The sequence below is a fragment of the Bradyrhizobium sp. Gha genome (assembly GCF_900113735.1).
Lineage (GTDB): Bacteria > Pseudomonadota > Alphaproteobacteria > Rhizobiales > Xanthobacteraceae > Bradyrhizobium.
In genome coordinates this window covers 1-57,217 of sequence record NZ_FOQM01000026.1, presented here as the reverse complement: position 1 = coordinate 57,217, position 57,217 = coordinate 1, and the positions used below count along the sequence as shown (strand labels likewise).

The 57,217-nt window shown below is 63.9% G+C and carries 51 protein-coding genes and 2 pseudogenes (2 of these 53 running past the window's edge); 25 read left to right on the top strand and 28 right to left on the bottom strand.

Translation table 11 applies throughout. From position 1 onward, the window contains the following. Positions 1–6 (bottom strand): annotated as a pseudogene (locus BM222_RS26770) (4-hydroxythreonine-4-phosphate dehydrogenase PdxA) (its annotated part extends 258 nt beyond the left edge of the window); the annotation flags it as partial. After that, positions 1–875, bottom strand: the 5' portion of a protein-coding gene (locus BM222_RS26765) for a SurA N-terminal domain-containing protein (RefSeq protein WP_177243484.1). The gene continues 55 nt to the left of window position 1, outside the view; the window shows 875 of its 930 coding nt (coding positions 1–875); the start codon lies at positions 873–875; its stop codon lies off the left edge, out of view. The gene BM222_RS26765 and the pseudogene BM222_RS26770, both read right to left, overlap by 61 nt. Positions 876–944: 69 nt before the next feature. Then, positions 945–3,437 carry an LPS-assembly protein LptD gene (locus BM222_RS26760; protein WP_177243483.1) on the bottom strand — a complete coding sequence of 831 codons (2,493 nt, stop codon included), beginning with the start codon at positions 3,435–3,437 and terminating at the stop codon, positions 945–947. Further along, on the bottom strand, positions 3,437–4,534 hold the full coding sequence (gene lptG, locus BM222_RS26755) for an LPS export ABC transporter permease LptG (RefSeq protein ID WP_092234589.1): 1,098 nt from the start codon (positions 4,532–4,534) through the stop codon (positions 3,437–3,439). The genes BM222_RS26760 and lptG overlap by 1 nt, the downstream gene beginning before the upstream one ends. Then, entirely contained in the window at positions 4,531–5,700 is a 1,170-nt protein-coding gene (gene lptF, locus BM222_RS26750; protein WP_092234586.1) for an LPS export ABC transporter permease LptF, read from the bottom strand. Before lptF ends, lptG begins: the two co-directional genes overlap by 4 nt. 332 nt (positions 5,701–6,032) lie before the next feature. Between lptF and BM222_RS26745 the strand changes: the two genes are divergently transcribed. From BM222_RS26745 to BM222_RS26730, 4 genes are all read left to right on the top strand, one after another. Next, the gene (locus tag BM222_RS26745; RefSeq protein ID WP_092234583.1) at positions 6,033–7,532 is read left to right on the top strand and encodes a leucyl aminopeptidase; all 1,500 of its coding nucleotides are present in this window, start codon (positions 6,033–6,035) and stop codon (positions 7,530–7,532) included. Positions 7,533–7,538: 6 nt separating this feature from the next. Beyond that, entirely contained in the window at positions 7,539–7,991 is a 453-nt protein-coding gene (locus BM222_RS26740; protein ID WP_092234580.1) for a DNA polymerase III subunit chi, read from the top strand. Positions 7,992–8,157: 166 nt separating this feature from the next. Then, the gene (locus BM222_RS26735; RefSeq protein ID WP_177243491.1) at positions 8,158–8,658 is read left to right on the top strand and encodes a hypothetical protein; all 501 of its coding nucleotides are present in this window, start codon (positions 8,158–8,160) and stop codon (positions 8,656–8,658) included. 41 nt (positions 8,659–8,699) lie between these two features. Next, on the top strand, positions 8,700–9,149 hold the full coding sequence (locus BM222_RS26730) for a GNAT family N-acetyltransferase (protein WP_244547261.1): 450 nt from the start codon (positions 8,700–8,702) through the stop codon (positions 9,147–9,149). A 45-nt stretch (positions 9,150–9,194) separates the two neighbouring features. On the opposite strand, the pseudogene BM222_RS40275 reads toward BM222_RS26730, so the two are convergent. Continuing rightward, a pseudogene (locus BM222_RS40275) lies at positions 9,195–9,485 on the bottom strand (ABC transporter ATP-binding protein); the annotation flags it as partial. 178 nt (positions 9,486–9,663) lie between these two features. Here BM222_RS40275 and BM222_RS26720 point away from each other — a divergent pair. The 4 genes from BM222_RS26720 (at position 9,664) to BM222_RS26705 (ending at position 14,241) form a co-directional block, all read left to right on the top strand. Beyond that, positions 9,664–9,966 (top strand): DUF485 domain-containing protein, encoded by a 303-nt coding sequence (locus BM222_RS26720; protein WP_092234738.1) that lies wholly within the window; start codon positions 9,664–9,666, stop codon positions 9,964–9,966. Then, positions 9,963–11,654, top strand: a complete 1,692-nt coding sequence (locus BM222_RS26715) for a cation acetate symporter (RefSeq protein ID WP_092234571.1) — start codon at positions 9,963–9,965, stop codon at positions 11,652–11,654. Before BM222_RS26720 ends, BM222_RS26715 begins: the two co-directional genes overlap by 4 nt. A 111-nt stretch (positions 11,655–11,765) precedes the next feature. After that, positions 11,766–13,568, top strand: coding sequence for a putative nucleotidyltransferase substrate binding domain-containing protein (locus BM222_RS26710; RefSeq protein WP_092234568.1), 1,803 nt, complete (start codon positions 11,766–11,768; stop codon positions 13,566–13,568). Position 13,569: 1 nt separating this feature from the next. Further along, the gene (locus BM222_RS26705; protein WP_092234565.1) at positions 13,570–14,241 is read left to right on the top strand and encodes a 3'-5' exonuclease; all 672 of its coding nucleotides are present in this window, start codon (positions 13,570–13,572) and stop codon (positions 14,239–14,241) included. Positions 14,242–14,345: 104 nt separating this feature from the next. Here BM222_RS26705 and BM222_RS26700 read toward each other — a convergent pair whose 3' ends face one another. The 3 genes from BM222_RS26700 to BM222_RS26695 form a co-directional block, all read right to left on the bottom strand. After that, the gene (locus tag BM222_RS26700) at positions 14,346–16,208 is read right to left on the bottom strand and encodes an ABC-F family ATP-binding cassette domain-containing protein (RefSeq protein WP_092234562.1); all 1,863 of its coding nucleotides are present in this window, start codon (positions 16,206–16,208) and stop codon (positions 14,346–14,348) included. Positions 16,209–16,263: 55 nt separating this feature from the next. Beyond that, positions 16,264–16,437 carry a hypothetical protein gene (locus BM222_RS41325; protein ID WP_177243482.1) on the bottom strand — a complete coding sequence of 58 codons (174 nt, stop codon included), beginning with the start codon at positions 16,435–16,437 and terminating at the stop codon, positions 16,264–16,266. Positions 16,438–16,662: 225 nt separating this feature from the next. Continuing rightward, a complete protein-coding gene (locus tag BM222_RS26695) occupies positions 16,663–16,914 on the bottom strand; it encodes a sulfur globule protein precursor (protein WP_092234559.1) in 252 nt (83 codons plus the stop codon). A gap of 311 nt (positions 16,915–17,225) precedes the next feature. Between BM222_RS26695 and ndk the strand changes: the two genes are divergently transcribed. Beyond that, complete coding sequence (gene ndk / locus BM222_RS26690) at positions 17,226–17,648, top strand: nucleoside-diphosphate kinase (protein ID WP_092234736.1); 423 nt, start codon at positions 17,226–17,228, stop codon at positions 17,646–17,648. 34 nt (positions 17,649–17,682) lie between these two features. Next, positions 17,683–18,540, top strand: coding sequence for a TerC family protein (locus BM222_RS26685; protein ID WP_092234557.1), 858 nt, complete (start codon positions 17,683–17,685; stop codon positions 18,538–18,540). 2 nt (positions 18,541–18,542) lie between these two features. Here the strand turns inward: BM222_RS26685 and ppx are convergent, their stop codons facing one another. The 4 genes from ppx to BM222_RS26665 form a co-directional block, all read right to left on the bottom strand. Further along, on the bottom strand, positions 18,543–20,045 hold the full coding sequence (gene ppx / locus BM222_RS26680; protein ID WP_092234554.1) for an exopolyphosphatase: 1,503 nt from the start codon (positions 20,043–20,045) through the stop codon (positions 18,543–18,545). Positions 20,046–20,060: 15 nt separating this feature from the next. After that, positions 20,061–22,250, bottom strand: coding sequence for an RNA degradosome polyphosphate kinase (locus tag BM222_RS26675; RefSeq protein WP_177243490.1), 2,190 nt, complete (start codon positions 22,248–22,250; stop codon positions 20,061–20,063). Between the two features lie 176 nt (positions 22,251–22,426). Then, positions 22,427–23,104 carry a P-loop NTPase family protein gene (locus BM222_RS26670; protein ID WP_092234734.1) on the bottom strand — a complete coding sequence of 226 codons (678 nt, stop codon included), beginning with the start codon at positions 23,102–23,104 and terminating at the stop codon, positions 22,427–22,429. Between the two features lie 92 nt (positions 23,105–23,196). After that, entirely contained in the window at positions 23,197–23,739 is a 543-nt protein-coding gene (locus BM222_RS26665) for a CDP-alcohol phosphatidyltransferase family protein (protein ID WP_092234551.1), read from the bottom strand. Positions 23,740–23,893: 154 nt separating this feature from the next. Between BM222_RS26665 and purM the strand changes: the two genes are divergently transcribed. Both purM and purN read left to right on the top strand, forming a co-directional pair. Beyond that, a complete protein-coding gene (gene purM / locus BM222_RS26660) occupies positions 23,894–24,967 on the top strand; it encodes a phosphoribosylformylglycinamidine cyclo-ligase (RefSeq protein ID WP_092234548.1) in 1,074 nt (357 codons plus the stop codon). After that, entirely contained in the window at positions 24,967–25,620 is a 654-nt protein-coding gene (purN, locus tag BM222_RS26655; protein ID WP_177243481.1) for a phosphoribosylglycinamide formyltransferase, read from the top strand. Before purM ends, purN begins: the two co-directional genes overlap by 1 nt. A gap of 88 nt (positions 25,621–25,708) precedes the next feature. On the opposite strand, the gene BM222_RS26650 is transcribed toward purN, so the two are convergent. Then, positions 25,709–25,915: a cold-shock protein gene (locus tag BM222_RS26650; protein WP_008129967.1), complete on the bottom strand. Its 207-nt coding sequence runs from the start codon at positions 25,913–25,915 to the stop codon at positions 25,709–25,711. Positions 25,916–26,287: 372 nt separating this feature from the next. On the opposite strand from BM222_RS26650, the gene BM222_RS26640 reads away from it, so the two are divergent. After that, positions 26,288–27,466 carry an autotransporter outer membrane beta-barrel domain-containing protein gene (locus tag BM222_RS26640; RefSeq protein WP_092234541.1) on the top strand — a complete coding sequence of 393 codons (1,179 nt, stop codon included), beginning with the start codon at positions 26,288–26,290 and terminating at the stop codon, positions 27,464–27,466. 96 nt (positions 27,467–27,562) lie between these two features. On the opposite strand, the gene BM222_RS26635 is transcribed toward BM222_RS26640, so the two are convergent. Beyond that, positions 27,563–28,600 (bottom strand): LysR family transcriptional regulator, encoded by a 1,038-nt coding sequence (locus BM222_RS26635; protein WP_092234538.1) that lies wholly within the window; start codon positions 28,598–28,600, stop codon positions 27,563–27,565. 72 nt (positions 28,601–28,672) lie between these two features. On the opposite strand from BM222_RS26635, the gene BM222_RS26630 reads away from it, so the two are divergent. From BM222_RS26630 to BM222_RS26615, 4 genes are all read left to right on the top strand, one after another. Beyond that, positions 28,673–29,290: a hypothetical protein gene (locus tag BM222_RS26630; RefSeq protein WP_177243480.1), complete on the top strand. Its 618-nt coding sequence runs from the start codon at positions 28,673–28,675 to the stop codon at positions 29,288–29,290. Next, positions 29,277–29,903 carry a GNAT family N-acetyltransferase gene (locus BM222_RS26625; RefSeq protein ID WP_092234532.1) on the top strand — a complete coding sequence of 209 codons (627 nt, stop codon included), beginning with the start codon at positions 29,277–29,279 and terminating at the stop codon, positions 29,901–29,903. Before BM222_RS26630 ends, BM222_RS26625 begins: the two co-directional genes overlap by 14 nt. 19 nt (positions 29,904–29,922) lie before the next feature. Next, the gene (locus BM222_RS26620; RefSeq protein ID WP_092234529.1) at positions 29,923–30,483 is read left to right on the top strand and encodes a cysteine hydrolase family protein; all 561 of its coding nucleotides are present in this window, start codon (positions 29,923–29,925) and stop codon (positions 30,481–30,483) included. Between the two features lie 376 nt (positions 30,484–30,859). Then, positions 30,860–32,242, top strand: coding sequence for an aspartate aminotransferase family protein (locus BM222_RS26615; protein WP_092234525.1), 1,383 nt, complete (start codon positions 30,860–30,862; stop codon positions 32,240–32,242). A gap of 83 nt (positions 32,243–32,325) precedes the next feature. On the opposite strand, the gene rnd is transcribed toward BM222_RS26615, so the two are convergent. From rnd to BM222_RS26585, 6 genes are all read right to left on the bottom strand, one after another. After that, positions 32,326–33,474 (bottom strand): ribonuclease D, encoded by a 1,149-nt coding sequence (gene rnd, locus BM222_RS26610; protein WP_092234522.1) that lies wholly within the window; start codon positions 33,472–33,474, stop codon positions 32,326–32,328. Positions 33,475–33,887: 413 nt separating this feature from the next. After that, positions 33,888–35,210, bottom strand: coding sequence for an ABC transporter substrate-binding protein (locus BM222_RS26605; RefSeq protein ID WP_092234520.1), 1,323 nt, complete (start codon positions 35,208–35,210; stop codon positions 33,888–33,890). A gap of 11 nt (positions 35,211–35,221) precedes the next feature. After that, a complete protein-coding gene (locus tag BM222_RS26600; protein WP_092234517.1) occupies positions 35,222–36,091 on the bottom strand; it encodes a carbohydrate ABC transporter permease in 870 nt (289 codons plus the stop codon). Next, positions 36,088–37,038 carry a carbohydrate ABC transporter permease gene (locus BM222_RS26595; protein ID WP_177243479.1) on the bottom strand — a complete coding sequence of 317 codons (951 nt, stop codon included), beginning with the start codon at positions 37,036–37,038 and terminating at the stop codon, positions 36,088–36,090. Before BM222_RS26595 ends, BM222_RS26600 begins: the two co-directional genes overlap by 4 nt. A 1-nt stretch (position 37,039) precedes the next feature. Then, positions 37,040–37,891 carry a phosphodiesterase gene (locus BM222_RS26590; protein WP_092234511.1) on the bottom strand — a complete coding sequence of 284 codons (852 nt, stop codon included), beginning with the start codon at positions 37,889–37,891 and terminating at the stop codon, positions 37,040–37,042. Between the two features lie 413 nt (positions 37,892–38,304). Beyond that, positions 38,305–39,777 carry a protein adenylyltransferase SelO gene (locus BM222_RS26585; protein WP_092234732.1) on the bottom strand — a complete coding sequence of 491 codons (1,473 nt, stop codon included), beginning with the start codon at positions 39,775–39,777 and terminating at the stop codon, positions 38,305–38,307. Positions 39,778–39,972: 195 nt separating this feature from the next. On the opposite strand from BM222_RS26585, the gene aspS reads away from it, so the two are divergent. After that, a complete protein-coding gene (aspS, locus tag BM222_RS26580; RefSeq protein WP_092234508.1) occupies positions 39,973–41,745 on the top strand; it encodes an aspartate--tRNA ligase in 1,773 nt (590 codons plus the stop codon). 138 nt (positions 41,746–41,883) lie between these two features. On the opposite strand, the gene BM222_RS26575 is transcribed toward aspS, so the two are convergent. Next, complete coding sequence (locus BM222_RS26575) at positions 41,884–43,851, bottom strand: aq_1923 C-terminal domain (RefSeq protein WP_092234506.1); 1,968 nt, start codon at positions 43,849–43,851, stop codon at positions 41,884–41,886. 246 nt (positions 43,852–44,097) lie between these two features. On the opposite strand from BM222_RS26575, the gene BM222_RS26570 reads away from it, so the two are divergent. Then, complete coding sequence (locus BM222_RS26570; RefSeq protein WP_092234503.1) at positions 44,098–46,410, top strand: NADP-dependent malic enzyme; 2,313 nt, start codon at positions 44,098–44,100, stop codon at positions 46,408–46,410. A gap of 337 nt (positions 46,411–46,747) precedes the next feature. After that, complete coding sequence (locus BM222_RS26565; RefSeq protein ID WP_092234500.1) at positions 46,748–47,200, top strand: DoxX family protein; 453 nt, start codon at positions 46,748–46,750, stop codon at positions 47,198–47,200. A gap of 3 nt (positions 47,201–47,203) precedes the next feature. Here the strand turns inward: BM222_RS26565 and BM222_RS26560 are convergent, their stop codons facing one another. The 4 genes from BM222_RS26560 to BM222_RS26545 form a co-directional block, all read right to left on the bottom strand. Next, positions 47,204–47,755 (bottom strand): dihydrofolate reductase, encoded by a 552-nt coding sequence (locus tag BM222_RS26560; RefSeq protein WP_177243478.1) that lies wholly within the window; start codon positions 47,753–47,755, stop codon positions 47,204–47,206. Positions 47,756–47,762: 7 nt separating this feature from the next. Then, entirely contained in the window at positions 47,763–48,779 is a 1,017-nt protein-coding gene (locus BM222_RS26555; protein WP_092234728.1) for a polysaccharide deacetylase family protein, read from the bottom strand. A gap of 175 nt (positions 48,780–48,954) precedes the next feature. After that, positions 48,955–49,524: a glutathione peroxidase gene (locus tag BM222_RS26550; protein WP_092234499.1), complete on the bottom strand. Its 570-nt coding sequence runs from the start codon at positions 49,522–49,524 to the stop codon at positions 48,955–48,957. A gap of 86 nt (positions 49,525–49,610) precedes the next feature. Further along, on the bottom strand, positions 49,611–51,254 hold the full coding sequence (locus tag BM222_RS26545; RefSeq protein ID WP_177243477.1) for a L,D-transpeptidase: 1,644 nt from the start codon (positions 51,252–51,254) through the stop codon (positions 49,611–49,613). A gap of 207 nt (positions 51,255–51,461) precedes the next feature. Here BM222_RS26545 and BM222_RS26540 point away from each other — a divergent pair, with 207 nt between their 5' ends. From BM222_RS26540 to BM222_RS26535, 3 genes are all read left to right on the top strand, one after another. Then, positions 51,462–52,010: a CreA family protein gene (locus tag BM222_RS26540; RefSeq protein WP_092234492.1), complete on the top strand. Its 549-nt coding sequence runs from the start codon at positions 51,462–51,464 to the stop codon at positions 52,008–52,010. Positions 52,011–52,282: 272 nt separating this feature from the next. Further along, the gene (locus BM222_RS41320; protein WP_177243476.1) at positions 52,283–52,447 is read left to right on the top strand and encodes a hypothetical protein; all 165 of its coding nucleotides are present in this window, start codon (positions 52,283–52,285) and stop codon (positions 52,445–52,447) included. 34 nt (positions 52,448–52,481) lie between these two features. Continuing rightward, positions 52,482–52,847, top strand: coding sequence for a hypothetical protein (locus BM222_RS26535; protein ID WP_092234489.1), 366 nt, complete (start codon positions 52,482–52,484; stop codon positions 52,845–52,847). A gap of 4 nt (positions 52,848–52,851) precedes the next feature. Here BM222_RS26535 and BM222_RS26530 read toward each other — a convergent pair whose 3' ends face one another. Together BM222_RS26530 and pdxR are read right to left on the bottom strand one after the other, a co-directional pair. Next, entirely contained in the window at positions 52,852–53,109 is a 258-nt protein-coding gene (locus BM222_RS26530) for a DUF6719 family protein (protein ID WP_092234487.1), read from the bottom strand. 69 nt (positions 53,110–53,178) lie between these two features. Then, positions 53,179–54,642, bottom strand: a complete 1,464-nt coding sequence (pdxR, locus tag BM222_RS26525; protein ID WP_092234484.1) for a MocR-like pyridoxine biosynthesis transcription factor PdxR — start codon at positions 54,640–54,642, stop codon at positions 53,179–53,181. A gap of 75 nt (positions 54,643–54,717) precedes the next feature. On the opposite strand from pdxR, the gene BM222_RS26520 reads away from it, so the two are divergent. Together BM222_RS26520 and BM222_RS26515 are read left to right on the top strand one after the other, a co-directional pair. Further along, complete coding sequence (locus tag BM222_RS26520; RefSeq protein WP_092234726.1) at positions 54,718–55,443, top strand: pyridoxamine 5'-phosphate oxidase family protein; 726 nt, start codon at positions 54,718–54,720, stop codon at positions 55,441–55,443. Positions 55,444–55,494: 51 nt separating this feature from the next. Continuing rightward, positions 55,495–56,772, top strand: a complete 1,278-nt coding sequence (locus BM222_RS26515) for an ArgE/DapE family deacylase (RefSeq protein ID WP_092234481.1) — start codon at positions 55,495–55,497, stop codon at positions 56,770–56,772. Positions 56,773–57,217 lie beyond the last annotated feature (445 nt).

Here is a 57,217-nt window from a genome sequence, read left to right as displayed (position 1 = left end):
TTCTGCGTCTTCTCGTACTTCTCCGCATACATCTTCTGTTGAATCTCGCGCTTCTTCGGCGTGTCGATCGTGGTCGGCTTGCGCGAGCACAGCGCCACCATCTCGATGCCCGACCTGGTCACCTCGGGGGCGGTCATATGGCCGATCGGCGTATCGTCGAGCACCTTGCGCAGCGCCTCGGGCAGGTCCGCGGTCGTCTTGGTCACGGTCTCGCGGATGGTGGCGTTCGGCGTCGAGCGGAACAGCGAATTGGCTTCCTCGCAGCTTCCGACGCGCGCGCGGTATTGCTCGGCTTCCTTCATCCGCGTCTCCTGGAAAGCCGCAGTCGAGCCGCGCGGCACGATCAGCACGACCGGCTGCATCTTGTATTCGGTGCCCTCGACCTGGAGCTTCTCGTCACCGCTTTCCCGCACCTTGTCGGCGACGTCCTTTTCGCCGACCATCAGCTTCTCCTTGAACCGGCCGCGCACGAGGCTGGTCCAGACCATCTCTGACTTCATGCGGTTCTTGAGGGTGTCGGGACGCACGCCCTTGACCTCGAGCGACTTGGAGAGCTGATCGGGCGTGATGCGCATGCGCTGCGCCATGCCCTCGAAGGACTGGTTGACGTCGGCGACGGTGGGATCGACGCCGTATTTCTTGCCTTCCTTGATCTTGATCTTGTCGTCGATCAACGTGTTGATGACGTCTTGCCGGCTCGGTGTCTTCTGCGTCGTCAGCTGGTCGAGCTTGGAGCGCTGCTCGATGTCGAAGTCGGTGATGGGATCGCCGTTGACCATGACGACGATGTTCTGCGCCCGTGCCGGCGCGCCGGCTAAAACCAGTACGGAGGCCAGCACGAGGAGAAGGCGGAAGACAGGCAATCGGATCGTCATGGTTGTCGCTCGCATATCAGCCTGGATGATCCTGCGATTGGGAACAGGCAACCGGCACATTCAGACCGATCACTGGAGGCCGCCGCCGGGACTGCTGGTGGTCGACGAGGTCGCGATCGTGCGCAGGCCGATCTGGAACATGAACGCGTGGTTCAGCACCGGCGGCGCCGAGCCCGCAGAATAGCTATACGAGGTTACATAGTTGACGCCGAGCACAAAGCAATCGTCGACATAGCCCGCGCCGAGCACATATTGGTTGATCTTGTTGGCCTCGAGATCCCAGCGAGCCGAGCCCGTCACCACCCAGTTGGTCGCGACCTTGATCGAGCCCGAGGTCAGGATGCCCTCGCGGCGCGTCAAATAGCCGAGCTCCGGCTGCGGCGCGTAATTGCCGTACATCATGCTGACCGACCAACGATTGAAGTTGGCGCGGCCTTCCGCCTCGAATCGCTGGATGTTCCAGGTCTGCTCGTCCATGCGGGAGCGGACACTGAATGTGTAGGTGCTGTTGGGCGAGTAAGCGGCGCTCGCGACATAGTCGGAGCGCGGCTTGTCCAGGCCGGAATCCAGGCCCGTGTTGATGGTGTCCTGGACCGCGTAGGAGTTCATCCCGAACAGCTGGTAGGACTGGCCGAACAGCACCTTGACGGCGCCGCCTCTGTCGAACTGCGTGGTCGCCTGCACGCCGACATTGGCGCGGCCACCGCCCTCGACGCGGTCATAGCCGGAGAACTTGTCGACGTTGAACAGGTTCGAGGTGTCGAACACCATGCTCTGCGCATCCTCGTTCGGAAGCTTGCCGGCATAGGACTCGTTCGGGCGGATGATGACCTGCGCGATCGGCTCGATCGTGGTCGAGCCCCAGGGTTGGACGTTGATGAAGGGATAGCGGTACTCGAGGCCGACGGTCGGCATCAGGCGGAACGCCTGGGTGTCGCCGACGGGGAGGTAGTTCGACACGCCCGGCTGGTTGGAAATGTCAGCGTTGATCGCGTCGGCGCGCAGGATCGCGAACGGTGTCCAGATCTCGCCGAACGGATCGGTGTAGGACTTGCGCCACTGCGCCTCCGCGGTCAGGCGGGTGTAGGTGCCGGGGACACCGCGCAGAAGACATCCATTCGGCATGCTGCGTGCGGCGGGGTCGGCCGAGGCGATCGCGCAGAGGCCTGAGGTGTTGGCCGTCGTCGTGATCGGATCGAACGCCGCGTCGTTACGCGTCAGGTTGACGAAGTTCGTCTTGTAGCTGAACTCGCCGCCGAAGACCGGATAGTTCAGCACGTTCGAGTAGTCGATGACGGGATAGACGACCGGGACCTGCTGCTGGTTGCCCGAGTAGCTCAGCCAGTACATCGTGCGCGCGTCGAAGAAGCTGCGATTGCCGACCCCGGTCAGATAGAGCTGCGACAGCGCATCGGTCGGCAGATACAGGAACGAGCCCAGCGGATCGCGGTACTGCGACAACCGATAGTCCGAGAAGAAGTAGTAGTCGGACATCAGGACGCCGTCCCAACCCCAGACCCATTTGTCATTCAGCGCAAACTGACCCTTGGTGTCGATGGCACCGCGGAACTGACGGTCGCCGGGTTGACCGGCGAGCGCGCCTGGGTCGAGCTGGTCGATGCCGTAGACGCGAACCTGGTAGGCGCCGTCCAACAGGCGCTGGCGGAACTCGGCCTGGAACAGCACGCCTTGCCGGGACGTGATGCGCGGGTTGAAGGTTGCGTCCATGTCGGGCGCGATCGCCCAATAGAACGGGACCTCGACGCCGTAGCCGAACGGCGTGTTCGAGGTGAAGCCCGGCATCAGGAAGCCGGTCTTGCGCTTCACCGTCGGGTCGGGCGTCGAGAAATAGGGCATGTAGGCGAGCGGCACGCCGTAGAATTCCAGCTGCGCCGTCTCGAAATACAACATCTTCTCCTGCTGGTCGTGGATGATGCGGGCACCCTTGACCTGCCAGAGCGGGGGCTTCTTCGGATCGTCCTTACAGGGCGCGCAGGCCGTGTAGACGCCGTTCTCGAACACCGTGTAATTGCCGGAGGAGCGGTCGGCGCGGGTCGCGGCCATGCGGGTCTGGTCGGCGGTGTCCACGCGCAGCGAATCGACGAAACCATCGCGGTAATCGTCAGAGAGATCCATGATCTCGGCATAGGTGATCTTGCCGTCGGCATCCGTCATGCGGATGTTGCCCTCGGCATGCAGCCGCTTGGTCTTCTGGTCGTAGATGACCCGGTCAGCCTCGACGCTGGTGCCGTTGTAGAACAGCTGAACGTTGCCGACCGCGGAGACGCGCGAATTGTTGTAGTCGTAGTCGACCTCGGTCGCCTGCACGAGCATTTGCCCGTCATTTGCGGCCTTCGGCGGCTTCGGACGTGGCGGCAGCGGATTGTAGGTGAAGCTCTGGGCGCTGGCAGGCGCCACGGCGGCAACATCCATCAGCGCGCCGAGCGATGTCACGGCGGCGACGGCCATCAGCAGCCCGCGAATGGACAAGCGGACCCCGTTCGCGCGCACTGCGGTGCGCCGCGTCAAACGAGAAACAGGTCCTCGATGGACGGCAGTCACTAACCGTCCTCCTGGTACAGCAAGGCCAAAAAGCCGGTGAGGCCGCCCACCACTACGGGCAACCACGCCGCAGCGATCGGATGCATCAACTCAGCCTTGCTCAAGTCTTCAGTCACTTTCGACAGAACGTAGAGCAGAAAGCCTGCGCCCACGCCACTCAAAACCATCTTCTGTACGCCACCCATCCGGAAGAAGCGCAACGACACGGAGGCCGCGAGCATCACCATGGCGGCGAGCAAAAACGGCTGTGCCAGTAGCTTGTGATACTGGAGTCGATATCCGGCTGTCGCGAACCCTGAGCTCTCGGATGAACTGATGTAGCTCGGTAGTTGCCAAAAGGACACAGTCTCGGGTGTGGAAAAGCTGTTGCGGACCTGCGCCTCGGTCAACGTCGTCGGAATCTCCAGGCTGGCCTGGTCGACCGGCGGGGAGCCCAGCGAAAAACGGCGCACGCCCTTGAACAGCCAGTGACCGGTCTCCAGCGTCGCCTCGCGTGCCTCGATCCGCTCCTTGAAGTGCTGCTCCGTGTCAAACCGGAACAGCGTGAGTCCAGTCAGGCGGACGCCCTGTTGCTCGCTGCGCGCCGCATTGATGATGGTCTGGCCGTCGCTGGTCACCTGGTTGAGCCAGAAGCCGGAGGCGTCCTGGATGCCGCCGCCGGGCGCCGAGCCGAACAGCTCGGCTTCCATGCGCTTGGAGATCTCACGCAGATTCGCCGAGGTCGGATTGTAGGCGACGGTGGCGAGCACGCCGATCACGAGCGCGCTGCCGAGCGCGGGCGCGATAATTTGCCAGGCTGAGATGCCGGCGGCGCGCGCGACCACGAGCTCGAGGCGGCGGGACAGGTCGAGATAGCAGATCATGGCGCCGATCAGCATGCAGAACGGTGTCAGCTTCTCCAGCAGCTGCGGCACCCGGAACAGCGAAGTCTCGGCCACCATGATCGCGGAGGCAGAGGCGAGCCCTGAGGTCTTGCGCACCATCTCGATGTAGTCGACCAGCACCAGCAGCAGGAAAATGCTCGCGAACACGCCGAGCGCCGCGACGACGAAGCGGCCGGCGAAATAGCGCCCGAGTGTATTGGTGAGCATGCTCATGCGGTGGCCGGCCGTCCGAACAGCCGCGCGATGCGCGCGTTCGACCTGTTGATGGCTTCCATGAGCCCGGGCGGCGGCTCGACCACGATGCCGCCGATGATCATCCACATGCCGACGCCGATCGCGCCGAAAACCATCGCGTATTGGGCCAGCACCGGGGCCGGCGATTTGACAGCCATCACCGAGCAGGCGAAGCCGGCCATGCGCAGGCCGAACACGGCGAGGATCGAGGAGCCGATCGAGAAATTGCGGCTCTGACGCGTGGTGCGCGGCGCGCCGAGGAAGGCGAAGGTCAGCGCCGCAAACGCGAACGGGTAGATCGGGGCCAGCAGGCTGTCATGCAGCGCCGAACGGAACTGCCCGGGTATCTGCTGGTAGACCGGATCGTCCTCGGACGGCGAGAACAGCTCCCAGAGATATCGCTCGCGAATGCCGAGGGCGACGTCATGGCCCTGGTTGCCGAACTTCGACATGTCGAATCCGTAGCGGCCGAAGGCCACCAGCGCGGGGTCGCGCTTGCCGACTTCGAAACGCTGGAGATTGCCGTCCTTCAGCACCAGAAACGATCCGTTCTCGTTCTTCACGACCTCGCCGTGCTCGGCGACGATCGAGACGCGCTCATTCGGATCGCGGCGATCGTCGATGAAGATGCCGGCGAGGATGCCGCCGGGCAGCCGCTCACGAATCCGGATCGTGAGGTTCTTGTCGAGCTGGGCGAAGCGTCCCGGCTGCAGGACGTTGGTGAGCACATCGGCGGTGATCTCCGCGTCCCATTGCTTGATCCGCCGCATGCCGTCGGGAGCGAGGTAGGCCGCGATGAAGGCGACCAGCAGCGCCACGACGCAGGTTGCACAGAAGAACGGATAGAACAGCCGGAACGGCGACAGGCCGGCGGCATTCATCACGATGATTTCGGAGTCGGTCGCGAGCTTGTTCAGCGTGTGCGAGATCGCGATCATCAGCGCGATCGGCGAGATGATCAGCACGAGCGCCGGAATCACGAGGCTGGTGATGCCGAGGAAGGTCAAGATGGTCTGACCCTGGCTCGTCATCAGGTCGATGCCGCGCAATGCCTGCGTAATCCAGATCACGCCGGTGAGGCTGACCAAGACGAGCGCAAACGACGCCAGCGTCGTGCGGAAAATATACCTGTCGATCGACCCCATGCGCTACCGCACGAACCCACCAAAGCCCCAACGTGCACCGGAACTCCAGCTGTCCGACCAATCCCTGACAGGGATCCCCAAGGTCGGCCAACCACCGTCCGGCCGCTTACTCTCACTACCATCCCTTTGATCCGTCAACAAAATGGCTGACACGTGGCACCGTCAATATATGGTTAATAATTCCTTCGATGTGGATTCCCGGCCACGGGCGGTGCTTGGCATCGACCCGGCTTCTCGCCCATAGTGGGACAACCACAAGTGAATCGCCGTTCAGGTTCCGCCTTTGGCCGACCGGTGATCGGCAAAAGCTGCACGTTTTTGAGGAGTTACCCATGTCCGATGCCGTCAAGGTCGGCTTTGTCCCGTTGGCTTCCGCCGCCCGTGGCATCCTGGTCGTGTTCTGTGACGAGGCTCTGAAGGTCGGGCCGGCGACGGCCAAGGCGCTTGGCGGCGCGAACGAACTCATGAAGAGGGCGGCGTCGGCCGCATCTTTCAAAGGCAAAAGCGGCGTAGCGCTGGACATTCTGGCCCCCGAAGGCTTGAAGGCCGAGCGCCTCATCGTGATCGGGACCGGGAAGCCTTCAGGCCTCAAAACTAACGATTTCCTCAAATTCGGCGGCATGGCGGCCAGCAAGCTGAAGGCGGGCTCCGCGACCATGACCATCATGGCCGAGCTTCCTGACGGCGCCATGAGCTGCGAGCAGGCGGTCGCGATTGCCTCGGGCCTTCGCTTGCGCGCCTACAAGTTCGACCGCTACAAGACCAGGAAGAAGGACGGCGAGGAGGGCGCTTTGCGCGCCGAAGTCTCGCTCGCGGTGGGCGATGCGGCTGCGGCCAAGAAGGCTTTTGCGTCGGCCGGTGCGGTCGTCGACGGCGTCATCATCGCGCGCGATCTCGTCAACGAGCCGCCGAACGTGCTCTTCCCCGAGGAATTCGCGCGCCGCGCCAGTCTGCTGCGCAAGCTCGGCGTCAGAATCGAGGTGCTCGACGTCAAGGCGATGCAGAAACTCGGCATGGGCGCGCTGCTCGGCGTCGGCCAGGGCTCTGCACGGCCGAGCCGCACCGTGATCATGCGCTGGGACGGCGGCAGGAAAGGCGAGGCCCCTGTGGCTTTCGTCGGCAAGGGCGTCTGCTTCGACACGGGCGGCATCTCGATCAAGCCGGCCGGCAGCATGGAGGACATGAAGGGCGACATGGGCGGTGCGGCCTGTGTCGTCGGCCTGATGCACGCACTCGCGGCGCGCAAGGCCAAGGTCAATGTGGTAGGCGCCATCGGCCTCGTCGAGAACATGCCCGATGGCAACGCGCAGCGGCCCGGCGACATCGTCACCTCGATGTCGGGACAGACCATCGAGATCATCAACACCGACGCGGAAGGCCGGCTCGTGCTGGCCGACGTGCTCTGGTACGTGGCCAAGAAGACCAAGCCGAAATTCATGGTGGATCTGGCGACGCTGACCGGCGCGATCGTGGTCGCGCTCGGCACCGATCATGCCGGCATGTTCTCCAACAATGACGAGCTTGCCGAGCGGCTGCACGCGGCCGGCATCGAGAGCGGAGAGAAGGTCTGGCGCCTGCCGCTCGGCCCCGAATACGACAAGCTGATCGATTCCCAGTTCGCAGACATGAAGAACACCGGTGGCCGCCACGGCGGCTCGATCACCGCGGCGCAATTCCTGCAGCGCTTCGTCGACGGCACGCCCTGGGCGCATCTCGACATCGCCGGCACCGCGATGGGCGCTCCCAAGACCGACATCAACCAGAGCTGGGGGTCCGGCTACGGCGTCCGGCTGCTCGATCGTCTGGTGGCAGATCACTACGAGCGCAAATGACGTGAGATGACTGAAGTTTTGTTCTACCATCTGCAAAACATGACGGTTGAGAACGTGTTGCCGCCGCTTCTCGAGAAATCGCTCGAGCGCGGCTGGCGCGTCGTGGTGCAGTCGACGTCACCGGAGCGCGCCGATGCGCTCGACGCTCATCTGTGGACCTATCGCGACGATTCCTTTTTGCCGCACGCGACATGGCGCGTGAACGATGTGGCCGAGCAGCCGATCGTGCTGGCGGTCGAGGCGGACAACCCGAACGGCGCCAACGTTCGTTTCCTGGTCGACAACGCCGCGTTGCCCGAGGACGCGGACCGCTACGAGCGCATGGTGCTGCTGTTCGACGGCGATGATCCGGACGCGCTTGCTGCCGCCCGCAGCACCTGGACGGATTGCAAGACGCGGGGATTTGAGGTCACCTATTGGCAGGCTGACGAACGGGGCCGGTGGCAGCGGCGGAATTAGCGGCCGCTCGCAATTAATGATAATTTGGACTTTCTCGGGCAGATTGGTTTCGGCCACCTTCGTGCCGCAAAGTGATGTTGGTACAATCGCTTAGGGCTGCTCCTTCATGCGGGGACTTTAGTTTATCGTGCGACATCAAAAGCTTCCAAAGTCGCTCATCGTTGCGCTGACCGCTGTCGCGCCGCTGATCGCGGGCTGCTCGGGCGGAACCGATTTTCTGGCGTCTGCCAAAGACGCGGAGTGGTTCAACAAGCCGAGCCGCCTGTTCATCAAGAACATCTCGATCGAGTCGCCGCCGCTGACGCCCGACAAGCCGGTGGGGGCTGAGGATCTCGTCAGCGCCGACGGTGCATGCCCGGGCATGGCACCGTCGCCTGGTCCCGCCGATGCCAATGCGTCGACGGCGCCGGCGCCCGTGGGCGGCACGGTCGCGCTCGGCCACACCGAATGCGACGTGGTGCGCGGCATCGGCGCGCCCTCGAACGTCAACCTCTCCAGCGACGGCGCCGGCCGGCGCGTCGCGGTAGTCACCTGGACCACGGGTCCGCGCGCGGGCATCTACACCTTCACTTCGGGGCGCCTCTCCGCGATCGAGGGCACGCCGGAGCCGCCGGTCGTTGCGAAGCCGGTGAAGCCGAAGGCCAAGAAGAAGAAGGCGGCGACGTAAGCGCCGCGCGCCGTCTCGCATGCGGCATATCAGGCTTTCGCGTGAATCTGGTTTTCCTGCCCACCACGCCGTCGGATGCGGATGTCCTGGTCGCCATTCGCATAGCGGCAATGCACGAGAGCCTGGAGCGCGCTGGACGTTTTGATCCTCGGCGCGCGCGGGATCGCTTCTTGACGTCCTTTGATCCGGCGTTCTGTCGCTTCATCGAGGCCGGTGGTGTCAGAGTGGGCTTTGTCTCGCTTCGTCCGCAGCAGGATCCCTGGCTGCTGGACCATTTGTACATCGTGCCCGAGCATCAGGGAAAAGGCATCGGAGCAGCGGTGCTTCGGCAGATCTTCGCGGATGCCGATGCGCACCGCGTCTCCATCCGGGTGGGTGCGTTACGTGGCAGCGAGTCGAACCGGTTCTATCAGCGACACGGCTTCAGGCAGACGGACGAAGCCGAGTGGGACATCTACTACTTGCGCCCACCAAGCGTCCGGCCGGGTTAGCTTTCCAAACCTTCGTCCGGTTTGCGCGCTCGCCTTGATCCGGCGTCAAGTGGCGTCGACCTGCGCGCTCGCCTCGCGCCATTGCTCCTCCGCACGTGCCAGCGCGTCGGCGGCATTGGCGCCGGCCTTCGACAGTTGCGCGGCCTGTTTCGGATCGCGCGTAAAGACGTCGGCAGGGCGAGCGCGGCGTCGATCTTGGCGATGATCTCGGTGACGCGGGCGATCTCAGCGTCGGCTTTCCGCGATGCGCTTCTTCAGCGAGCCGCGATTATCTGATTTTACACGCTGCGGCTTTTCGATTTGAGCACTGCGCTCGCGCGCGGGCGCTTCCGCATTGCCGATGCGGATATTTCCGATCGACGCTCCGCCTGCAGACGCATTCGCACGGGATCGACCGCGCTTGATCTGGATCATGGAGCTCGTGCGGCAGCCGGTGCAGGCTGCGACGGCTCCCCGAGAGAAGGGGCTGCCGCCGTGGCAGAAATTTCAGAGGATCATCCAGGGGATCATCGACGTGAGCAACCTCGAAAAGATTGAACGCGATCCGAATTACCAGGAGCTGGTGCGCCGACGTTCGTCGCTGGGCTGGCTGCTCTCGGCGGTTATGCTTGTCGTCTATTTCGGCTTCATCCTGCTGGTGGCCTACGCCCCCAAGTTTCTGGGAATACCGCTGGGTGGCGGCGTGACGACGATCGGTATTCCGATCGGATTGACCGTCATCGTGCTCGCCTTCGTGCTGACGGGTATCTACGTCCGTCAGGCCAATTCCAGCTACGACGTACTCATCCGCAAAATTGTCGAGGAGAACCGCTCGTGAAGAGATTCGCCTTTCTATCGGTAATTCTGCTCGCAAGCGTGCCCACCATCGCGCTCGCGGCCGGCGCTGTCGAGGGCGGCTCGAAGCAGGCGATCAACTGGTCGGCGATCGGCATGTTCGTCGGGTTCGTCGGCCTGACGCTCGTCATCACCTATTGGGCTGCCAAACGGACCGCGTCGGCGGCAGATTTCTACTCGGCCGGCGGCGGCATCACGGGATTCCAGAACGGACTTGCGATCGCGGGCGACTACATGTCGGCGGCGTCGTTCCTCGGCATCTCAGGTCTCGTCTACACCTCGGGCTACGACGGTCTGATCTACTCGGTCGGCTGGCTCGTGGGATGGCCGATCGTGACCTTTCTGATCGCGGAGCAATTGCGCAATCTCGGAAAATTCACCTTTGCCGACGTTACGTCGTTTCGGCTCGGGCAGACCGAGATCCGGATCCTGGCGGCATGCGGCTCGCTGGTGACCGTTGCATTCTACCTGATCGCGCAGATGGTCGGGGCCGGCAAGCTGATCCAGCTGTTGTTCGGTCTCGATTACTGGATCGCAGTCGTCCTGGTTGGCGGCCTGATGATGATCTACGTGACGTTCGGTGGAATGAAAGCGACGACGTGGGTGCAGATCATCAAGGCGGTGCTGTTGCTCTCGGGTGCGACGTTCATGGCCGGAGCCGTCCTCTACAAGTTCGGGTTCAGCCCGGAAGCCCTGTTCACCAAGGCAACCGAAGTGCATCCCAAGAAGCTCGCGATCATGGAGCCCGGCACTCTGATCTCCAACCCGCTTTCGGCTATCTCGCTCGGCTTGGCGCTGATGTTCGGAACGGCGGGCCTGCCGCACATCCTGATGCGCTTCTTCACCGTGAAGGACGCCCAGGCTGCCCGCAAGTCGGTGTTCTACGCCACCGGTTTCATCGGCTACTTCTATATCCTGACCTTCATCATCGGCTTTGGCGCGATCACACTGGTCTCGACCGACGCGATGTTCCTGGACGGCAGCATCCTGGAGAAGACCAAGAGCGGAATCGCTGCGATCAAGGGCGGCTCCAACATGGCGGCGATTCACCTCGCGAATGCGGTCGGCGGCAATCTGTTCCTTGGCTTCATTTCGGCTGTCGCCTTCGCCACGATCCTCGCCGTCGTCTCGGGGCTGGCTCTGGCGGGAGCCTCATCCATCAGCCACGATCTCTACGGTATGGTGATCAAGGGCGGGAACGCGAATGAGCAGGACGAGATCCGCGTGTCGAAGATTGCGACACTGGTGCTCGGCGTGCTCGCGATCTTCCTCGGCATCGTGTTCGAGAACCAGAACGTCGCCTTCATGGTCGGCCTTGCCTTCGCTATCGCGGCCTCCTGCAATTTCCCGGTGCTGGTGATGTCGATCTTCTGGAAGGGCCTGACGACGCGGGGAGCCGTGGTCGGCGGCTTCCTGGGCCTGGTCAGCGCGGTCGTCGGCGTGGTGCTCTCGCCAGCCGTCTGGGAAGTGACGCTCGGCTTCGCAAAGGGCTCGGCTCCGATCAAGCTGGACAATCCGGCGCTGTTCTCGATGGCCATCGCCTTTGCGGGGATCTGGCTGGTCTCCATTCTGGATCGCAGCAAGCGGGCGGCGGTCGATCGCTATGGTTATGAAGCGCAATATGTCCGGTCCCAGACCGGCATCGGAGCTGCATCGGCGACCGCTCACTGAACGAGGGTCCGGGGACTTCGGCACCGGCCGGGTCAGTTGGCCCCGCCGGTGCGACTCGTTCGATGGTCAATCGCCGGGTCCTCGGGTCGTCCGTGTCCTCGAAAGGCCGAAATGCCCAAGGCGTTCGATATCAGCAACCCGCCGTTCGATCGTCTGACGCCGAGCGAAGCCGAGACGTTGCGGGCCGCGCTCGACATCGCCTACTTCAGCCCGGGAGAAGCGATCATCAGGCAGGACGCTGCGGCGGAGGCGCTCTATGTCGTGATCAAGGGCATCGTCGAAGAGCGGAGCGAGGTCGACCTGCTCGCATTGCTCGGCCCCAAGGACACGTTCGACAGTCGCGCGCTCGTTCACGATCATAATGGCCACCAGTTTTTCGCCCGCGACGAGACGCTTTGCTATGTCATCCCCCGGAAGCTCGCTCTCAATCTGATCAGGGCCAATCCGCGCTTTGCCGCGTTCTTCTACCGGGAGATATCCCAGAAGCTGGACGAACTCGCCAACGACGAGGAGGCGCGACGCTACGGCTCGTTGATGCACGCCAAGGTCAGCGAATTGTTCCTGCATCCGCCGGTGTTTCTGGCGGCCAGCGACACGATCGAGACCGCCGGTCACCTGATGCGGGAGATCAACAGCAATGCGCTCTTCGTGCGGGACGGCGAGCGGATCGGCATCGTTACCGGCATGAATCTGTCCAAGGCGGTGGTGCTGGGGCGCCAGTCCATCCAGACGACGGTGGGCACGCTCGCGAATTACGAGATCGTGTCCCTGCGACGCGACGATTTCGTATCCTCGGCTCTCTTGCTGATGACCAAGCACAACAAGCGGCGGCTTGCCGTGCGGGAGGATGAGGAGTTCGTCGGAATTCTGGAGGAGATCGACCTGCTGGGATTTTTGGCGGGAAGCGCCCAGGTCACGGCCGGTCGCATCGATCGTGCCTCAAGCCGGCAGGATCTTGCCACCGCAGCGCGCGAGGTCGAAACGCAAACGCGCGTGCTGCGGCGGCAAGGGGTCAAGGTGGAGGTCATTGCGGAGATCGTCTCCGATCTCAACCGCCGCCTGCTGTCGCGGCTGTTTGACATGGTCGCGCCGGCGAAGCTGCGCACCGGCAGCTGTCTCATCGTGATGGGAAGCGAGGGGCGGGGGGAGCAGACCGTCCGGACCGATCAGGACAACGGCCTCATCCTGGGCGCCCCGGTGCAGGGTGAAATCCTGGACGCGTTCCGTCACGACTTCTTCGACGCTCTTCAGAGCTTCGGTTTTCCACCGTGTCCTGGAGACATCATGGTGCGCAATCCGGCATGGTCCAGGCCGCTCTCCGACTATATCGCAGATCTGCGCCGCTGGATCGTGCTTCCCGACCAGGCCGGGCACATGAATGTGGCCATCATCTACGATGCGCAGGCGATCGCGGGCGATGAGCAACTCCTGGACGACGTCAAGACGGCGCTGATCGATATGACCCGGGGTGAGCAGGCGTTCATGGCCCACTTTGCGCGCGCGGTCGACGCATTCGAGACGCCGATCGGCCTTTTCAACAATTTGATCACGTCCGAGGGCACGGGAGACGCGCTCGACCTCAAGAAAGGCGGCATCTTTCCGATCGTGCACGGCATTCGCAGCCTGGCACTCGGACAGGGGCTGCGCGAGACCTCCACCGACAAGCGCATCTCCCGGCTTTGTGACCTCGGCGTGCTGCAAGCGGACTTTGGACGCGACCTGAAACAGGCCTTCCGGTTCCTGTTGATGCTTCGGCTCGACGGCCAGCTGGCCGCCTCCGCCGGCGCATCGGGGACACTGGTGCGCCCGGCGCACCTGTCCAGCATGGAACGCCACCTCCTGCGTGACGCACTCCAGGTGGTGAAAAGGCTTCGCGAGATCGTCGGTCACCACTTCAAGCTCGGCATGTTCTAGAATGCTGCCTCGCGCGATCAAGCGACTATTGCACCAGGCCACCCTGAGCGACCAATCCTACCGCTTCATGTTCGGCCGTGCGCCTGACGACGAGTTCGTCGTCATCGATTGCGAGACCACGGGTCTCAACGTACGCACGGACGACGTTGTCGCGATTGCCGCGATCAAGATCAGCGGCAGTCGAATTTTGACCAGCGCGCATTTCGAAGCCATCGTCCATCCTGACAGGGAGCTCGGGGCGGAGGCGATCAGAGTTCACCGCTTGCGCCGGTCCGACGTCGAAGCCGCGCCGATCGTCTGGAAGGTGCTGCCGAGCCTTCTGCACTTCATCGGGCCTCGCCCGCTGATCGGCTACTATGTCGATTTCGACATCGCCATGCTGAACAAGTACATCCTGCCGCTGGTGGGCATTGAGCTGCCCAACGAACGCATCGAAGTGTCGCGGCTTTATTGCGATCGCAAGTACGGCGACGCGCCGCCCAACACCTCGATCGATCTGTCATTCGCCGCGATGCTGCGCGACCTCAGCATTCCGCCGCTCCGACAGCACGATGCCTTCAACGATGCGTTGATGACGGCGATGATGTTCGTGCAGTTGCGCGACCTGACCGAGCGCGGCGTGCGCATCCCGCGCCAGCGTAGCAGCCCTGTCTTCAATCCGACCGGGGCCTGATTCGAGGCCCGGCGCGGGCGGGCAGATGCTCGACAATCACAGATGGAATCATTGAGGTATCATGATGCCCGTACTGTGCATGGGGTTGTTTTCAGTTTTTGAATTTAGCTCGCAGCTTCGTCGACCTGCGCGCTCGCCTCGAGCCATTGCTCCTCCGCGCGCGCCAGCGCGTCGGCGGCATTGGCGCGGGCCTTTGACAGTTGCGCGGCCTGTTTGGGATCGCGCGTAAAGATGTCGGGCAGGGCGAGCGCGGCGTCGATCTTGGCGATGATATCGCTGACGCGTGCGATTTCGGTCTCGGCTTCCGCGATGCGCTTTCTCAGCGAGCCGCGATTGTCCGGCTTCGCACGCTGCGGCTTCTCGCTCGCCGCGCTGCGCTCCCGGGGCGCAGGTTCGGCGTTGCGCGAGGACAGCACCAGGCGGCGATACTCGTCGAGGTCGCCGTCGTAATTGGTCACGGTGCGGTCGGCGACGATCCAGAGCTGATCGGCGCAGGCCTCGATCAGATAACGGTCGTGCGAGACCATGATGATCGCGCCGGGAAACTCGTTGATCGCTTCGGCCAGCGCGGCGCGGCTGTCGATGTCGAGATGGTTGGTCGGCTCGTCCAGGATGATCATGTTGGGGCCGAAGAAGGTTGCCAGTCCCAACAGCAGCCGCGCCTTTTCGCCGCCCGAGAGTTTGCCGGCCTTGGTATCGGCCGCCTTGCCGGAGAAGCCGATCGCGCCGGCGCGGGCGCGCACCTTGGCCTCGGGCGCATCGCCCATCAGCTTGCGGATATGGTCGTAAGCGGAGGCGTCCTCGTTCAGCTCGTCGAGCTGATGCTGCGCGAAATAGGCGATCGACAGCTTGTCCGCGCGCGTCACCTTGCCGGAGAAGGGGGCAAGACGCGCGGCGAGCAGCTTGACCAGTGTCGATTTGCCGTTGCCGTTGGCACCCAACAACGCGATGCGATCGTCGTTGTCGATGCGCAAGGTGATGCGGTTCAGGACCGGCGAGGCCGGATCGTAGCCGACCGATGCGTTGTCGACGGCGATGATCGGCGGCGACAGCAATTTTTCGGGCGCGGGAAAGGTGATCTCGCGCACATCCTCGGTCACCAGTGCCCTGATCGGCTTCAGCCGTTCCAGCATTTTGACGCGCGATTGGGCCTGGCGCGCTTTCGAGGCCTTGGCCTTGAAGCGGTCGACGAAGGCTTGCAGGTGCGCGCGCTCGGCTTCCTGACGCTTGATCTGCTTGGCATCGAGCAGCTCGCGCGCGGCGCGCTGCTCCTCGAAGGAGGAGTAGGTGCCCTTGTAGAGCGTGAGCTTGCCACGCTCCAGATGCAGGATCTGGTCGACCGAGCTTTCCAGCAGGTCGCGATCGTGGCTGATCACGATCACGGTGCGCGGGTAATGCGCGAGGTGATCCTCCAGCCACAGCGTGCCTTCGAGGTCGAGATAGTTGGTGGGTTCGTCGAGCAGCAGGAGGTCGGGGGCTGCGAACAGGGTTGCCGCCAGCGAGACGCGCATGCGCCAGCCGCCGGAGAATTCGGCGCAGGGGCGCAACTGATCGGCTGCGGAAAAGCCGAGGCCGGAGAGAATGGCGGCGGCGCGGCTTGGGGCGGAATGCGCGTCGATGTCGACAAGCCGGGTCTGGATCTCCGCAATCCGGTGCGGGTCGGTCGCGCTTTCGGCTTCATGAAGCAGGGCGGCCCGTTCGAGGTCGGCCTTGAGCACGACCGAAATCAGGCTTTCGGGGCCGTTCGGTGCCTCCTGCGCCAGGCTGCCGACGCGCCAACGTGGCGGCAAGGTCACCGAGCCGTGTTCGGCCGCAAGCTCACCGCGGATCACCTTGAACAGCGTCGACTTGCCGGTGCCGTTGCGTCCGACCATGCCGACGCGCGAGCCCGGCGTGATCTGCACGGAGCTATTGTCGATCAGAAGGCGTCCGGCAAGGCGGATGGAGAGGTCGGTGAGGGAGAGCATGCCGCCTTGTCACCGCTGGCGGGATCAAACGCAACCCGTTTATCCGCGACGCTCCTCAGTGGGAGTCGCGGTCGCGTTGCTTCAGCTGTTTGAGAAGCTGCTCGAGATGGGTCGGGAGCCGGGGTTCGGGACGAAGGCTCTGCTGGAGCCGCTCGCCCACGGCATCGCAAATCGAGCGGCTGGTGCGCCGGTCGATCTGTTCGCTGTCATTGGCAAAAAGGCCAGCCATCGCAAGGTTCCGTGAGTTGAAAGTAACGACACGTTACCAAGTCATTGGCCTCAAAATGGTTTCGCCCCGTGTCGGAGGCATCAGGCATTCTAGTAAAAATTGTATGAATTCGTAATATCTGCTCAAATGAAAGGCCCCGACGGGGGGAACGCCGGGGCCTCTCTTGGAAGGTACCGCAGGGGGGAACGGTACCTCTGAAATGTATGTGGGAAGGTGCTGTCGGGCTCAGTAGCAGCGGTTGATCAGCCGCCACCGCGGTCCCCAGGGGGTCGGGACCAGCCGGCGCACATAGCAGCCGCCATAACCGTAAGCGACGGGAGCAGCGTAGAAGCGCGGACCGCCCCAGCCCCAGCCGCGATGCCAGCCACCACCGTGCCAGCCCCAGCCGCCATGCCAGTGAGCAGAGGCGGAGGTAGGCGCCAGCGCGGCACCCAGAGCGACCGCGGCAACTGCAGCGAGCGAAAGTTTCCTCAACATGGTGATCTCCTCAAAACTGCCGGCGCGGGGCTATCGCGTCGATGGAAAGGCCGCCGAAACTGTGTGCCTCGGAAGAAGGCTTCGGTTTCGATGGACCTGAGGTTATGCCAGGGAGGCTGAACCAAACCCTGACAGAGCCTTCAGATTGGGTTCATCTGGGTGAAATCGTCGTAATCCGTGCTGGAGGGCCGGGTCCCGACCCTGCCGCGGAGCGGCCGCCACGCCACGCCGGCACTCGCTTGCCGGATCGCGAAGGCGCCGATATAAGCCCGGCAACTCCGAACCAGCTTTTTCTCTTGAAGGACAAGACCATGGCCATCGAACGTACTTTCTCGATCATCAAGCCCGACGCCACCGCGCGTAACCTCACCGGCGCCGTGAACGCCGTGATCGAGAAGGCGGGCCTGCGCATCGTCGCGCAGAAGCGTATCCGCATGACCAAGGAACAGGCCGAGACGTTCTACGCCGTCCACAAGGCCCGTCCGTTCTTCGGCGAACTGGTCGAGTTCATGACCTCGGGCCCGGTCGTGGTCCAGGTTCTGGAAGGCGAGAACGCGATCGCCAGGTACCGCGATGCGATGGGCGCGACCGATCCGTCGAAGGCTGCCGAGGGCACCATCCGCAAGCTGTACGCCAAGTCGATCGGCGAGAACTCGGCCCATGGCTCGGACGCTCCGGAAACCGCCGCGATCGAGATCGCGCAGTTCTTCTCGGGCAACGAGATCGTCGGCTGACCGGCCGATAGCATAAGTCGACAGGTGACTCATTGTGAACTGGCTCGGGCAGATCTTCGATCCCGCCACGATCGGGGCATTCGTCACCCAGTTCCGCAATGAGATGGCCGGGCCGACCTTTTGGGTCGCAGTCGGCAAGATCATCTGGATCAACGTCCTGCTCTCCGGCGACAACGCGCTGGTGATCGCGCTTGCCTGCCGCGGCCTGAAGCCGCGGCACCGGCTGTGGGGCATGGTGCTTGGCGCCGGAGCCGCCGTCCTGCTGCGGATCATCTTCACCGGCATCGTCGCCAGCCTGATGGCGCTGCCGTACCTTAAGCTGGTCGGCGGCCTCGCGCTGATCGTGATCGCGGCCAAGCTGCTGGTGCCAGATAACGACGAGGAAGACGTCGAGTCCGCCTCGCATCTGTGGCAGGCGGTGCAGATCGTCGTCGTCGCCGACATCATCATGAGCCTCGACAACGTCATCGCGGTGGCTGCCGCCGCCAATGGCAGCGTGCCGCTGCTCGTGCTCGGCCTTGCCGTCAGCGTGCCGCTGATCGTTGCCGGTGCGGCGCTGATCATGGCGCTCCTATCGAAGCTGCCGATTCTGGTCTGGGCTGGCGCGGCACTGCTCGGCTGGATCGCTGGCGAGGTGATCGCGACCGACCCGGGCATCGCGCCGAAACTGCATTCGCTCTCCGAAGGTCCGTTCGGCGTCTCGCTGGACCGGATGCTCGGCACTCTACATATCCCGCCGCAATTCGCCCATGGCGGCGAGGGCGCAGAATATCTTTGCGCTTCGCTCGGCGTCGTCGTCGTGCTGCTGGTCGGCGCGATCTGGCGGCGGCGCCGCCTGAATGCCGGGGCGTTAGAGGCCTCCGAGCAGCACGCGAAAGTCTCGGCGAAGTAGTTCTAGCGCCGCACGATCGCGCCCGATCGCCCGATCAAGCGCGCGAGCTGCTTGAAGCGGCTGCCGACGCGGTCGGCGACGAGGTCGCCGAGCCTGTGCTCGAACACCAACATCAGATTGCGTCCCTGGCTCCTGAAATGCGTGGCGGGCAGTACGCCCGGACGCGCCGCCGAGATCAGATGCGCCACACGGAATGCCGCACCTAACATGCGGGCGCGTTCGAGCTGCGCCGGCGTCAGCAGCTCCTGGATGGTCAGCGGCGGCTGGTTCTCTTCGCTGAGGCCGGCATAGCGGTAGAACACCGACAGTCCGACGAAGGCGCGCTCGCGGTGATCGATCGCGCCGAAATTGGCGTTGACCACGAGGCTGAGCGTCTGCTCGCCGCGATGATCGGGGTGGACGCGCCAGCCGATATCGGACAGCAGGCAGGCGGTGTGGCGAAGGCGGCGATCCTCCTCGGTCTCGCGCAGCTTCACGACGCGCGCCAGGCGATCGGTCCAGGCCATCAGCTCACGGGCGTGCTTCGCCGAGCGCGACAGCAGCTGGTTCAGCTCCTCGGCCGCGCAGATCAAGCCGTCCTTGTTGCGCTCGGTCTCCGGGAGCTTCTCGTGCAGCAGGCCCTCGCGGACGCCGAAGGTCGAGAACACAATGGTCTTCGGCTGCGCCACGCGGATAATGTGTTCGAGCACGAGCGCTGCGTAGGTGAGGAGAGGGCGCCGCGCATCCGCGACGACCTCGATGTCGGCGAGCATGCCGACGGCGGCGAGGCGCCGCAGCCGACGGGCAAAATCGAGCGCTTCAGTCGCGGGGATCGAATAGCCGTGCATCACCTGGAGCGGATAGCCACTCTGGATGATGTGAATGCGTGCAAGCGCGCGCCAGGTGCCGCCGACGGCGTAGAAGGTGCGGCCGCGGCCGGCGGTGAGCAGAGGTACCTCGTCGATCGCCTCTCGTACGATGCGGTCGGCGCGCTTGAGCGATTTATGCGCGAGGTCCTGGAGTGCGAGGCCACCGAGCGGCAGCGTCACGCCACTGCGCACGCCATTGCCGCGCACCTCGATCAGTTCGAGCGAACCACCGCCGAGATCGCCGACGATGCCGTCGGGGCGATGAATGCCCGACACCACGCCGAGCGCCGACAGTTTTGCTTCGCGCGGTCCCGACAGGATCTCGATCTTCACGGCGCAGATGCGCTCGGCTTTCGCGATGAAGTCGGGGCCGTTCGAGGCGTCGCGGCAGGCCGCGGTCGCAATCGCGAACACGCGGCCGACCTGCATCACGCGGCACAGCGCACGGAAGCGCTTGAGCGAAGTCAGCGCCTTGTCGACGGCGTCGGGCGCAAGCAGGCCCGTGCTCTGCACCTCGCGCCCGAGGCCGCACAGGGTCTTCTCGTTGAAGATCGGAAGCAGGCTCCGCGCCAGCGCCTCGTAGACGACGAGACGAACCGAATTGGAGCCGATGTCGATGACCGCGACGCTGGCGCCACGCTTGCGCGGCCGTTTCAAGGTAAAGTTCTCCGGTCAGGACTGATGGCGTTCGTTGCGGCGCGTGAGACGACGCGGCGAAGATTCCTTGAGCGACTTTCCACGGCCAGACAGACTCGGATTTGTCATGAAGTAGTTGTGCACGTTGAAAGGCTCCTCGCCCTTCGCGGCCTTCATACGCGTTGAGGACCCGTCCGGCAACAATTGCCAGCTCTGCTCATTGTCCTTCAGGTTCGCGACCATGATCTGTTCGAGAACCTGCTGGTGCACCGTGGGATTTTGCAGCGGACACAGCACCTCGACGCGGCGATCGAGGTTGCGCGGCATCATGTCGGCCGAGGAGATATACACAGCCGCTTTCGCACTCGGCAGGCCCTGGCCCATGCCGAAGCAGTAGATTCGGCCATGTTCCAGGAAGCGGCCGATGATCGATTTGACGCGGATGTTTTCCGACAGGCCGGGGATGCCGGGTCTGAGGCAGCAGATGCCGCGCACCACAAGCTCGACCTGGACGCCGGCCTGTGAGGCCTCGTAGAGCGCGTCGATGATGTCGGGGTCGACAAGCGCATTCATCTTCATCCAGACAGCACCAGGCTTGCCGTGACGCGCGTGCTCGGTCTCGCCCTGGATGTGCTCGATGATGCGCTTGCGCAAGGTCAGCGGCGACACCGCCATCTTTTCCAGATCGCTCGGCGCGGCGTAGCCCGTGATGAAGTTAAACACGCGCGCGGCGTCGCGGCCGATGGTCGGCTCCGAGGTGAAGTAGGAGAGATCCGTGTAAATACGTGCGGTGACCGGATGATAATTGCCGGTGCCGGTGTGGACGTAAGTGGTGAGGCTGCCGCCCTCGCGGCGTACCACCATCGAGAGCTTGGCGTGCGTCTTCAGCTCGAGGAAGCCGTAGACGACCTGCACGCCGGCGCGCTCGAGATCGCGCGCCCATCGGATGTTGGCCTCTTCGTCGAAGCGCGCCTTCAGCTCGATCAGCGCGGTGACGGATTTGCCGGCTTCAGCGGCCTCCGCGAGCGTGCGCACGATCGGCGAATTGTTGGAGGTGCGGTAGAGCGTCTGCTTGATCGCGACCACATCAGGATCGCGGGCGGCCTGCTGCAGGAACTGCACCACCACGTCGAACGACTCGTACGGGTGATGGACGATCAGATCCTTCTGCCTGATGGCGGCGAAGATGTCGCCGCCATGCTCGCGCACGCGCTCGGGGTGGCGCGGCACGTAAGGGGTGAATTCGAGGTCGGGCCGGTCGAGACGCGTCAGCTGCGAAAGCTCGTTCATGGCGAGCACGCCGTCGACCAGGAACACCTCGTCGTCGGCCGCCGACAACGCGTGCTGGACGAAGCTACGCAGCTCCTCCGGCATCTTGGCGTCGATCTCGAGGCGGATCACCGATCCACGGCGGCGGCGCTTCAGCGCGGTCTCGAACAGGCGGACGAGGTCTTCGGCCTCTTCCTCGATTTCGAGCTCGGAGTCGCGGATGATGCGGAAGGCGCCCTGGCCGTGGAGGCTGTAGCCGGGGAACAGACGGTTAATGAACAGGCCGGTGGCCTGCTCCAGCGAGATCAGGCGGACCTTGCCCTCGGCCGGCAGGCGGATGAAGCGGTCGATCTTGCCGGGCATGCGGATCAGCGCGTTCATCTGCTTGCCGTCGGCCTCGCGCGTGAGCTGCAGCGCGATGGTGAAGCCGAGGCTCGGGATGAACGGGAAGGGGTGGGCCGGATCGATCGCCAATGGCGTCAGCAGCGGGAACACGTTGTTGAGGAAATAGTCCTCGAGCCAGGTCCGCTCCGCCTTGGTGACCTCCTTGCCGTCGACCAGCACGATGCCGACATCGGCCAGCGTGCCGCGCAGGTCGCGCCAGATCGCCTGCTGATCGCTGGCAAGTTGCGAGACCGTGCGGTTGATCAGCGCGAGCTGCTCGGACGGAGTCAGGCCGTCCGGGGCACGCTCGGCAATGCCCTCGCGGACCTGCGCCTTGATTCCGGCGACGCGGACCATGAAGAACTCGTCGAGGTTATTCGCCGAAATCGACAGGAATCGCACCCGCTCCAGCATAGGGTGGCTGGGATTGACCGACTCCTCGAGGACGCGGCGGTTGAAATGCAGCCAGGACAGCTCGCGATTGATGAATCGCTCGGGGCTTGAGGCAATCGCCGGCAGGCGCTCGGCCTCCGTGGCTTTCTCTTTCGTTTCAACAGCTTGCGCGGAATCCATAAGAAGTCGGTCCATCTCGTTCGCCCCACTTTGCGGCTTATGCGCAAATCCGGCCGGAGCATGTGTTAGTGCGATGACGTTTCGATGACATTGATGTTCCGCCGCCGCGCCGCGTCAAGCGGGCCCGAGGGGAGTCCAAGGGGAGCCCAAGAGAGGGCCTAAGACGCGTCTGGCGGTCAGGCGTCGCGGAGCAGCTCGGCCGCGAGCGCCCGGGTGACGGGCCGGCCGAGCCGCAGCGCCTCGCCGTCGAGCAGCTCCACGGCGCGCCGGGCGGCGGCCGAGGATCGCTCCAGCCGGGTTGCGAGGTAACTGACGACGCTTTCGTCCACGCTGAGCTGGCGATCGGCGCAGAATTTGACGATCAGGCCGCGGAACAGCTGGTCGTCGGGCGGCCGCAGCGAAATCACCGGAATGGTCCGAAACCGGGAGCGCAGGTCGCGGAGCTCGACCGCTATCGCCGCCGGCGTCTCGCGCCCGGTGAACAGCACATGGGCGCCATCCTCGCGGGCGAGATTCATCAGATGGAAGAGGGCGCGTTCGTCAAATTCACCGGCTTTCAGATCCTCGACCACCAGCGCGCCGGTCGCGAGCGCTCCGGGGACGGCTGGGGCGCTCAGCGCGCTGGCCGTTGTCGAGCGGGCACCAGATAGCTCGGCCCAGATCGTGGCCAGGTGGCTCTTGCCTGAACCTTCGGGACCGGCGAGCCACATGGTCCGGTTTGGCCATTCCGGCCAGCCGTCGATCAGCGCGAGGGCGGCGGCGTTAGCGGGACCTTCGAGAAAATTGTCCCGGCTAAGGCTTTCCGCGTGCGGAAGCGAGAACGCCAATTGTCGGGGTTGAACGCGGCCTGCCACGCTTGCTTTGCTCCGTGCCGGCGTGCCGGCGTTGTCCGAAAGATTCGAGTTATTGGATCGGGAGTTGGCCTTTTGCGGGGCCGCCTCCCGTCTCATTTGGCCTCGATCGTACTCATGTGCCGCAGCCACTCGACGAGATAGAGCGACACCGACGAGAGCGTGAACAGCGTGACGAAGCCCATCAGGATCACGTCATAGGGCGCCGCTCCGAAGCCGAAGGCAAGCGCAGCCAGTATCAGGGCCGCGTAAGAGACCTGTGCGGCTGTGTTTAGCTTGGATACTTTCGACGGCCGCATCTCGACCGGCTTGTCGAACAGCCAGGATACGATCACGGCCGTGACGATCATGATGTCGCGGGAGACCACCAGGATCACGATCCAGCGCGGGACGTCGCCCCGGATCCCCAGCGACAGGTAGATCGACACCAGCAGCGCCTTGTCGGCGAGCGGATCGAGCAGGGCACCGAGCTCGCTCGTCATGTTGAAGCGCTTGGCCAGAAAACCGTCCACGGCGTCGCTGATCCCCGCGATCAGGAAGACAGCGAACGCCACCTCCATTTGGCTCGACACGATGGCCCAGACGATGATCGGGACCAGCATGATGCGGCCCAGGGTAATGATGTTCGGAATACTCACACGGCGCTTCCCGGCACCCGACCTGACCTCGAATCGGCCTCTTAGAGGCTGAACCGGTTGATATCTCTACATAGTATAGGGCGGGGCGCCACGCTTGCCATTGCGCGTCCCCGGAATTCGACGTAACCAGCCGCAAACCCACTGGAAATCGGGCATGACCGACCGCAAAAACGGCCTCACTTACGCCGATTCAGGCGTCGATATCGACGCGGGCAATCGCCTCGTCGACCTGATCAAGCCGATGGTGCGCGCCACCGCACGGCCGGGCGCCGATGCCGAGATCGGCGGATTCGGCGGCCTGTTCGACCTCAAGGCGGCCGGCTTCAAGGACCCCGTCCTGGTCGCCGCCACCGACGGCGTCGGCACCAAGGTGAAGATTGCCATCGAGACGGGCTTGCACGGCGGGATCGGCATCGACCTTGTCGCCATGAGTGTCAACGACCTCGTCGTGCAGGGCGCCGAGCCGCTGTTCTTCCTCGACTATTTCGCCTGCGGCAAGCTCGACCCGGAGGCGACGGCGGCGATCGTCGCCGGCGTCGCCGAGGGTTGTCGGGAATCCGGCTGTGCCTTGATCGGGGGCGAGACCGCCGAAATGCCGGGCCTTTACAAGGATGGGGACTACGACCTTGGCGGCTTTGCCGTCGGTGCCGCCGAGCGCGGCACGCTGCTGCCGCGCAAGGACATTGCGGCAGGCGATGCCGTGATCGGTCTGGCCTCGTCGGGCGTCCACTCCAACGGCTTCTCGCTGGTGCGCAAGATCGTGGAACAGTCCGGGCTCGGCTTCGAGACGCAGGCGCCGTTTGCACCCGTCATGACGCTCGGCGGCGCGCTGCTGACGCCGACGCGGCTCTACGTCAAGTCCTGCCTGCGCGCGATCCGCGAGACCGGCGCGGTGAAGGGGCTCGCCCATATCACCGGCGGTGGCTTCACCGACAACATTCCGCGCGTACTCCCGGGTCATCTCGGAGTCGGCATCGATCTGGCGCGCCTGCCGGTGCTGCCGGTGTTCAAATGGCTGGCGGCACAAGCCGGGATCGCCGAATTCGAAATGCTACGTACGTTCAACTGCGGCATCGGCATGATCGCGATCGTCGAGCCTGACAAGGTCGACGAGGTCGTTCGGGTCTTCACTGACGCCGGTGAGACCGTCGCGCAGCTCGGCACCGTGATCCCGGCCGAGGGCGAGCACCGCGTCGTCTATAACGGCCATCTCGATATGGCGCTGTGATGAAGCGCCGCGTCGCCATCCTGATCTCCGGCCGCGGTTCCAACATGTCCGCGCTGATCAAGGCCGCGGCTGCTGCGGATTTTCCGGCGGAGATCTCCCTCGTCATCTCGAACAAGGCCGATGCGCTCGGCCTCGAACGGGCCAAGGCGGCCGGCACGAAAACGCTGGTGATCGAGAGCAAGCCGTTCGGCAAGGATCGCGCCGGGTTCGAGGCGGTGCTGCAGGCGGCCCTGGATCAGCACGGGATCGAGCTGATTTGCCTCGGTGGTTTCATGCGCCTGTTCACGGCCGAGTTCGCCAAGGCGTGGTATGGGCGGATGCTCAACATCCATCCTTCGCTGTTGCCGTCTTTTCCGGGTCTCGATCCGCACGGCCAGGCCTTGCGCGCCGGTGTCAAACTGTCAGGCGCGACGGTGCACTTCGTGATCCCCGAGACCGATGCGGGTCCGATCGTGATGCAGGGCGCGGTGCCCGTCAGCGATCACGACACGGCTGAAACGCTGTCAGAGCGCATTCTGGAAATCGAGCATCGCATCTATCCCGCGGCGCTGAGCCTGCTTGCGACCGGCAAGGTCAAGATCGAGGGCGATGTCTGCAAGACGGCGGGCAGCGCGGCGTCGGATAATTTTTTGGTCGCGCCTGCGGTGAACTGAAGCGCGAGGCGTCTCGCTGCCCCAAGCAAAATCCCCCGGCAGGGCCGGGGGCAACGTCATGATCTCTCGCGCGTGGCTTTGAGAGAAATCAGGAGACCTTGAGGTTCTCCGCGGACGATTTGCCGCGGTTCTCCACGAGGTCGTATTCAACCACCTGGTTCTCATTCAGGGTCGAAAGTCCGGCACGCTCGACGGCCGAGATGTGGACGAACACGTCCTTGTCGCTGCCGTTCGGCTTGATGAACCCGTAACCCTTGGTCGGGTTGAACCATTTGACGGTGCCCTTTTGTGGCATCGTTAGTCTCCTCCGCTAGATACAAAAAAGACGCGGCCGCTTTTCGCGTGCCACGTCACAAACGGGCTTCCGGAAGTCTGTTCGAGTCTCATCGTCGCGAAACGCACAGCCGAGCGGTCAATTCCGATTGTGTAAGGTATTCCAACACGAAAATCGCGCGCTAGCAAGCTGTGCGCGGATTTCAAGACCGCGCCGGAGCTGTCACGACGCAATTTCCGACCTGTGGCTGCGGAACAACAATCGAGGGCAATCGCCGCGGCGATAGTGGGCCAAACGGTTGACCCCTCGTGACAGTTCGGCACAAATCGTCGCACCTGCTCGCGGTTTCTGTTGCATTTTTGCGAGCCGCCATTTGCTTTGGGATGTATCGTCATGTGCTGCATTCAGCAGCCGACCGGAATACGGCGGACGATCGGGTTGGACCGTGTCCGCCGGATCGTGATGGCGATCGTCATGACCGTCGCGTCCGCCGTGATGATGCCGGCGACATCCGGCTTCGCGCAAACCCCGGTGCCGACTTCGTCTCCCACACCGACACCCACACCCGCACCCACACCCACGCCGTCGCCGACCCCAGTCCCGAAACCCACATCGGCCAATGACGAACGGTCTGCCGGCAACAGCACGCTCGATCTCGGCTCGGGCTTCCTGGAGCGGCTCGGTAACCAGGCCTCGAGCGGCACTAACCGGGCGTCGCGCAGCAATCCCGCGGGCGGCGGTGCATCAGAGAGCGCGGAGGATCCGCGCTACCGCACCTGGTATGAGGGCTACGGCGTTTCGGTGCGGACCGATGCGCAGGGCGATTTCGTCGGCGACAAGCGCAAGACGTTCGGCGGCGTTGCCGGATTCGGCGCGCGGCTCGCGCCGGGCGTCAATCTCGGATTTTCCGTCGACCAGAGTCATACCGATGTAGACGTGCCGCTCGCGCTTCAGTCGGCGACGCTCGACCTGACCCAGATCGGCTTCAACGGCTCCGTCGACAAGGGACCGTGGACGTGGGCCTTCGCGCTGGTGCACGGCTTCGGCAAGGTCCATTCCAGCAGGGACACCGGGTTTGGCTCTGCGACGGCGGGCTATCGCGCTACGGTCGATGGTGCGTTGACAGAGATCAGTTATTACTGGACCAAGGACCAGATGCGCGTCGTGCCCAAGGGTGCGCTCGAATATGTGCGCGCCACCAGTGCGTCGTTCCAGGAAGCCGGAGGACTTGATCCCCTCAATGTCGGCTCGAGCGCGATCTCGCGCGCGCGCGTCATGATCGGCGCTGAGATCGGACGCTACTTCATCTTCGACCGGAAGATCCTCGACCTCTCGGCCTACGGCAAGTTCGTCGACAATTTCTATCAGGACCTGGGCTCGGTGCAGGTGAGTCTCGGGACCCAAAACATCGTCGTCCCCGGCATCGGCGAGAGCCGTTATGGAACGGATGCCGGCGCTTCGGTCTCGTTGAGCCTGAGCAACACCGTGCGGCTCTACGTCAATTACGACGGCAAGTTCCGCAACGAGCTGACATCGCACCAGGCCACGGCCGGTTTCGAATATCGGTGGTAAGGCGAGCACGATCCGGAAAAGCATGCCACGGCTTCCTTCGCGGCAAATGCGAAACGCGCTTGCGCGGAGATCATGCCGAAAACAATCGCCCGGCGGTTACGCCGGCGTCGCCGCAACGTATCCGGACAATCCAAAGCCCTCGCGCGCGGCCGTCATCATCGGCACCAATGCGTTCGGATGGATGAATTCGTCCCGGAAGCAGGGATAGGTTTTGGGATCGAAAATCTTCTTCAGCCAGTCGACCACGATCTTATGCCGCTCGGAGGCGCGGAACTCCTTGTGATAAGTCAGCCAGAGGTCGGCATGATGGCTGACGCCGAGGTCGACGGCGACGAGCGGTGCACCGAGCGCGATCGACACCGTCGGCAGGAAGCCGATGCCGGCACCGCGCTCGACCGCATAGAGCACGCCGACGGAAGAGTTGGTCTTGATCCCGACGATTCCTTCCAGGGGCAATCCGAGGATGCGGGCATAGGCGCTGTCGTCAACCTGTGCCGCGTTCTGCTTGACGATGCGATGGTTCGGCAATTCGGCGAGCGTCGCCGGCACGCCGTAGAGATCTGCATAGCTCCTGGCCACGAAGGGATAGATGTGAAGCCGGCCGAGCTTGGCGACGATGAGGTCGGGATTGATCGGTGGTTCGAGCTGGATCGCAATGTCCGACTCCAGTCGCGCGACATCCGCTTGCTCCATTGCACAGCGCAGGTCGACGGTGATCTTGCGATAGGTTTTCTGGAAATCGATCAGCCGCGGCAGGATCCAGAAGTTGCCGGGGCCCTCCGTCACCGCGACGCGCACCGTGCCCGAGGTGTCGTCGGACGAACGCGATGCGCGGCGAAAGACATTAAAGGCGTGATGTTCCATACGCGCGACGTCGGCGATCATCTCGGTGCCTTCGTCACTGAGCGTGAGGCCGCTCTGGTCGCGCAGGAAAAGCTTGCAACCAATGCTCTCTTCGAGCCGGTCCATCCTGCGCATCAATGTGGTAGAGGTGAGCCCGAGCTCTTCGGCGGCGTTTCGGAAACTTTTAAATTTCGCGCAGGCTAAAAACAATTTCAAATCGTCCCAGGACGCATTCAGTGCTTCTTCATGGTGCTGCATCATTGCAGCACCCCGGTGCAATAGTTGCTGCATACTCCTGATCTCCAGCCGCTAAGCTCGTCCCCATAGCAGCGCGTAAAACCGCCTGAACGATAGAGGGATGGCATGGGTATGGAAAGGGGCTCGTTGACCGCGAGGCACGATTTCGACTCCTTGCCGCTGAGTCCAGACGTCGATGTTCGTTGCGCGCAGTCAGGGGAGATTGCCGCGCTCGCGGAGATGGCGCACCGGCTGGTGCCGGGCGTGCAGATCGGGGCGGTCGATCTTGCGAAATATTTCGCTTTCGATCCCCAGAGCATCCTGACATTCACTCGGAAGGGCAATCTGCTCGGCGGCATGGCATTCCTGTTTCTCAATGACCGCGGGCATGATGCTTTGTTGCTCGACGATATCTGCCTGACAGCACCCGAGAGGCGCTATCTCGCTTCCGCGAACGAGGATGTCGCAGCAGTTTACATTTGGGCGATCGCAGCGACGGGGCGCGGCGTCGCCGGCCTTGGCAGGGCTGCGGCGCATCTGCGTCAGATAAGATTCCGCGAGGCAGATTGCTATGCGCAGCCGTCAACCGTGGCCGGACGCGCGCTCATGAGGGCGACCGGGTTCGAACCCATTTCGAGCTTCCAGCCCGACCTCTGGCGGTACGAGCGCCCTTGGCATCGGCGGCCGATGCACATACCGGAGGCAGTCTTCCAAGCAAGGAGTTTTGCAGATGCACGGCACTAGGATTCCCCTCGCCAAGCCCGACTCCCGCGCCATCACCATCCGCCTCGCGCGCGATCCGACCGACCTCATGCTGGTCACGGCCATTCGCTCCGCGGTGTATCTCGCCGAGCAGGATTGTCCATTCGAGGAGGAGTTCGATGGCAACGACATGGTCGCTGCGCATTTCATCGGCTACATCGGCAACGAGCCAGCGGGTTGTCTGCGGGTACGGTTCTTCGGCGATTTCGCCAAGGTGGAGCGGCTTGCGGTGCGGCATCAATATCGCCGCTCGCGCATCTCGTTCAAACTCGTGCAGGCCAGCGTCGACTATGTGAAGCGCAAGGGGTTCCGCAAGATCTACGGCCAGGCGCAGGACCGGCTGGTGGATTTCTGGGCCCATTTCGGCGCCAAGCCGCTCGGCCATAACCGTAAGATCACCTTCTCGGATTTCTCGTACACGGAGATGCTGCTGGAGATCGAGCCGGGGCCGGACGCCATCACGCTGGACAGTGATCCCTATGTGATCATTCGCCCCGAGGGCGACTGGGACCGTCCGGGCGTGCTCGACGCCTCGGCGGGGAGGGCAGTGACATCACCGCTGCGGGACCTCGCTCTCGCCGATCGGCGAAATTGATGCAGGTCTGCGCAAGACAATGCCGGTCTCTCACGACAATCCGCTGGTCCTGGTCTTCGCGGACCTCCAGATGGAATATCTGCCCCCGGGGCGCGGCCACGTCATTCTCGACGCCGACGCCGCAATCACGCGCTGCCTGGCGTTGCTGGCATTGTGGCGGAGCAATCGCTGGCCAGTGATGCATTTGAAACGCATCGCGGAGGCGGCGTGGTTCAATCCGTCATCCAGGCTGACCGATTGGATTGCGGAAGCCAAGCCTCGGCCCGGCGAGATGACCTTCGAGCACGCGTTGCCATCGGCTTACAGCTCCTCGCGCTTCGCCGATTACATGTCCAATATCCGCAATGTGCGCTGCGTGCTGACGGGCTTTTCCCTCGACGAGACCATCCTGGCCACCGTCGTCGAGGGGTTTCATCGCAGCCACCGCTATCAGGTGATCACCGATGCCGTGGCCTGCCGGGAGCCGGGCGCGGGCGAGGCGGCCGTCTACAAAGAGTCGGTGGTGAATGTCATCGCCAACTTTGCTACACTCCAGTCCAGCGCCGAACTGATCAGGGCCAGCGGTGCCGTCGCGGTCTAGGCCGACGCGATCGGCGGATGGATGGGGTGGGACATTGTCTCGGGAGGACGAGCTGAAGGAGCTGGTGAGCGACCTCTCGCGTGCCGTCGAGAGGGCACGCCGGGTTGGTCTGCCCACGACCGTGTATCTGCTGTCGATGGCGCTGGTGGAAGTGAGGGAAGCCGCAGCCGAAGCGGACGGGAATAGCGACGGGGCGGCCTGAGCGCCGTGTCATATGCGGCGTTGTGCATCGCTGCCGAGCGCTTGCTGCCGACGAATTGGCGTTGCAAGTTTCGGCACATCGCAATAGCCAAGTAACCCGAAGCCAAGTAACCCGACAAATCAAGCGAACGATGCTGGCCGCGCCGGCCAGGTGATGACGTAAGGGATCCCGCAAATGTCCATGCTGCCGAATTCGCAAGAAGCCCGGGATGTGGCCTATCAGCTCCACGCCTATACCAATGCGCGCGCCCATCAGCAGGCCGGTCCGCTGGTGATCGAGCGCGGTGAGGGGCCATACGTGTTCGACGCGTCGGGAAAGCGCTATTTCGAGGCGATGGCAGGCCTGTGGAGTGTCGGGCTCGGCTTCAACGAGAAGCGGTTGGTCGAGGCCGCGCACAAGCAGATGCAGGCGCTGCCGTTCTATCACACGTTCTCTGCCAAATCGCACGGCCCCTCGATCGACCTCGCCGAGAAGCTGGTGTCGCTCGCGCCGGTGCAGATGAGCAAGGTGTTCTTCACCAATTCAGGCTCGGAGGCGAACGACACCGTTCTGAAGCTGATCGCCTATCGTTCGAATTCGCTCGGTCAGCCTCAGCGCAAGAAGATCATCAGCCGTATGCGCGCCTATCACGGCGTCACTATTGCATCTGCCAGCCTCACGGGCCTGCCCAACAATCACCGCTCGTTCGACCTGCCGCTGCCGAACATCCTGCATACGGGCTCGCCGCATTTCTACAAGGACGGTGCGCCCGGCGAGAGCGAGGAGGCTTTTGCGACGCGCCGGGCCGAAGAGCTCGACACCCTGATCCAGAAGGAAGGACCTGATACCATCGCGGCCTTCTTCGGCGAGCCGGTGATGGGCGCGGGCGGCGTCATCGTGCCGCCGGCGACCTATTGGGACAAGATCCAGAAAGTGCTGAGCAAGTACGACATCCTGCTGATCGCCGACGAGGTGATCTGCGGTTTCGGCCGTACCGGGAAGATGTTCGGCTGCGAAACCTACGGCATCAAGCCCGATGCGATCGTGGTGTCCAAGCAGATCACGTCGAGCTACTTCCCCCTATCGGCGATCATCATGAACGATCGCATGTTCGAGCCGATCGCCGACGAGAGCAACAAGATCGGCGTGCTAGGCCACGGCTTCACAGCGGGCGGCCATCCGGTCGGCTCGGCGATCGCGCTGGAAAATCTCAAGATCATCGAGGAGCGCGGCCTGGTCGCGCATGCGGCCGAGCTCGGCGCCTACATGCAGGGCCGCTTGCGCGAGCTCACGAGCCATCCGCTGGTCGGCGAGATCCGGGGCGTCGGCATGATCGCTGCGCTCGAGCTCGTGCTCGACAAGGGCCGCAAGACCGCTGCCGCCACGCCAGGCGCCGTCGGCGGCATGGCGAGCCGCATGCTGCAGGAACGCGGCGTGATCGCTCGCAACATGCTCGACGCCATCGCCATCTGCCCGCCCCTGATTAGCACCAAGAACCAGATCGAGGAGCTCGTGGCGACGATCACTGGCGTGCTCGATGACATGAAGCCGGAAGTGGCGAAGCTGCCGCAGGCGTAGGGGCTCGTTCTCTCCTCGACATCGCGAGGAGCCCTTGCGACGAATCCAGACTGCCACTCGGAAAGACTCGGGTTGCGGACCGCCTAAGCCCGCTGAACCCCGATCACGCGGCCTTTCTCGATCGCGAGCGCCAGCTCGCCGCGCTTGAGCTTCAGCGCGGCATCGCCGAACAGCTCGCGGCGCCAGCCGCGCAACGCAGGGACGTCGGCTTCGTCGTCGGCCGCGATCTCCTCGAGGTCGTCGACGGTGGCGATCACCTTGCTGGCGACGGCATGGCGCTCGGCGGTCATGCGCAGCAGCACCTTCAACAGCTCGACGATCGCCGCGCCGTTGTTGTTGTTGCGTGGCTTCTCCAGCTTGGGCAGCGTCGACAAATCTCGCGCCAGCCCGCGCTGGACCGCCGCAACGATGTCCGCGCCCCATTTGGATTTCTCGAAACCCTTCGGCACCGAGCGCAGATGGGCGAGCTTCTCGATCGTGTTCGGCGCGTGGGTCGCGATGTCGCTGACGGCCTCGTCGCGCAGCACGCGGCCACGCGGCACGTCCCGGCTCTGCGCCTCCTGCTCGCGCCAGGCGGCGACTTCCATCAGCACCGCGAGGTCCTTCGGCTTGCGCACCCGGGTCTTCAGCCGTTCCCAGGCGCGCTCGGGGTGGAAGTCGTAGGTCTTCGGCGAGGTCAGAACCTCCATCTCGATGGAGACCCATTCGCTGCGGCGGCGCTTCCTGAGGTCGGCGTCGAGCGCTGCGAACACGTCACGCAGGTGCGTGACGTCCGAGACGGCGTAGTGCATCTGCTCCTTGGTCAGCGGCCGGCGCGACCAATCGGTGAAGCGGTGGGTCTTGTCCGGGCGATGGCCGGTGACTTTTTCGACCAGCGCGTCATAGGCGATGCTGTCGCCATAGCCGAGCACCATGGCCGCGACCTGGGTGTCGAACACCGGATGCGGGATGATGTTGGCCTGGTGCCAGATGATCTCGATGTCCTGGCGCGCGGCGTGAAACACCTTCAGTACGCCCTCGTTGGCCATCAGCTCGAAGAACGGCTTGAGGTCGATGCCGTCGGCCAGCGTGTCGATGACGACCGCTTCCTCGGGGCTGGCCATCTGCACCACGCACAGCAGCGGGTAGTAGGTGGTCTCGCGCAGGAACTCGGTATCGACTGTTATGACGGGGTGCTTGGCCAGCCGGCTGCAGGCAGCCGCGAGGTCAGCGGTGGTGGTAATCAAATCCATGAACGGCCCATGACGCGTGGTACCAGCCGTTCTGCCGAAAGCGCTGTGATGTCAAGGGGCTCTAAGCGAATTCGAGCCTTGCATTTGGACCGGAATCGCTGTTTTCCGACCGAAATCCTATTCGTAGCGGATGCGCTGAGAGGACTTCCGGGCGCAGGGGAGTGCCACCACGAGCACGCACATGGCGACCAATGCCAGACCCAGGAACTCGAAAACCAACAGATCCACGACGGAAATCTCCAGAAACATCGTTAGATTTGTCGGCCGTCCGTTGAGGGTCTGTTAATTCTCGTGGTTACCGGCGGCGGGCCGGGCAGGATGGTGGACGGGGGGTTAATGGCGGCAACTGTCCAAACCGAATTCGGCGCCCCGCATGACGGAGCGCCGATGTTCGATTGCCGTTGCATCCGGCCTTACGGCAGCTTCAGCGACGTCTCCGCATTGTACGGCTTGAGCGTCTCATCTGCTGCCTTCTGGGCGGCGACGAGGGCTTCCTTCGGCTGCTTCTTGCCGTTGAGGACCAGCATCACCTCGTCCTCCAGGTTCTTGCGCACCGGGACGGTCTTGTAGGTCGCAAACCACGGCTTGGCGACGTCGAGCTGCTCGACGGCGGTCTTGGCGTCCGGGTTCTTGTTGAGGAACTCGACCATGTCAGGCGTCTTGTAGGCAGCCATGTTGGGGGCGAAATAGCCGGTGGCGCGGCTCCACCAGGCGCTCTTTTCGGGCGAGGTCATCCACTTGATCAGGGTCCAGGCGGCCTTCTGCTTGTCGGCTTCGACGCCGGCCGGAATGATCAGCGAGGCGCCGCCGATCGGCACTGCGTTTCGGACGTTGCGCGGGATGAAGGCGACCTTGTAGTTGAACTTGGCGTTCTCGCGCACATAGGTCAGCGAGCCCGTCGACAGCATCATCATCGCGGCGTTGCCCGAGATGAAGGAGGTGCTGACGGCAGGTCCCGGCGTGGCGCCGGGCGGGTGGACCTTGTATTTGCTGACGAGGTCGCTCCACCAGGTCAGTGCGCCCAGCATGGAGGGCGTGTCGTAATAGACCTCGCCGCCGAACTCCTCGTTGTAGTACCGCCCGCCATTGCTCATAGTGAGCGTTTCCATCATCCAGCCGCAATAGTCATAGGCGCAGGGGATCGCGATGCCCCATTGGGTCACCTTGTCGCCGTCGCGCTTGGTCAGTTTCTTGGCCCAATCGGTGAGCTCGAGCCAGGTCTGCGGCGGCTTGCTCGGATCGAGCCCGGCTTCCTTGGCCTTGTCGGCATTGATGTAGAGCAGCGGCGTCGAATTCTGGAAGGGGACGCCGTAAACCGAGCGGTTGATCACCGCGTTGCCGCTCAGCGCAGGGAAGAATTGCCCGAGGAACTGGTCCTTGCTGCTGCCGTCGGCGGCGATCAGGCTGTCGAGATTGGTGAGCTCGTTCTCGATCTGCATGTCGAGCAGGAAGTTCGCCGACATGATCACCGCGGCCGGCGGCTTGCCGGCCTTGATCGAGGCGCGCGTCTTGATCAGCGTATCGTCGTAGGAGCCGGTGTAGACGGCGGTCGCCTTGATGTCGGGGTGAGCGTCGTTGAACTCCTTGATCAACGTGCTCATGTCGCGGGCGAGCTTGCCGTCGACGGGCACGGGGAAGAACAGCTCGATGTCGGTCGGACCTTCGCCGGCGAGGGCCGGAAAGGCGAGGGCGCCCGCCATAGCAAGGCCGAGCATGAGCCTGCGGGAGAACAGCATCGACAAATCTCCTATTTGATGCCTGAGGTGACGAAAGAACTGATGAAGCGCTTCTGGAAGATCAGGAAGGTGATGAGCAGCGGCGCGATCACCATCAGCGTGCCGGCGGCGATGGTGCCCCAGGCCTGCGTGCCCTCCGCCGTCGCGGTGAAGACGGACAAGCCAACCGTGAGCGGCCGTTTGTCCGGCGAGTTGATCACCATCAGCGGCCACAGAAAGTCGTTCCAGTGGCTGGTGACCGAGATGATGGCGAACGCCGAGAAGCTCGGCAGCGACAGCGGCACATAGATGTGACGGATGCGCTGGATCAGACTGGCGCCGTCGATCAGGGCGGCGTCCTCGAGTTCGGCCGGAATGGCTTCGAACGCCTGGCGCATCAGAAAGGTCCCGAAGGCGGAGGCGAAGAACGGCATCATGACGCCGGCGAGCGTGTCATAGAGACCGAGCTGCGCGACGAGCCGCAGGTTCGGCACGATCAGCAGCACCGGCACGAGCATCAGCTGCATCAGGAACAGATAGAAGATCAGCGTCTTGCCCGCGAAGTCGAGCCGCGCAAAGGCGAACCCCGCGAGCGTGATCGTGACGAACTGCACCAAGAGGATGCCGGAGCAGATGATCGTGGTGTTGAGGAAGTAGCGCGGGAAATCGCCGATCTCCCAGGCATCCCTGATATTGTCGAGCGTGGGTTTCAGGCTCGGCACCAACTCGGCCACCAGATTGATGCCGTCAGCGGCCGGACGCAGCGTTGCCACGCCCATCCACAGGAACGGGATCAGCCAGGCCAACGCGAGCAGCACGGTCAGCGCGAAGCCGAGCTTCGGCGTGATCTCGTTACGCGTGGCGAGCGGGGCGTCCTTGTAGAGCTTGTCGATCAGCTTCATCGCCCGCCCTCGCGGTTCGCCATGGTCCGGAAGGAGAGCGCGGTGAGGGCCATCAGGGCGGCGAGCGTCAGCAGCGTTGCCGCCGAGGCCATGCCGATGTCGTAATGCTCGACCGCCTGCTGGTAGATGTAGAACAGCACAAGATTGGTGGCATTCGACGGGCCGCCCTTGGTCATGACGAAAACGTGGTCGACCTGTGTCACCGCGTTCAGCGTCGCGATCACGATGACGAACAGGAAGGTGGGCTTGAGCTCCGGCAGGATGATGTAGCGCAGCCGCATGAAGGGACCGGCGCCGTCGAGATGCGCGGCCTCCATCACGTCCTCAGGCACGGCCTGGAGGCCGGCCAGGAAGAACAGCATGTAGTAGCCCGCGTTCTTCCAGATGGTGATGACCATGATCGCGTAGAGCGCGATGTCGGGGTCGCCGAGCCAGTTCGGCAGCACCGGCAGCAGCCGGCCGATGTAGTAATCGAGCAGGCCGACATTGGGCAGGAAGATAAACAGGAACAGCGCCGATGCCGCGACCATTGGAATCAGCACCGGCAGGAACAGCGCAGCGCGCAGCGCGCTGGTCACGGCATTGGTGCGCGCCAGCGCCAGCGCGAACAGCAGCGCAAGGCCGATGCTCGGGATCGCGGTCCCGACGGCATAGATGAGGTTGTTGACGACGGCCCCGGTGAAGGCGGGGTCGGCCAGCACCGCGGCGATATTGTCGAGGCCCACAAAGCGAAGCGGCGCCTTCGGCGTGGCGCGCTGATAGAGCGCATCGATCAGCACGCGCCCCATCGCGCCGTAGGTGAACAGGGCAAGGAAAATCAGGGAAGGCAGCAGCAGCAGATAGGCCGGCAGCGAGGCTTTGAAGCGGCTGGTGAACCGCGTCACGATGTGCAGGCGCGGCGGCGCCGATGCCGCGACCGGGAGAGCCGCGGGTTCAGCGAGGCTCATGTCACCGCGCCGGGAAATTGAGCGCATAGTCGCGTCCGTCCATTCCCGCAGGTGGGTCGAAGGGAAAGCGCAGACTGGTGTCGAGGAAGTCGTGGCTGTGCACGACGAGGTTTTGGTCGTCGATCAGCACCACGCCATAGGCCGGCGGCTCGCGGCTCGCCAAATGGTCCGCGGGATTGGCATCGAGCTCGAACCAGACCTGATGGTTGGTGCCGCGCAGCGTCGAGAACGGGATCTTGCCGTAGCTGCCGAAGATCGGCCGGTGCACATGGCCGAAGAAGAGATGGCGGATGCGCGCGCGATAGGGCGCGATCACCTCGGCGAACTCCGCGCTCTGCTTCAGCGCGATCTCGTCCATCGCGTGCACGCCGACCGGGAAGGGCGGATGGTGCATGAACACGACGAAGGGCTGGTCGTCAGGCGCAGAGGCCAGCGTCTTCGCCAGCCAGTCGAACCGCTTGGCGCAGATCTCGCCGGCATGGCTGGTCTCGTCCAGTGTGTCCAGGAAGACGAACAGGCCGTGCTCGGTGGCACGGGTGCCCTGCACGAAACCGTTGGGATCGCGCGGTGCGGCCTTCAGGCCGTCGAGGCAGGCCACGCGCTTGTCGTGATTGCCGACCATGGCGATGTAGGGGATCTGCAGCGCAGCCATCGCCTCGGCGAAATTGGCGTAGGAGTCAGGCTCGCCCCAATGGGTGAGGTCGCCGGTCACGACCGCGAACACCGCGTCGGACTGGTGCTTGTTGATGTCGGCGATGGCCGCGTCGAGGCGGGCACGCGGGTCGAGGCCATAGAGCTGCTGGCCCGGGCCCGCGAGATGCGTGTCGGTGAGGTGGATGAATTTGAATGGCATGCGCGCGTGTCAGGTCTCTGGGAGGACGGTCGCCTCCGGCAAGACGGCCCGCCAGCCGGTTAGAGTGGGAGTGTTTCAGTTTGATGACAGTGGTTGCCGACGCGGCAAATTGTCGGGCAGAACGGCCGCGGTGGTCAATCCGCTCATCTCGCGATGCGGTAGCCGCCCGAGTATGCAAAATCTCGAAAACAACCCCATGCACAGTAGCCGATGGTTGCCGGACAAGCGGCTTGGATGCTGTTCGAGATCCGTTGACACGTCGGGCAAAACAGCGGCATGATGGCATTATCGGAAAATCCGCAGAGCGCTGGTGCGTAGGCTGGATTAGCGAAGCGCCTCTTTTGCTTTCCGCCTGTCGGAGAGAAGTGGTGGATTACGCCTTCGGCTCATCCACCTTACGTTACCGGTTGGCGTCACGTCCCGCAGAACGTCTGCAACACCCGCTGGTCCGGCAGCGGTGGATCGGCGTAGGCGGAGTATTCGGGCTGGTCTTCGTATGGCTTCGCCAGTACCTTCACCAGCTCCTCGAACGGTGCGTAGTTGTCGTCGTTCACGGCAGCCTGGATCACGGCCTCGACGCGGTGGTTGCGCGGGATGAAGAGCGGATTGACGGCGTGCATCGCGGCTTGCCGCTCAGTTGCGGTCTGCGGCTCCAGCGCGATACGCGCACGCCAGCGTCCGGCCCATTCGTCGAAGGCTGCGGGCTCCATGAACTGTGCGCGGACATCGGCGCCGTCATCGCCAGCGGCATCGCCGAGCTTGCGGAAGGTCAGCGTGAAGTCGGCCTGGTTCTTGGCCATGGCATCGAGCAGGTCCTGGATCAGGGCCTCGTCGCCGTCGCGCTCCGTGAACAGGCCGACCTTCTTGCGCAGGCCGGCCTGATACGCGGCGCTGAACGTCTCGGAGAAAGCGCCGAGAATGTCCTGCGCTTCGGCGACCGCCTTCTCCTGGTCGTCGGAGAAGAGCGGCAGCAGGCATTCGGCGAGGCGCGTCAGATTCCACAGGCCGATGCGCGGCTGGTTGGCGTAGGCGTAGCGGCCCATTTCGTCGATCGACGAAAACACCTGGGCGGGATTGTAGGCATCCATGAAGGCGCAGGGGCCGTAATCGATGGTCTCCCCTGAGATGGAGCTGTTGTCGGTGTTCATCACGCCGTGGATGAAGCCGATCAAGAGCCAGCGAGCGATCAACTCGGCCTGGCGCGCGACGACGCCGGCGAGCAGGGCATGATAGGGCCGCTCGGCATGGAGCAGGTCCTGAAAGTGCCTGGTGATGACGTGATCGGCGAGCCGACGGATCGCATCGGTGTCGCGGCGGACCGCGAAGAACTGAAAGGTGCCAACGCGGATATGGCTGGAGGCGACGCGCGTCAGCACGGCGCCCGGCAGCACGGTCTCGCGGATCACCGGCTCGCCGGTGATGACGGCGGCGAGCGAGCGGGTGGTCGGGATGCCGAGCGCGTACATCGCTTCACTGACGATGTATTCGCGCAAGACCGGCCCGAGCGCGGCGCGCCCGTCGCCGCGGCGGGAAAACGGGGTGGGACCCGAGCCCTTGAGCTGGATATCGCGGCGGACGCCGTCTCTATCGATGACCTCGCCGAGCAAGATGGCGCGGCCGTCGCCGAGCTGGGGCACGAAATGCCCGAACTGGTGGCCGGCATAGGCCATGGCGATGGGCTCGGCTCCATCGGGAACTGTCTTTCCGGCCAGGATGGCCGCCCCTTCAGGGGTCTCCAGCATGTCGGGGTCGAGTCCGAGCTGGACCGCCAGCGGCCGGTTCAGCTTGATCAGCCGGGGCGCGGATACGGGGGTCGGCGCGACGCGGGCGAAGAAGCTGTCCGGCAGGGCCGAATAGGAGTTCTGGAAGGGGAAATGGACCGTCATGGGCTCAAGATAGGGCTGGAACACCTGATGGCAAAGGCTTGGGCCCAAATGGCCCAAAAAGGGGCCTTCGGGCCCGAAACAGGCCCTTCCTTTGGTTGCCGCACCCGGTCTCGTCGGGTAAACCCTGCCGCAGCTTCGGACCGGTCGTTTCAGGCCGTCCGATTCGTATCCTCCGACATTGATTTTGGGACGACCATGCATCGCTACCGGTCACATACATGCGGCGCGCTCCGCGAGAGCAACATCGGCGAGACCATTCGCCTCTCGGGCTGGGTCCATCGCGTTCGCGATCATGGCGGCGTGCTGTTCATTGATTTGCGTGATCACTACGGACTGACCCAGTGCGTGGTCGATCCCGATTCGCCGGCATTCTCGCTGGCCGAAAAGCTGCGCTCGGAATTCGTGGTCAAGATGGACGGCAAGGTCCGCCGCCGCCCCGAAGGCACCGACAATGACGATCTGCCGACCGGCAAGATCGAGGTTTACGTCAGCGAGATCGAGGTGCTGGGACCTGCCGGCGACCTGCCGCTCCCTGTGTTCGGCGACCAGGAATACCCTGAGGACATCCGCCTGAAGTATCGCTTCCTCGACCTGCGACGCGAAAAACTGCACCAGAACATCATGACGCGCGTCGAGATCATCAAGTCGATGCGCCGACGCATGGAGGGGCAGGGCTTCTTCGAGTTCAACACGCCGATCCTGACCGCGTCCTCGCCGGAAGGCGCGCGCGACTTCCTGGTGCCCTCGCGCATCCATCCGGGAAAATTCTACGCGCTGCCGCAGGCGCCGCAGCAGTACAAGCAGCTGCTGATGATGTCGGGCTTCGACCGCTACTTCCAGATCGCGCCATGCTTCCGCGACGAGGACCCGCGCGCCGACCGTCTGCCGGGCGAGTTCTACCAGCTCGACGTAGAGATGAGCTTTGTCACGCAGGAAGACGTGTTCGCGGCGATGGAGCCCGTCATCACCGGCGTGTTCGAGGAGTTCGCCAAGGGCAAGCCGGTGACGAAGGGCTGGCGGCGGATTCCGTTTGCCGAGGCGCTGCGCAAATACGGCAGCGACAAGCCCGATCTGCGCAACCCCATCGAGATGCAGGACGTCTCCGAGCATTTCCGCGGCTCCGGCTTCAAGGTGTTCGCGCGTATGCTCGAAGACCCCAAGAACCAGGTCTGGGCGATCCCGGCGCCGGGCGGCGGCAGCCGCGCCTTCTGCGACCGCATGAACTCGTGGGCGCAGGGTGAAGGCCAGCCTGGTCTGGGCTACATCATGTGGCGCGAAGGCGGCGAGGGTGCGGGTCCTCTGGCGAACAACATCGGGCCGGAGCGCACCGCTGCGATCCGCGCCCAGATCGGCACCAAGGAAGGCGATGCTGCCTTCTTCGTCGCCGGCGACCCCGACAAGTTCTGGAAGTTTTCGGGCCATGCGCGCAACAAGGTCGGCGAGGAATTGAACCTCACCGACAAGGAGCGGTTCGAGCTCGCCTGGATCGTCGACTTCCCAATGTACGAGTACAACGAGGACGACAAGAAGGTCGACTTCTCGCACAACCCGTTCTCGATGCCGCAGGGTGGTCTCGACGCGCTGAAGGGTCAGGATCCGCTGACCATCAAGGCGTTCCAATACGACATCACCTGCAACGGCTACGAGATCGCTTCGGGCGGCATCCGCAACCACGTCCCGGAAGCCATGGTGAAGGCGTTCGAGATCGCCGGCTACGGCGAGCAGGAGGTGGTCGATCGATTCGGCGGCATGTACCGCGCCTTCCAGTACGGCGCGCCGCCGCATGGCGGCATGGCCGCAGGCGTCGACCGCATCGTGATGCTGCTCTGTGGCACGACGAATTTGCGCGAGATCTCGCTGTTCCCGATGAACCAGCAGGCGATGGATCTCTTGATGGGAGCCCCGTCGGAAGCCACCACCAAGCAGCTCCGCGAGCTGCATGTGCGGGTGAACCTGCCGCAGAAGTGAGTGGTGGGCAACGCTACCTCCACATCGTCCTTGCGAGCGTAGCGAAGCAATCCAGAATCTTTCCGCGGAGGAAGTCTGGATTGCTTCGTCGCTTCGCTCCTCGCAATGACGGGGCGAGAGCGTGCGCTCCTGACTGTCCTACAACCCCGTCGATGCCTCGATCCTGAACTGCGCCAGTGCGCTCTGCGGATCGGTCCGCAACAGCTGCATCATCCGTATCAGCGGCGCCTTGGCGCGGGGCGTCAGCTTGATCACGAGCGTCTGGCCCGGCGTCTCAATAAAGCTTGCAATGGCGTCCACCGCCGCACCCGCCTCCGGATTGGCGGAGGCGATCTCCTCCCGATGGACCCTGACGCTGTCGGCAAGCGCCTGGCGCGCAGCGTCGCGGCTGACGTTTTTGCCACGTGCGTACTGCGTCGACGCGGCCTCGACGCCGCCATTGTCACGAAGCGAGAACGCGAGCGCGCCAGCCTCGATCCTTGCTGCCTGGCCCATCAGTTGCGCGGGATCGGTCGAAAACACCTCGCGGGGTACGTTGCCGAGCGTGATGCCTAATTGCGCTTTTGCGATCCCTGCGATGTCAAGCATCGCCGGCGCCAGTGCGAAGCTGTTTGACTGTTCTGTCCAGGCAGCGCCGAGATCGAAGTCGATCGCGAGCTTGTCGATGCCGGCGGCCAGCAACGGGAGCTGCTTCGGATCGGATGGATCGGTCGGCGTGACAAATTTCGCCACCACATGCGCCTTGCTCGGGATCGCGCCGACGAGCTGCCCCCAGTCCAGGCTGAGCGTATCGATCGTGACCAGCTTCCTGGTGTTCTTGAAAGGCGCGGTCACGCCTTTAATCTCCGCGCCCGCGAGCACGCCGAACACCCCCAGCATCTGGTCCGGCGCGGGCGCTCGCCCGGGCGTGACGAGGCCAGCTGCCCAGCGCATCAGGCTCGGCATGCTGAAGGACTTCAGCGCGAAGTGCTCCATCTTGAACTGACCCTGCGGGGTCGGCATGTCGAGGCCTTCCAGCACGATCTTATCTTGATCATATCTGACAGCGTTGAGCTTTCCCGTCCCTTGCGGCGTCTCGACCGTCTGCTGGCCGACTTCGGCCTTGCCGATCCGAAAGCCCTCGAAGATGTCGGCCACCTTCGCGATCATCTCGCGCGACTGCGCCGCCGTCGGGACCGAGCGGTCTGCCGGCATCAATGTCATGATCTCGGCGGGGCGGAATTTCGACGGTTGGATCGCGATGTCGTCGAATGAAAAGCCGCCGATGAGCACGCGCACCCCCGCGGCCATCATCACCGTGTACGACTTGACCGAGATGCGCCGATAAATCCTGTGGAAGCCGTCGTCGCCCGATCCCTGCGGATCGAGTGCGGCCGTTATCGCGGTTGCGTCGAAATCGTTCGCCTCCAGGCCCGACAGCTCGGCGGTCATCTTTTCCGGCTTGCCCGGCTGGCTCACGTCGAGGGAGTAAGCGACGCGATCTGTCTTGGTCATTTCGATCTTGCCGCGATTGACGTTCCCGACCGAAAGCCCGGAATAGACGAAGTCTCCGCTGCCGGCCGTACTGGGGCCGGCATCGATATTGACCATGACGGTCGGCACCACGATCGAGGACGCCGAGACGGCTGCGAATTGCGCGAGCATGAAGCGATACACGTCCATGATCGAGCCGGATAGCTGAGCGCTCGCGGCTCTGGTGGGACCGGCAAAGTCGCGAGCGGTGATCTGCGGGATCTTGTAGTTGGCTTTCACCTTCGCCCGAACGGTATAGGTGAAGGCGACTTCGACCCCGGACACTTCGATGCCGTCCGCCGCGAAATGAGCCTCGTCCGGCTGGCGTACGCCGACAGCCACGAGCTTTGCGATCTTGATGTTGGCCAGCTCCGGCTCGGCGGGCTCGACGTTGATGTTCTCGATCGTCAGGGTGCGGCTCGGCAGATCGAACCCGATCCTGCCGTGGCTCGCCTTGCCGCCTCGGCTGCGGATCTGCTCCAAAGCCGCTTCGATCCCGGTGGTGACGCGATGCTCGACATAGAGGTTGAAGCCGAACCATCCGCCCGCCGCGAGCACGGCTGCCACGATCAGGCCGATCAGGATTCGCTTCATTCCCAGCTCCAGTTGTTCGTTGTGCGCTGCGCAACCTGGCATATTCGGGAAACGTCGCAAGGTCCAGGGAAAGCTAGCGCAATCAGATGTTTGACGGCGCGCCCTGTTGATGGGGATGCAATCGGATGTTGCCACCGGGCCTTCGGCCGTGCTTCATCCGGTTTCCATGACCCGGAAATACTGTCCGCTTGGACGGCTGCTCCGGATGAGGCATTTTGAGGCCGGTAACGCGAGGCAAGAGACCGCATGTCGTCCTATTCTGATGATCTCCACCAGGCGGCACTGGCCTATCACCGTCTGCCGCGCCCCGGAAAGCTCGAGATCCAGGCGAGCAAGCCGCTCGCCAACCAGCGCGACCTCGCGCTTGCCTATTCTCCGGGCGTTGCCGCCGCCTGCACCGAGATCGCCAAGAACCCGGCGGAAGCCGCGACCCTGACGACCCGCGCCAATCTGGTCGCCGTCGTTTCCAACGGCACGGCGGTGCTCGGCCTCGGCAATATCGGCCCGCTGGCGTCCAAGCCGGTGATGGAGGGCAAGGCGGTCCTGTTCAAGAAATTCGCCGGCATCGACGTGTTCGACATCGAGATCGCCGCCGACACCATCGAGCGCGTGGTCGAGACCGTGGCGGCGCTCGAGCCCACCTTCGGCGGCATCAATCTCGAAGACATCCGCGGCCCGGAATGTTTCGAGATCGAGGCGCAGCTGAAGGAGCGCATGAAGATTCCGGTCTTCCATGACGATCAGCACGGCACCGCGATCATCGTCGCCGCCGCCATCAGCAATGGTTTGCGCCTGAACGGCAAGAAGCTGTCGGAGGTCAAGATCGTGGCGTCGGGAGCAGGGGCCGCGGCCATCGCGACCCTCAACCTGCTGGTCTCGATGGGGGCGCAGCGCAAGAACATCTGGGTCTGCGACATCGACGGCCTCGTGCATGAGGGCCGCAATACCACGATGGATCGCTGGAAGGCCGTCTACGCGCAGAAGACCGAGAAGCGCACGCTTGGCGACGTCATCGGCGGCGCCGACATCTTCATCGGTCTGTCGGCACCCGGCGTGCTCAAGCCCGAGATGTGCAAGGCAATGGGCGAGAAGCCGCTGATCATGGCGCTCGCCAATCCGACGCCTGAGATCATGCCGGAAGAAGCGCGAAAAGTACGTCCCGACGCCATGATCTGCACCGGGCGCTCGGACTATCCGAACCAGGTCAACAACGTCCTCTGTTTCCCCTTCATCTTCCGCGGCGCGCTCGATGTCGGCGCCAGCGCCATCAACGAGGAGATGAAGCACGCCGCCGTCGAGGCCATCGCGCAGCTCGCGCGCGAGGCACCGTCGGACGCGGTCTCCCAGGGCAGCCTCGACACCGGCGAGGCGGGCGGCTTCGGGCCCGGCTCGCTGATCCCGAGCCCGTTTGATCCCAGGTTGATTCTCCGCATCGCGCCCGCCGTTGCCAAGGCGGCGATGGAATCAGGTGTCGCGACGCGCCCCATCACCAATTTCGACGAGTATCGCGCGCTGCTCGAGCGCTTCGCGTTCCGCTCCGGCCTCGTCATGAAGCCGATGTTCGCCAAGGCCAAGACCCAGCCGGTGCGCGTGATCTACGCCGAAGGCGAGGACGAGCGCGTGCTGCGCGCCACGCAGGTGGTGCTGGAGGAGAAGCTGGCGACGCCGATCCTGGTCGGCCGTCCCTCGGTGGTGGAGGCGCGCATCAAGCGCTTCGGCCTGTCCATCAAGGCCGGCAAGGATTTCGACCTCGTCAATCCCGAGGACGATCCGCGCTATCGTTCCTACGTGCAGTCCTATGTCGAGCTCGCCGGCCGGCGGGGCGTAACGCCGGATGCGGCGCGCACGGTGGTGCGCACCAACAACACGGTCATTGCGGCGCTCGCGGTGACGCGCGGGGAGGCGGACGCCATGCTCTGCGGCGTCGAGGGCCGCTATATGAGCCATCTGCGTCATGTCCGCGAGATCGTCGGCTTTTCGCCTGGCGTCAGCGACTATGCCGCACTGGCGCTGCTGATCACCAGCAAGGGCGCCTTCTTCATTGCCGACACCCAGGTCCGGCCGAATCCGGGCCCGGAGGAGCTCGCCGAGATCGCCTCGCTCGCAGCGGTCCACGTCCAGCGCTTCAACATCAAGCCGAAGATCGCGTTCGTCTCGCATTCGGATTTCGGCAGCTACGACACCGACTCCTCGCGCAAGATGCGCCGGGCGACCCAGTTGCTGAGGGAGAAGCATCCCGAGATCGAGGCGGACGGCGAGATGCAGGGCGACACCGCACTTTCGGCTGCCGCGCGAAAGATGGTGCTGCCGCACTCCAAGCTCGAGGGCGAGGCCAACATCATGATCATGCCGAGCCTGGATACCGCCAACGTCGCTTATCAGATGATCAAGTCGCTGGCGGACGCGCTCCCCGTGGGCCCGATCCTGATCGGTCCGGCGCGGACCGCGCACATCCTCACGCCGTCGGTGACCGCGCGCGGTATCCTCAACATGACCGCGGTGGCGGTCGTGGAAGCGCAGGAGCGTGCGGCCCGGCAGCAGCCGACCCTGTTTACGTAAGGGCCAGGTCCTGCTTTCCCTCTCGTTCTGCGGGAGAGGGTGGCTCGCCGCGGTAGCGGCGAGACGGGTGAGGGGTTCTCTCCGCGACGCCTCTCTGAATTGAAGTCGTGGAGAGAACCCCTCATCCAGCGCCGTAGCCGAAGCTCGCTTCGGCGTTGCTAAGTACGGCGGCCGAAGGCCGCCTACGCCACTTCTCCCACAAGGGGAGCAGGAGTCCGCCCACACCACCAGATTCGAATAACGCGCAGTTTTCCATTTCCCCGTTTGAAAACCGCAATCGGACTCTCCATAATCCGCAGGCGCACCCCGTGCCCAGTATTTTGCCAAGAGGCCGACCATGCCAGCGTTCGTGACTTTCGGGCGAATTCTATTCGCCGTGCTGTTCATCTACACGGGCGCGACCAAACTCTTCGCCATCCAGGCGACGGCGAATTTCATCGCTGGCAAGCTCGTGATCCCCGATGTGATCGCGCCCTACGCCAAGCAGGTCGAGGCGGCGACCGCCATGACCACGCCGCAACTTCTGGCGATCGCGGTCGGCGGCCTCGAGGTCATCGCGGGGCTGATGATTGCGCTGAATTTCGGCGCGCGCTTCTTTGCGATGCTGATGGTGATTGACGTCGCGGCCTCGACGGTCCTGTTCTCGGATTTCTGGAATCAGGCGGCGCCTGAGAACGCGGCAGTCGTGATCGACGCGCTGAAGAATCTCTCGATCATCGGCGCGCTGTTCATGATCATGGGCTATGGCCGCGCCACGCGCTCGGCCGAGACGGCTTACGGGGACGTGTAGGCGCTAGCTGCGCCGCCAAGGCGTGACGGTCACATCATGCGCCGCATCGAGCAGATACGGCGCGCCCGGGTTCAGTCCGTGTGACGTCAGCACCTCGTGCGGCGTCCGCTTGGGTACATCCCCAAAACAGCCTTCGCCACCGGGCAGCCGCACATGCGGGGCTTCCGACAGCCAGAACGTGTCGTAGCGGTCCATGAACATGTCGAACACGGTGGGGCCGCCGATGACGGCGACCCGTCCCGAAGCGACATCGGCAAAGGCGCAGGCTTCCTCGAAGCTCGCATGCGCGGGATTCCACAGCGTCGCGTTCGGCATCTCCGGATCGACGGTGAGGGTCTTGATCTTGCGGGTCAGGATCAGCCGCTTGCGCTTGGGCGAGTTCGCCTGCGCCTCATAGGAGTTGCGGCCGTGCACGATCAGCGCGGCACCGTCGAGCGCCTGCTCGAAGAACAGCTTGTCGCCTTTGAACCTCAGACTGTCGGGCATGACATGGCTGGCGTCGGCAAGCATGCCGTCCGCCGAGACAATGACGTAGCCTTCGAAATGGAACGACAAGTGACGGCTATTCGGAAACGGTCGTCACCACGGAATTGACCGGACGCGTGCTCACCGTCGGCAGCTTCACGTCCTTCATCAGTTCCTGGTCGTATTCGGGCAGCGAGGCGACCGGCGCCTTGGCGCGCATCGCCACGATCTTGTAGCCGCCGGCCTTGAGGCGGTTCAGCAGCTCCGGCAGGGCTTCCGCCGTGTGCTTCTGGAAGTCGTGCATCAGGATGATGCCTTTGCCCTTCTTCTCGAGCCCCTTCATCACGGTGTCGATCACCTTCTCGGGCTTCGACGCCTTGAAGTCGAAGGAGTCGATGTCGCAGGAGAAGATCGCGACATTGCGGTTGCCGAGATAGGTGACCATTTCAGGCGGATGTTGCAGCGCCGGGAAGCGGAAGAATGCGGCCGGCGAGATACCTCCGAGCGCCCATTTCACGGCGCTGATGCCTTTCTCGATCTCCTCCTTGCGCTGCGCTTCGGACAGCTTCTTGTCGTTGAGGTTGGCGTGCGACCAGGTGTGGGTGCCGACGGTGTGACCGGCCGCGTAAACCTGCTTCAGGAGCTCCGGCTCGTAGGTGGCGTGCTTGCCGATCGAGAAGAAGATGCCGGTGGTGCACTGGTCGGCGAGCGCCTTCAGCACGGCAGGCGTGTTGCGCGGCCAGGGGCCGTCGTCGAAGGTCAGCACGACCTCCTTGTCGCGCAGGAAGTCGAGCTCCTTGAAATGCTCGAAGCCGAAGCCGGGGCCGCCTGTCGTGTCGATCTCGACGGTGCGGGCGACGCCCAGCGCGTTCGGATTGGTGCACGCGGCGCGCGCCGGCTGCGGCGCCTGTTGCGGCGGAGGCGGGAACGCGGCGGCGTTCGGTTGCGCCGCAGCCGCTGCTGGGGCCGCGGCTGCCGGAGCCGCAGCCGGTGTGGCCGCGGGAGCCGCCTGCGTCGCGGCCGCGGGTTTTGCAGCCGGGGTCTGCGACCATGCCGCGCCTGTCAGCGCAACGGAGATCGCGCTTGCCAAAATCAGTTTTGCCGCCACACGCATGGTGTTGTCCTCGAGATTGATCCCGTTGTTCCGCCGCGGCTTTTCGCCTCCGGCAAAACCCATCCTGCCCAAATATCTTAGCGCTGATCCTAGCCTAGATGGTGCTCCATCGCCATTGCAACGGCTGTTTGACGCTCCACGACAATTGTGCCCAGCCCTGTTTGAGTCGGGCGCATCAGCTGTCCGCCAACGCCCGGGCAATCGCGGTCTTGATGCGGGTGTCGGCTGGCTCCACGGCGGATGGAAATACCTCGGCGATGTAGCCGTCGTGGCCAATAAGGTATTTGTGGAAGTTCCACTTCGGAACCTCCTTGGGGCGCGCCTCGGCCGCCCATTTGTAGAAAGGATGCGCTTTTGGTCCGACCACGACGGCCTTGGCGGCGATCGGAAAGGTAACGCCGTATTGGTGGTGCGCGGTCTCCGAGATCTCGCTGGTGCCGCCGGGCTCCTGGCCGCCGAAATCATTGGAGGGGACAGCGATGACCGTAAAGCCGCGCTCGCGAAACTCGCTCCAGATCTCCTGCAGCCCCTGATATTGCGGGGTGTAGCCGCAGAGCGAGGCCGTGTTGACGATCAGCAGCGGCTTGCCAGTGAAGGCGGCGAGGCGAATGTCGTCACCTGATAGCGCGGGGAAAGAGAATGGGTACGCGGGCATCCGGCTCATCCCGCCACCGGCCCGTGCGCGCGTTGCCGAGGCGGCTGCTGCGAGCAGCGCCGTCGTGAGTACGGTTCTGCGGTTCAACATGGCGGCGTCCCCGGATGTGATCCGGGGCGAAGCTTACTCCGCCGCGGCGACTGGCCTGCTCAACACCGCGTTATCGCGGTGCCCGGCTAGTAGAGGCGGACGATGAAGTCGGTGCCTTCGCCGGTTTCACCCTGGTTGATGCCCTGGTCGGACACGATGACCGAGCCGCCCGACGTGAGCATCTCGTTGATCTTGGCTATGGCGTCTGCAGGGATCGTGATCCGGTCCAGTGCCTCGGCCGGGCTGTCGGGCGTGATGACGGGCTTTGCGGCAACGGGGATCACCGCGGCGCCGCGCTGGCGGCGCAGGACGTGACCGTCATCGTCGCGCGCGGCGGCACGGACGGCGACGGGCAGCGACACCACTGACCAATGCAGCGCATTGGCATCGGTCTTGTCGGCTTCGGCAGTGAAGACATGGGTGCCGAGCGGCCGGTCGCTCGCCGCAATCGTCACGGGCACATCGAACAGCGGCGCAAAGTTCTGCCGCACATAGAGCTTGGAATCCTTGCGGCTGATGAACACCGCAATCTGGCCGCCCCGCTTTGGCAATTCGGGCTTCACCGACGGCGCGGGATCGGCGACACGGGTCGGGTCTTTCGTCACGTCCGGAGAAGCGGCTTGCGCGGGGGCCATGGCCGACGCGGCGTCGGGCTTTGGCTCGATCGCGGCTGCGTCGGCCTTGGTCGGCTCTGCATCCGAACTTGCCTTGGGCGCTTCCGCGGCCTCGGCTGGCTTCGCTGCAGTATTCGCCGCATCTGTGGGCTTAGCCGTTTCGTCCGCCTTGGCAGTGGCCTGGGGCTGCCTGGCCAGCTCGGAGGCCTCGACGTCGGTCTCGACCTCAGCCTTGGCGCCTTCGTCGCGGATCGGCGCATTGCCCGTGGTCGCATCCGACATCACGATATGGCCGACCGTGGAGCGCAGCTCCGGCACGCCTTCAGCGCTGGCGGTTTTGGTCTCAACAGGCCCGATTTCGACAGATTTGGCGTCCGCGACCTTGGTCTCCGGCGCGCCCTTGTCCGCCTTCTCGCCGGCGCTGGTCGTCGGCTCGAGGCTTGCCGCAGGCTGCGGCGTAGCGCGCAGCGAGGCGAGCAACGGATGCGAGAAGCTTTGCGGTGTCATCTGGCCGGGCGATACGATCACGCGCGCACCCATCTTGGTCCAGTTCCACATCTTCACCGCGAACGCCATCGGCATGCGGATGCAGCCGTGCGAGGCCGGATAGCCCGGCAGCACGCCGGCATGCATGGCGACGCCGGACCAGGTGATGCGCTGCATGTACGGCATCGGCGCGCCGCTATAGATGTTGGAGTGGTGGAATTTGTGCTTCTGGATGACGCTGAACACGCCCATCGGCGTCGAATGGCCCTTCATGCCCGTCGACACCGGCGACTCCGCGAACACGCCGTTGGAGTCGTAGACCGTCACCTTCTGCCGGTCGATCGAGACCACGATGACGAGTGGACCCTGCGGCTTCGCGTTGGTCTCCTTCTCGAGGTGCGACGCTTTCTTGGTCTTTGCGGCTGCCGCGCCGCGCTTCTGCGGCTTCACGCGCGGCTCCTCGGGATACCGCTCCTGCCGTCCGTACGCTCCGTCGGAATAATCGGGATAATAATAGAACGCTGCTTCAGCCTGACCAGCCGTACCGATCGCACCGGCCGCCGCCAGAAGAGCGACCTGCCACAGCCGTGCCGATGCGGCTGAAACATGGGACCCGTTCACGCTGTTCATTCCTCGAATCCGCATCCTATTCAGACGTTAGTGTCGCAGAGGGGATACGCGTTCACCAGCACGGCAGTTCTGCGATCAGCGACTTTTGTTTTGGACGTAGCAGAAAAGCCTCACGGAGCGGTAAACGGCGGCCGCGGCCGGCTTCCGTCACCTTCCTGATCGGCCGCCTCGTGCCTACATTGCGAGGACTTGTTACCGGAGAACTTCATGTCATCTCGTTTCCCCGGTCTTTCCGGCATCCGCTTGAAAGGCCTTGCTTTATTCCTTCTCGCTCTGACCGTGCCGCTGGCGTCCGCCTCCGCCGCCGACGAGCCCGATCTCATCTTCCGCCGCTCCACGGTGTTCAAATGGATGAGCCCGAATGACAAGCTCGCGACCTATGGGCTGGATGATCCAGAAGTCGAGGGCGTGGCCTGTCATTTCACCGTGCCGGAAAAGGGTGGGTTCAAGGGCTGGCTCGGTCTTGCCGAGGAGGTCTCGGACGTCTCGCTGGCCTGCCGCCAGATCGGTCCGATCAAGTTCAAGGACAAGATGGAACAGGGCGACGACATGTTCCGCAAGCGCCGCTCGCTTTTCTTCAAGAAGATGCAGATCGTGCGTGGCTGCGACGCCAAGCGCAATGTGCTGGTCTACATGGTCTATTCAGACAAGCTGATCGAGGGATCGCCGAAGAACTCGACCTCGACCGTGCCGATCATGCCGTGGGGGCCGGCTGACGCGAACGTCCAGAAGTGCGGCGACTTCTTCACGCAGTGACGCTCTGGCGTTCACCAGTGACGCGCTGGCGTTCACTCAGTGCTCGCGCTGCGTGGACGCTTGCTCCCAAGCTGGTTCAAGCCATCGCGCGCCCCCATCTGAAATGATTGATGATTTCGGGGAATTGTTTCGTCGCGCGAGGGCGACGAAACAATTCTCATCGGGAACGACATCATTTTGGGCTTTTGGCGCATCACGGGAGAAACCGCAGATGGTTATCAGGCTGACAACGACGACGGCACACCGCCGGCCCCGCAATTCGGAGACAGATCATGCGCGCGCTCAGCTTCATCCTCGCTTTCGGCTTCGTGCTCGCCGGTTCCTCGTTTGCCGGCGCACCTGACGGCACTTTGCCCGGCATCGGCACCTTCCAGTACAGTGGCTCGCCGATCACCACGACTGCGCCGCAGCCGGTCGTCCTGGCGTCGCGCGTCTGATCCCAAATAAGAAAATCAGCCGTCAAAGGCCATCATGTACCTTCGTCTCGGCGCTGCGGCGTTCCTGTTCCTTCTGACGATCGGCTCCTCTCAGGCGCAGGTGCGCGCACCGAGCCGGTTGCCGGACGCGCGTAACGAGTTCGTGCGGCAATGTGCTCCGCGTATGCTCGGACGCTGGGAGCATCCGGAAGAGGTTTGCGGCTGCCTGCACGATCATGCCGCCGCCGTGGTCGAGGATCGCGACCTCCGCGAAGCACTGCTGCGCGGCATCAGCGAGACCGGTGTTCCGACCATCGAGACCGATTGGGTGCCGGCCGCGAAGCAGAGCGAGATCGGCGCGACCTTCACCAAGATCGCCAAGCCGACCTTGCAGTGCATGTTCGACCCCGCGAAGTCTTGAGCCGTCACCTCGACTTCGGGCCGAATCGCGCCACGCAATTGGCTGTTCGCACGACGCCCTTGTCCGTCATCTTCGAACCGCGCACTTCCTTGACCTGTCCGGCCGGACAAGTTCCGTCATCCACTTGCACCCGCTGGCCGAGCTTGAGATCGACGATATCCTGCTCACGGCCGACCGTCGTTGCGTAGGCCGTCGAGGCAAGGATGGTGGAGATCAGAAGCGCAAGGCAGGTTGCGCGGGCAAATGACGTAGCGTCTGACACGATGAGAGATCCCGGAATCGATTGCCGCGATGTTAAGGAGCGGTCCGCGATTCTGATAGTCAACCTTCGTCACGCCCGACGAGCCGATTTGGCTTTGCTGCGCAAGGCGGCGCGCGCTTCCCGGGCCAGCCGTTCGGCGGCGGAGACGAGGTCTGGAACCGCGTGCCCCGAGAATCCCAGCACGAAACCGGGCAAAGGGCGTGCCCGCGCATAGGTGTCGGCGAGCAACCAGCCTTCCGCGCCCGCGGCCAGCTTCGCCTCGGCCGCAATCGCCGGGGCAACCGACGGATCGAACCGCGCGACCAGGTGCAAGCCCTGCGACGGCACCGGGACCGACAGCGTACCATCTGACGTCGCTTCGAGCGTTTGGGCCAAGACGTCGCGCGCCTCGCGATAGAGTTTTCGTACGCGCTTCAGATTGGCCGCGAACGCGCCGGAGTTCAGCATGTCAGCGACGGCGCCTTCCATCAGCGTCCCGGGGAAACGATCGAGCGCAGCGCGTGCGGCCGTGACGTCGGCAATCAGGTTCTCGGGCAGGGCGCAATAGCCGATGCGAAGGCCCGGAAACAGCGTCTTGGCGAACGTGCCCATGTAGATCACGCGCTGGAGCTGATCGATGCCAGCAAGCGACATCAGCGGCGCGCCGTCGTAGCGGAACTCGCTGTCGTAGTCGTCCTCGAACACGAACGCGCCGGCCTGCTTGGCCCAGTCGAGCAGCTCGACCCGGCGCGGCATCGACATCTGCACGCCCAGCGGAAACTGATGCGACGGTGTGACATAGGCTGCGCGCGCGGACGGCGCGGCGGCGCGGCCCCTGGCGACCTGCAGTCCGTCCACGTCGACCGGAACGGGCACAATGCGATAGCCGCACTGCGCCATGGTCCTGCGCGCAATGGGGTAGCCAGGGTCCTCGCACCAGACCTGATCGCCGGGCTTCAGGATCGCGCTGAGAACGATTCGCAGCGTGTGCAGCGTTCCTGACGTCAGCATGATCTGATCAGGATCGCAGCGCAGCCCCCGCGCCGACAGCAGATGATCGGCGATCGCAACGCGCAACTCGCGGCTGCCGCGCGGGTCGCCGTAATGCAGATGTTCGCCACCGAAGGCCCGCATCCGCCGGCCGGCGAAAGCGCGAAAACGTTGTACAGCGCGCGCGTCAATATGAGTGCAGCCGAGCGCCAGCGCGCCTTGCCTGGGCGCCTCGACGATGACCATCGGCTTGTTTGCGGCTACGGCGCGTGCGGGAATGCGCGCGGCGACGAAGGTCCCCGAGCCGACGGTCGCTTGCGCAAATCCGTCGGCGATCAGACGTTCGTATGCCGTGACGACGGCGTTGCGCCGAAAGCCGGTCTGCTTTGCCAGCCTGCGCGACGGCGGCAGCGGCTCGCCTGATTTCACCAGGCCGGAGACGATCATCTCGCACAGCGCCTGATAGAGCCGGTGCGCCGAGGAGGCGCCGGCGGTGATGTGGGGGCCAGTCAGATCGAGCGGCAGCTCGGCTTTCCCAGGCGAATTGGTCGGAATTATTTGCATGGAATTGGTACTATCGCAGACCAAATGCGCAGCTACAACTCTTCTGGAATTGTTCGGGGCATGACAGGAGCGGCCGTGAGCCAGATTGAAAGCCAACAGTCCTATCCGACGTCAGCACGCAACCAGGTGAAGCGCCGGCACGACCGCGGCTTCTATGATCATGCCACCGTTCACCGCATCCTGGACTCCTCGATGATGTGCCACGTGTCCTATGTGATCGAGGGGCAGCCCTATTGCACGCCGACCTTCTTCTGGCGCGAGGGCACAAAACTCTATTGGCACGGTTCGAGCGCGAGCCGCATGCTGCGCAACCAGACCAGGGGTGACCGGGTGTGCCTGACGGTCGCGCATCTCGACAGCCTGGTGCTGGCGCGCTGCGGCTTCAATCACTCCGCCGATTATCGCGCGGTCATGGCCTTTGGCACCGCCTATCTGGTCACCGACCCCGCGGAGAAGGAGCGGGCCGTGGTCGCCATGGTCGACCGCTTCTTTCCGGGTCGCACGGCGAGCCTGCGGGCCAGCAGCACCCAGGAGGTCAAGGCGACCTCCTTCATCGCGATGCAAATCGAGGAGGCCTCCGCAAAGGTCCGCGCCAAGGGCGTTGCCGACGACGATGAGGACTACGAATTGCCCATCTATGCCGAGCGCATTCCGGTCCGCACCGTTCTCGGCGCGCCGGAACCTTGTTCGCGTCTGCTCGATGGCGTGAGCCGGCCTGCGACACTCAAGGGCTACTCGGAAGGCCGACTGCTCGAAGATGCATTGCGGGATGCTTATTTTGCGGAGTACCCGAACGGCTGAAATCGGCTAGCTTGCGCGCACAATTGATCAACGGATGCGCGGAGTTGCCCAATGAATGCCGAAACGCAGCAGAGGATTCTTGACGCGGTCGACGCCGGCTTCGAAGCCCAGCTCGCGACCACCCGTGAGTTCGTCGCGATCCCTTCGACCCGTGGGGCGGAGGGGCCGTGCCAGGACATGATGGGCGATCTCCTGCGCGCGCGGGGCTACGAGGTCGACGACTGGCACATCAATGTCGACGATTTGCGAGATCTGCGCGGCTTCGGACCGATCGAGCATGATTTCTCCAGGGCACGTTCCGTCGTCGGCACCTATCGCCCGACGACCGAGGCCGGCAAATCGCTGATCCTCCAGGGCCACTGCGATGTTGTGCCTGCGGGGCCGCTGGAATTGTGGGATACCCCGCCGTTCTCGCCGATCGTCAAGGACGGCAAGATGTTCGGCCGCGGAGCCTGCGACATGAAGTCGGGCACCATCGGGGCGCTCTATGCGCTGGACGCGATCAAAGCGGCTGGCTTCAAGCCGACGGCGCGGATTCACTTTCAGTCTGTCATCGAGGAGGAGAGCACCGGCGTCGGCGCCCTCTCGACGCTGCAGCGCGGCTATCGCGCCGATGCCTGCTTCATTCCGGAACCGACAGGCGGCAAGATGGTGCGCTCGCAGGTCGGCGTGATTTGGTTTCGCCTGCGGGTGAAGGGCCATCCGACGCATGTTGCGTTTGCCGGCTCCGGCTCCAATGCGATCATGGCGGCCTATCACCTTGTCCAAGCCTTGCAGAAGCTCGAGATCGAGTGGAATGAGCGCGCCAAGGCCCATCGTCACTTCAAGACGCTCAACCACCCCATCAACTTCAACCCCGGCATCATCAAGGGCGGCGATTGGGCCTCCAGCGTGCCGGCCTGGTGCGACGTCGATTGCCGCATCGCCGTTCTGCCCGGTTGGTCGGTCGCCGATCACCAGAAGGAGATCCTTGCCTGCGTCACAGCCGCCTCGCGCAATCACCGCTTCCTCGCCAACAACCCGCCGGAGGTCGAATGGTCGGGCTTCCTCTCGGAAGGTTATGAGCTGACCGATTCCGCCGCGCCGGAAGCCGCGTTCGGCAAGGCGTTCAACAAGGTCTATGGCGGTGCGGTCGAGGATCTCGTCTTCACCGCTCTGACCGACACTCGCTTCTACGGCCTCAACTGCGGCATTCCGAGCCTTTGCTTCGGCGCCAGCGGCGGCGCGATGCACGGCTTCAACGAATATGTCGAGCTGGACTCGCTGAAGAAGACCACCAAGGCGATGGCGCTGTTCATTGCGGAATGGTGCGGGGTGGAGAAGGCGTAGGAGCGAGTCCCGATCTCTCCGCCGTCATTGCGAGGAGCCCGCGACAAAATTGCGTAGCAATTTTGCGCTGGTGCGACGAAGCAATCCAGACTGTTGCTGAGGCGGCAGGCTGGATTGCTCACATGGGGAGTTTGCGTGTCAAGGTGTTTGATCAGCTCTTTGTTCGATTGCAGGCCAGCTCTTCGTCCCGACCGTGGCAGTGTGAAGATGGCGCGCGCAGGTCACGTCAAGGTCGGCCCGGAGGGCCGCCGCGCAGCGGCTTGACCTTGACTTGACCGAGCACGCCATCAGGCTGGTGTGGTCGGGCGTAGCGGCGGAAGCTCCTTTCGGTTTGCGATCCAAGGGTCGAGCCGGTTTTGGCAATCTGGTTTGCATGCCAGATCAAACTCACATTCGGTCGTCGCGAGGGTCACGACTGCACCAACATTCCGCTTGCGGCGGGCAG

Bases quoted from the DNA above. Each gene is read 5' to 3' on its own strand.
- lptG (WP_092234589.1), bottom strand. From the start codon at position 4,534: ATGAGCATGCTCACCAATACACTCGGGCGCTATTTCGCCGGCCGCTTC.
- lptF (WP_092234586.1), bottom strand. From the start codon at position 5,700: ATGGGGTCGATCGACAGGTATATTTTCCGCACGACGCTGGCGTCGTTT.
- BM222_RS26745 (WP_092234583.1), top strand. From the start codon at position 6,033: ATGTCCGATGCCGTCAAGGTCGGCTTTGTCCCGTTGGCTTCCGCCGCC.
- BM222_RS26740 (WP_092234580.1), top strand. From the start codon at position 7,539: ATGACTGAAGTTTTGTTCTACCATCTGCAAAACATGACGGTTGAGAAC.
- BM222_RS26710 (WP_092234568.1), top strand. From the start codon at position 11,766: ATGCCCAAGGCGTTCGATATCAGCAACCCGCCGTTCGATCGTCTGACG.
- BM222_RS26705 (WP_092234565.1), top strand. From the start codon at position 13,570: ATGCTGCCTCGCGCGATCAAGCGACTATTGCACCAGGCCACCCTGAGC.
- BM222_RS26700 (WP_092234562.1), bottom strand. From the start codon at position 16,208: ATGCTCTCCCTCACCGACCTCTCCATCCGCCTTGCCGGACGCCTTCTG.
- BM222_RS41325 (WP_177243482.1), bottom strand. From the start codon at position 16,437: ATGGCTGGCCTTTTTGCCAATGACAGCGAACAGATCGACCGGCGCACC.
- BM222_RS26695 (WP_092234559.1), bottom strand. From the start codon at position 16,914: ATGTTGAGGAAACTTTCGCTCGCTGCAGTTGCCGCGGTCGCTCTGGGT.
- ndk (WP_092234736.1), top strand. From the start codon at position 17,226: ATGGCCATCGAACGTACTTTCTCGATCATCAAGCCCGACGCCACCGCG.
- BM222_RS26675 (WP_177243490.1), bottom strand. From the start codon at position 22,250: ATGGATTCCGCGCAAGCTGTTGAAACGAAAGAGAAAGCCACGGAGGCC.
- purM (WP_092234548.1), top strand. From the start codon at position 23,894: ATGACCGACCGCAAAAACGGCCTCACTTACGCCGATTCAGGCGTCGAT.
- purN (WP_177243481.1), top strand. From the start codon at position 24,967: ATGAAGCGCCGCGTCGCCATCCTGATCTCCGGCCGCGGTTCCAACATG.
- BM222_RS26650 (WP_008129967.1), bottom strand. From the start codon at position 25,915: ATGCCACAAAAGGGCACCGTCAAATGGTTCAACCCGACCAAGGGTTAC.
- BM222_RS26640 (WP_092234541.1), top strand. From the start codon at position 26,288: ATGTGCTGCATTCAGCAGCCGACCGGAATACGGCGGACGATCGGGTTG.
- BM222_RS26635 (WP_092234538.1), bottom strand. From the start codon at position 28,600: ATGCAGCAACTATTGCACCGGGGTGCTGCAATGATGCAGCACCATGAA.
- BM222_RS26630 (WP_177243480.1), top strand. From the start codon at position 28,673: ATGGGTATGGAAAGGGGCTCGTTGACCGCGAGGCACGATTTCGACTCC.
- BM222_RS26625 (WP_092234532.1), top strand. From the start codon at position 29,277: ATGCACGGCACTAGGATTCCCCTCGCCAAGCCCGACTCCCGCGCCATC.
- BM222_RS26620 (WP_092234529.1), top strand. From the start codon at position 29,923: ATGCCGGTCTCTCACGACAATCCGCTGGTCCTGGTCTTCGCGGACCTC.
- BM222_RS26615 (WP_092234525.1), top strand. From the start codon at position 30,860: ATGTCCATGCTGCCGAATTCGCAAGAAGCCCGGGATGTGGCCTATCAG.
- rnd (WP_092234522.1), bottom strand. From the start codon at position 33,474: ATGGATTTGATTACCACCACCGCTGACCTCGCGGCTGCCTGCAGCCGG.
- BM222_RS26605 (WP_092234520.1), bottom strand. From the start codon at position 35,210: ATGCTGTTCTCCCGCAGGCTCATGCTCGGCCTTGCTATGGCGGGCGCC.
- BM222_RS26600 (WP_092234517.1), bottom strand. From the start codon at position 36,091: ATGAAGCTGATCGACAAGCTCTACAAGGACGCCCCGCTCGCCACGCGT.
- BM222_RS26595 (WP_177243479.1), bottom strand. From the start codon at position 37,038: ATGAGCCTCGCTGAACCCGCGGCTCTCCCGGTCGCGGCATCGGCGCCG.
- BM222_RS26590 (WP_092234511.1), bottom strand. From the start codon at position 37,891: ATGCCATTCAAATTCATCCACCTCACCGACACGCATCTCGCGGGCCCG.
- BM222_RS26585 (WP_092234732.1), bottom strand. From the start codon at position 39,777: ATGACGGTCCATTTCCCCTTCCAGAACTCCTATTCGGCCCTGCCGGAC.
- aspS (WP_092234508.1), top strand. From the start codon at position 39,973: ATGCATCGCTACCGGTCACATACATGCGGCGCGCTCCGCGAGAGCAAC.
- BM222_RS26575 (WP_092234506.1), bottom strand. From the start codon at position 43,851: ATGAAGCGAATCCTGATCGGCCTGATCGTGGCAGCCGTGCTCGCGGCG.
- BM222_RS26570 (WP_092234503.1), top strand. From the start codon at position 44,098: ATGTCGTCCTATTCTGATGATCTCCACCAGGCGGCACTGGCCTATCAC.
- BM222_RS26565 (WP_092234500.1), top strand. From the start codon at position 46,748: ATGCCAGCGTTCGTGACTTTCGGGCGAATTCTATTCGCCGTGCTGTTC.
- BM222_RS26555 (WP_092234728.1), bottom strand. From the start codon at position 48,779: ATGCGTGTGGCGGCAAAACTGATTTTGGCAAGCGCGATCTCCGTTGCG.
- BM222_RS26550 (WP_092234499.1), bottom strand. From the start codon at position 49,524: ATGTTGAACCGCAGAACCGTACTCACGACGGCGCTGCTCGCAGCAGCC.
- BM222_RS26545 (WP_177243477.1), bottom strand. From the start codon at position 51,254: ATGAACAGCGTGAACGGGTCCCATGTTTCAGCCGCATCGGCACGGCTG.
- BM222_RS26540 (WP_092234492.1), top strand. From the start codon at position 51,462: ATGTCATCTCGTTTCCCCGGTCTTTCCGGCATCCGCTTGAAAGGCCTT.
- BM222_RS41320 (WP_177243476.1), top strand. From the start codon at position 52,283: ATGCGCGCGCTCAGCTTCATCCTCGCTTTCGGCTTCGTGCTCGCCGGT.
- BM222_RS26535 (WP_092234489.1), top strand. From the start codon at position 52,482: ATGTACCTTCGTCTCGGCGCTGCGGCGTTCCTGTTCCTTCTGACGATC.
- pdxR (WP_092234484.1), bottom strand. From the start codon at position 54,642: ATGCAAATAATTCCGACCAATTCGCCTGGGAAAGCCGAGCTGCCGCTC.
- BM222_RS26515 (WP_092234481.1), top strand. From the start codon at position 55,495: ATGAATGCCGAAACGCAGCAGAGGATTCTTGACGCGGTCGACGCCGGC.